General features: G+C 62.6%; 55 protein-coding genes, 4 tRNA genes and 1 pseudogene (2 of these 60 running past the window's edge). 42 read left to right on the top strand and 18 right to left on the bottom strand.

Translation table 11 applies throughout. From position 1 onward, the window contains the following. The 5 genes from gatC to gatB all read left to right on the top strand — a co-directional run. On the top strand, window positions 1–213 hold the 3' portion of the coding sequence (gene gatC, locus VF617_RS13025; protein ID WP_331015322.1) for an Asp-tRNA(Asn)/Glu-tRNA(Gln) amidotransferase subunit GatC. It extends 75 nt beyond the left edge of the window; 213 of the gene's 288 nt are visible here — the last part of the coding sequence; its start codon lies beyond the left edge, outside the window; it ends in the stop codon at window positions 211–213. A gap of 204 nt (window positions 214–417) precedes the next feature. Continuing rightward, entirely contained in the window at window positions 418–1,902 is a 1,485-nt protein-coding gene (gatA, locus tag VF617_RS13020) for an Asp-tRNA(Asn)/Glu-tRNA(Gln) amidotransferase subunit GatA (RefSeq protein WP_331015321.1), read from the top strand. Window positions 1,903–1,935: 33 nt separating this feature from the next. Next, the gene (locus VF617_RS13015) at window positions 1,936–2,217 is read left to right on the top strand and encodes an AbrB/MazE/SpoVT family DNA-binding domain-containing protein (protein ID WP_331015320.1); all 282 of its coding nucleotides are present in this window, start codon (window positions 1,936–1,938) and stop codon (window positions 2,215–2,217) included. 2 nt (window positions 2,218–2,219) lie between these two features. Beyond that, entirely contained in the window at window positions 2,220–2,624 is a 405-nt protein-coding gene (locus tag VF617_RS13010) for a type II toxin-antitoxin system VapC family toxin (RefSeq protein ID WP_331015537.1), read from the top strand. Further along, window positions 2,617–4,125: an Asp-tRNA(Asn)/Glu-tRNA(Gln) amidotransferase subunit GatB gene (gene gatB / locus VF617_RS13005; protein ID WP_331015319.1), complete on the top strand. Its 1,509-nt coding sequence runs from the start codon at window positions 2,617–2,619 to the stop codon at window positions 4,123–4,125. Before VF617_RS13010 ends, gatB begins: the two co-directional genes overlap by 8 nt. Here the strand turns inward: gatB and VF617_RS13000 are convergent. Continuing rightward, a complete protein-coding gene (locus tag VF617_RS13000) occupies window positions 4,094–4,576 on the bottom strand; it encodes a hypothetical protein (protein WP_331015318.1) in 483 nt (160 codons plus the stop codon). The two genes, gatB and VF617_RS13000, sit on opposite strands and share 32 nt — an antisense overlap. Beyond that, window positions 4,573–5,484 carry an acyl-CoA desaturase gene (locus VF617_RS12995; RefSeq protein WP_331015317.1) on the bottom strand — a complete coding sequence of 304 codons (912 nt, stop codon included), beginning with the start codon at window positions 5,482–5,484 and terminating at the stop codon, window positions 4,573–4,575. Before VF617_RS12995 ends, VF617_RS13000 begins: the two co-directional genes overlap by 4 nt. A gap of 85 nt (window positions 5,485–5,569) precedes the next feature. Here VF617_RS12995 and VF617_RS12990 point away from each other — a divergent pair, with 85 nt between their 5' ends. Both VF617_RS12990 and VF617_RS12985 read left to right on the top strand, forming a co-directional pair. After that, complete coding sequence (locus tag VF617_RS12990) at window positions 5,570–5,896, top strand: metalloregulator ArsR/SmtB family transcription factor (RefSeq protein ID WP_331015316.1); 327 nt, start codon at window positions 5,570–5,572, stop codon at window positions 5,894–5,896. Beyond that, window positions 5,893–6,498 carry a peptidylprolyl isomerase gene (locus VF617_RS12985; RefSeq protein ID WP_331015315.1) on the top strand — a complete coding sequence of 202 codons (606 nt, stop codon included), beginning with the start codon at window positions 5,893–5,895 and terminating at the stop codon, window positions 6,496–6,498. The genes VF617_RS12990 and VF617_RS12985 overlap by 4 nt, the downstream gene beginning before the upstream one ends. Here the strand turns inward: VF617_RS12985 and VF617_RS12980 are convergent. The 3 genes from VF617_RS12980 to VF617_RS12970 are packed head-to-tail and all read right to left on the bottom strand — an operon-like array spanning window position 6,495 to window position 7,606. Further along, on the bottom strand, window positions 6,495–7,217 hold the full coding sequence (locus VF617_RS12980) for a Crp/Fnr family transcriptional regulator (protein WP_331015314.1): 723 nt from the start codon (window positions 7,215–7,217) through the stop codon (window positions 6,495–6,497). The two genes, VF617_RS12985 and VF617_RS12980, sit on opposite strands and share 4 nt — an antisense overlap. A gap of 16 nt (window positions 7,218–7,233) precedes the next feature. Further along, window positions 7,234–7,416, bottom strand: coding sequence for a hypothetical protein (locus VF617_RS12975; RefSeq protein WP_331015313.1), 183 nt, complete (start codon window positions 7,414–7,416; stop codon window positions 7,234–7,236). Between the two features lie 10 nt (window positions 7,417–7,426). After that, window positions 7,427–7,606 (bottom strand): hypothetical protein, encoded by a 180-nt coding sequence (locus VF617_RS12970; RefSeq protein WP_331015312.1) that lies wholly within the window; start codon window positions 7,604–7,606, stop codon window positions 7,427–7,429. A gap of 109 nt (window positions 7,607–7,715) precedes the next feature. Here VF617_RS12970 and VF617_RS12965 point away from each other — a divergent pair. The 3 genes from VF617_RS12965 to VF617_RS12955 all read left to right on the top strand — a co-directional run bounded on the left by VF617_RS12965 (window position 7,716) and on the right by VF617_RS12955 (window position 10,611). Further along, window positions 7,716–7,800, top strand: a tRNA-Leu gene (locus VF617_RS12965). A gap of 65 nt (window positions 7,801–7,865) precedes the next feature. Next, window positions 7,866–9,467, top strand: coding sequence for a trigger factor (gene tig / locus VF617_RS12960; RefSeq protein WP_331015311.1), 1,602 nt, complete (start codon window positions 7,866–7,868; stop codon window positions 9,465–9,467). Between the two features lie 214 nt (window positions 9,468–9,681). Further along, entirely contained in the window at window positions 9,682–10,611 is a 930-nt protein-coding gene (locus VF617_RS12955) for a glycosyltransferase family 2 protein (RefSeq protein WP_331015310.1), read from the top strand. On the opposite strand, the gene VF617_RS12950 is transcribed toward VF617_RS12955, so the two are convergent. From VF617_RS12950 to VF617_RS12940, 3 genes are read right to left on the bottom strand one after another with little or no spacing between them, the layout of a single operon-like run. Then, on the bottom strand, window positions 10,601–10,987 hold the full coding sequence (locus tag VF617_RS12950) for a type II toxin-antitoxin system VapC family toxin (protein WP_331015309.1): 387 nt from the start codon (window positions 10,985–10,987) through the stop codon (window positions 10,601–10,603). The genes VF617_RS12955 and VF617_RS12950 overlap by 11 nt on opposite strands. Continuing rightward, window positions 10,984–11,421: a hypothetical protein gene (locus VF617_RS12945; RefSeq protein WP_331015308.1), complete on the bottom strand. Its 438-nt coding sequence runs from the start codon at window positions 11,419–11,421 to the stop codon at window positions 10,984–10,986. Before VF617_RS12945 ends, VF617_RS12950 begins: the two co-directional genes overlap by 4 nt. A gap of 52 nt (window positions 11,422–11,473) precedes the next feature. Then, window positions 11,474–12,481, bottom strand: a complete 1,008-nt coding sequence (locus VF617_RS12940) for an aldehyde reductase (protein WP_331015307.1) — start codon at window positions 12,479–12,481, stop codon at window positions 11,474–11,476. A gap of 161 nt (window positions 12,482–12,642) precedes the next feature. Here VF617_RS12940 and VF617_RS12935 point away from each other — a divergent pair, with 161 nt between their 5' ends. The 4 genes from VF617_RS12935 to VF617_RS12920 all read left to right on the top strand — a co-directional run bounded on the left by VF617_RS12935 (window position 12,643) and on the right by VF617_RS12920 (window position 16,869). Further along, on the top strand, window positions 12,643–13,278 hold the full coding sequence (locus VF617_RS12935; protein ID WP_331015306.1) for an ATP-dependent Clp protease proteolytic subunit: 636 nt from the start codon (window positions 12,643–12,645) through the stop codon (window positions 13,276–13,278). A gap of 26 nt (window positions 13,279–13,304) precedes the next feature. Further along, window positions 13,305–14,792 carry a hypothetical protein gene (locus tag VF617_RS12930; RefSeq protein ID WP_331015305.1) on the top strand — a complete coding sequence of 496 codons (1,488 nt, stop codon included), beginning with the start codon at window positions 13,305–13,307 and terminating at the stop codon, window positions 14,790–14,792. A gap of 138 nt (window positions 14,793–14,930) precedes the next feature. After that, the gene (gene clpX / locus VF617_RS12925; protein ID WP_331015304.1) at window positions 14,931–16,187 is read left to right on the top strand and encodes an ATP-dependent Clp protease ATP-binding subunit ClpX; all 1,257 of its coding nucleotides are present in this window, start codon (window positions 14,931–14,933) and stop codon (window positions 16,185–16,187) included. 22 nt (window positions 16,188–16,209) lie between these two features. Further along, a complete protein-coding gene (locus tag VF617_RS12920; protein WP_331015303.1) occupies window positions 16,210–16,869 on the top strand; it encodes a hypothetical protein in 660 nt (219 codons plus the stop codon). Between the two features lie 53 nt (window positions 16,870–16,922). Here VF617_RS12920 and VF617_RS12915 read toward each other — a convergent pair. Then, window positions 16,923–17,273, bottom strand: a pseudogene (locus VF617_RS12915) (OmpA family protein); the annotation flags it as partial. A gap of 212 nt (window positions 17,274–17,485) precedes the next feature. Continuing rightward, a complete protein-coding gene (locus VF617_RS12910; protein WP_414714054.1) occupies window positions 17,486–19,186 on the bottom strand; it encodes a M1 family metallopeptidase in 1,701 nt (566 codons plus the stop codon). Window positions 19,187–19,283: 97 nt separating this feature from the next. On the opposite strand from VF617_RS12910, the gene lon reads away from it, so the two are divergent. The 12 genes from lon to VF617_RS12850 all read left to right on the top strand — a co-directional run bounded on the left by lon (window position 19,284) and on the right by VF617_RS12850 (window position 33,613). After that, window positions 19,284–21,680: an endopeptidase La gene (lon, locus tag VF617_RS12905; protein ID WP_331015302.1), complete on the top strand. Its 2,397-nt coding sequence runs from the start codon at window positions 19,284–19,286 to the stop codon at window positions 21,678–21,680. Window positions 21,681–21,816: 136 nt separating this feature from the next. Beyond that, window positions 21,817–22,089, top strand: coding sequence for an HU family DNA-binding protein (locus VF617_RS12900; RefSeq protein ID WP_331015301.1), 273 nt, complete (start codon window positions 21,817–21,819; stop codon window positions 22,087–22,089). Window positions 22,090–22,194: 105 nt separating this feature from the next. Next, window positions 22,195–22,269, top strand: a tRNA-Val gene (locus VF617_RS12895). Between the two features lie 385 nt (window positions 22,270–22,654). Beyond that, window positions 22,655–22,834 carry a type II toxin-antitoxin system prevent-host-death family antitoxin gene (locus VF617_RS12890; RefSeq protein WP_331015300.1) on the top strand — a complete coding sequence of 60 codons (180 nt, stop codon included), beginning with the start codon at window positions 22,655–22,657 and terminating at the stop codon, window positions 22,832–22,834. An 8-nt stretch (window positions 22,835–22,842) separates the two neighbouring features. After that, window positions 22,843–24,465: a DNA cytosine methyltransferase gene (locus VF617_RS12885; protein WP_331015299.1), complete on the top strand. Its 1,623-nt coding sequence runs from the start codon at window positions 22,843–22,845 to the stop codon at window positions 24,463–24,465. After that, window positions 24,465–24,884 (top strand): very short patch repair endonuclease, encoded by a 420-nt coding sequence (locus tag VF617_RS12880; RefSeq protein WP_331015298.1) that lies wholly within the window; start codon window positions 24,465–24,467, stop codon window positions 24,882–24,884. Before VF617_RS12885 ends, VF617_RS12880 begins: the two co-directional genes overlap by 1 nt. Then, window positions 24,884–26,359, top strand: coding sequence for an ATP-binding protein (locus VF617_RS12875; protein ID WP_331015297.1), 1,476 nt, complete (start codon window positions 24,884–24,886; stop codon window positions 26,357–26,359). Before VF617_RS12880 ends, VF617_RS12875 begins: the two co-directional genes overlap by 1 nt. Continuing rightward, a complete protein-coding gene (locus VF617_RS12870; protein ID WP_331015296.1) occupies window positions 26,356–29,037 on the top strand; it encodes a Z1 domain-containing protein in 2,682 nt (893 codons plus the stop codon). The genes VF617_RS12875 and VF617_RS12870 overlap by 4 nt, the downstream gene beginning before the upstream one ends. After that, complete coding sequence (locus tag VF617_RS12865) at window positions 29,015–30,001, top strand: PD-(D/E)XK motif protein (RefSeq protein ID WP_331015295.1); 987 nt, start codon at window positions 29,015–29,017, stop codon at window positions 29,999–30,001. The genes VF617_RS12870 and VF617_RS12865 overlap by 23 nt, the downstream gene beginning before the upstream one ends. After that, entirely contained in the window at window positions 30,002–32,068 is a 2,067-nt protein-coding gene (locus VF617_RS12860) for an AIPR family protein (RefSeq protein ID WP_331015294.1), read from the top strand. It begins immediately after the preceding gene. A 44-nt stretch (window positions 32,069–32,112) separates the two neighbouring features. Then, complete coding sequence (locus VF617_RS12855; RefSeq protein ID WP_331015293.1) at window positions 32,113–32,871, top strand: hypothetical protein; 759 nt, start codon at window positions 32,113–32,115, stop codon at window positions 32,869–32,871. A 310-nt stretch (window positions 32,872–33,181) separates the two neighbouring features. After that, a complete protein-coding gene (locus VF617_RS12850; protein WP_331015292.1) occupies window positions 33,182–33,613 on the top strand; it encodes a DUF5818 domain-containing protein in 432 nt (143 codons plus the stop codon). Between the two features lie 19 nt (window positions 33,614–33,632). Here VF617_RS12850 and VF617_RS12845 read toward each other — a convergent pair whose 3' ends face one another. The 3 genes from VF617_RS12845 to VF617_RS12835 form a co-directional block, all read right to left on the bottom strand. Continuing rightward, window positions 33,633–34,997 (bottom strand): hypothetical protein, encoded by a 1,365-nt coding sequence (locus tag VF617_RS12845; protein WP_331015291.1) that lies wholly within the window; start codon window positions 34,995–34,997, stop codon window positions 33,633–33,635. Between the two features lie 12 nt (window positions 34,998–35,009). Continuing rightward, window positions 35,010–35,210 carry a hypothetical protein gene (locus tag VF617_RS12840; RefSeq protein WP_331015290.1) on the bottom strand — a complete coding sequence of 67 codons (201 nt, stop codon included), beginning with the start codon at window positions 35,208–35,210 and terminating at the stop codon, window positions 35,010–35,012. A gap of 228 nt (window positions 35,211–35,438) precedes the next feature. Then, window positions 35,439–36,665, bottom strand: coding sequence for a tyrosine-type recombinase/integrase (locus tag VF617_RS12835; RefSeq protein ID WP_331015289.1), 1,227 nt, complete (start codon window positions 36,663–36,665; stop codon window positions 35,439–35,441). A 601-nt stretch (window positions 36,666–37,266) separates the two neighbouring features. On the opposite strand from VF617_RS12835, the gene VF617_RS12830 reads away from it, so the two are divergent. Together VF617_RS12830 and VF617_RS12825 are read left to right on the top strand one after the other, a co-directional pair. Next, a complete protein-coding gene (locus VF617_RS12830; protein ID WP_331015288.1) occupies window positions 37,267–38,859 on the top strand; it encodes a hypothetical protein in 1,593 nt (530 codons plus the stop codon). A 94-nt stretch (window positions 38,860–38,953) separates the two neighbouring features. Then, window positions 38,954–41,656: a TonB-dependent receptor domain-containing protein gene (locus VF617_RS12825; RefSeq protein WP_331015287.1), complete on the top strand. Its 2,703-nt coding sequence runs from the start codon at window positions 38,954–38,956 to the stop codon at window positions 41,654–41,656. Here the strand turns inward: VF617_RS12825 and VF617_RS12820 are convergent, their stop codons facing one another. Then, a complete protein-coding gene (locus tag VF617_RS12820; RefSeq protein WP_414714053.1) occupies window positions 41,657–42,322 on the bottom strand; it encodes a prolyl hydroxylase family protein in 666 nt (221 codons plus the stop codon). A gap of 104 nt (window positions 42,323–42,426) precedes the next feature. On the opposite strand from VF617_RS12820, the gene VF617_RS12815 reads away from it, so the two are divergent. Together VF617_RS12815 and VF617_RS12810 are read left to right on the top strand one after the other, a co-directional pair. Further along, a tRNA-His gene (locus VF617_RS12815) sits at window positions 42,427–42,503 on the top strand. Window positions 42,504–42,556: 53 nt separating this feature from the next. After that, window positions 42,557–43,606 carry a Leu/Phe/Val dehydrogenase gene (locus VF617_RS12810; protein ID WP_331015286.1) on the top strand — a complete coding sequence of 350 codons (1,050 nt, stop codon included), beginning with the start codon at window positions 42,557–42,559 and terminating at the stop codon, window positions 43,604–43,606. Window positions 43,607–43,644: 38 nt separating this feature from the next. Here VF617_RS12810 and VF617_RS12805 read toward each other — a convergent pair whose 3' ends face one another. Together VF617_RS12805 and VF617_RS12800 are read right to left on the bottom strand one after the other, a co-directional pair. Continuing rightward, entirely contained in the window at window positions 43,645–44,487 is an 843-nt protein-coding gene (locus VF617_RS12805; RefSeq protein ID WP_331015285.1) for a hypothetical protein, read from the bottom strand. Further along, on the bottom strand, window positions 44,484–45,020 hold the full coding sequence (locus VF617_RS12800; protein WP_331015284.1) for a hypothetical protein: 537 nt from the start codon (window positions 45,018–45,020) through the stop codon (window positions 44,484–44,486). Before VF617_RS12800 ends, VF617_RS12805 begins: the two co-directional genes overlap by 4 nt. A gap of 102 nt (window positions 45,021–45,122) precedes the next feature. Between VF617_RS12800 and ccmC the strand changes: the two genes are divergently transcribed. The 7 genes from ccmC to VF617_RS12765 all read left to right on the top strand — a co-directional run bounded on the left by ccmC (window position 45,123) and on the right by VF617_RS12765 (window position 50,113). After that, on the top strand, window positions 45,123–45,848 hold the full coding sequence (gene ccmC / locus VF617_RS12795; RefSeq protein ID WP_331015283.1) for a heme ABC transporter permease CcmC: 726 nt from the start codon (window positions 45,123–45,125) through the stop codon (window positions 45,846–45,848). Next, a complete protein-coding gene (locus tag VF617_RS12790; RefSeq protein ID WP_331015282.1) occupies window positions 45,845–45,976 on the top strand; it encodes a hypothetical protein in 132 nt (43 codons plus the stop codon). Before ccmC ends, VF617_RS12790 begins: the two co-directional genes overlap by 4 nt. A 151-nt stretch (window positions 45,977–46,127) precedes the next feature. Further along, a complete protein-coding gene (gene ccmE / locus VF617_RS12785) occupies window positions 46,128–46,562 on the top strand; it encodes a cytochrome c maturation protein CcmE (protein WP_331015281.1) in 435 nt (144 codons plus the stop codon). Then, a complete protein-coding gene (locus VF617_RS12780) occupies window positions 46,559–48,553 on the top strand; it encodes a heme lyase CcmF/NrfE family subunit (protein WP_331015280.1) in 1,995 nt (664 codons plus the stop codon). The genes ccmE and VF617_RS12780 overlap by 4 nt, the downstream gene beginning before the upstream one ends. Continuing rightward, entirely contained in the window at window positions 48,550–49,071 is a 522-nt protein-coding gene (locus tag VF617_RS12775) for a redoxin family protein (RefSeq protein ID WP_331015279.1), read from the top strand. The genes VF617_RS12780 and VF617_RS12775 overlap by 4 nt, the downstream gene beginning before the upstream one ends. Window positions 49,072–49,097: 26 nt before the next feature. Beyond that, on the top strand, window positions 49,098–49,472 hold the full coding sequence (locus tag VF617_RS12770) for a cytochrome c-type biogenesis protein (RefSeq protein ID WP_414714062.1): 375 nt from the start codon (window positions 49,098–49,100) through the stop codon (window positions 49,470–49,472). Next, a complete protein-coding gene (locus tag VF617_RS12765) occupies window positions 49,469–50,113 on the top strand; it encodes a tetratricopeptide repeat protein (RefSeq protein WP_331015277.1) in 645 nt (214 codons plus the stop codon). The genes VF617_RS12770 and VF617_RS12765 overlap by 4 nt, the downstream gene beginning before the upstream one ends. 36 nt (window positions 50,114–50,149) lie before the next feature. Here VF617_RS12765 and ald read toward each other — a convergent pair whose 3' ends face one another. Then, window positions 50,150–51,253 carry an alanine dehydrogenase gene (ald, locus tag VF617_RS12760; RefSeq protein ID WP_331015276.1) on the bottom strand — a complete coding sequence of 368 codons (1,104 nt, stop codon included), beginning with the start codon at window positions 51,251–51,253 and terminating at the stop codon, window positions 50,150–50,152. 133 nt (window positions 51,254–51,386) lie between these two features. On the opposite strand from ald, the gene VF617_RS12755 reads away from it, so the two are divergent. The 5 genes from VF617_RS12755 to VF617_RS12735 all read left to right on the top strand — a co-directional run bounded on the left by VF617_RS12755 (window position 51,387) and on the right by VF617_RS12735 (window position 56,102). After that, window positions 51,387–51,857, top strand: a complete 471-nt coding sequence (locus tag VF617_RS12755) for an Lrp/AsnC family transcriptional regulator (protein ID WP_331015275.1) — start codon at window positions 51,387–51,389, stop codon at window positions 51,855–51,857. Window positions 51,858–52,020: 163 nt separating this feature from the next. After that, complete coding sequence (locus VF617_RS12750; RefSeq protein WP_414714052.1) at window positions 52,021–53,952, top strand: potassium transporter Kup; 1,932 nt, start codon at window positions 52,021–52,023, stop codon at window positions 53,950–53,952. Next, window positions 53,949–54,467 carry a 2'-5' RNA ligase family protein gene (locus VF617_RS12745; RefSeq protein WP_331015274.1) on the top strand — a complete coding sequence of 173 codons (519 nt, stop codon included), beginning with the start codon at window positions 53,949–53,951 and terminating at the stop codon, window positions 54,465–54,467. Before VF617_RS12750 ends, VF617_RS12745 begins: the two co-directional genes overlap by 4 nt. A 45-nt stretch (window positions 54,468–54,512) precedes the next feature. Beyond that, window positions 54,513–54,589, top strand: a tRNA-Met gene (locus tag VF617_RS12740). A 67-nt stretch (window positions 54,590–54,656) separates the two neighbouring features. Next, the gene (locus VF617_RS12735) at window positions 54,657–56,102 is read left to right on the top strand and encodes a tyrosinase family protein (RefSeq protein WP_331015273.1); all 1,446 of its coding nucleotides are present in this window, start codon (window positions 54,657–54,659) and stop codon (window positions 56,100–56,102) included. A 3-nt stretch (window positions 56,103–56,105) separates the two neighbouring features. On the opposite strand, the gene VF617_RS12730 is transcribed toward VF617_RS12735, so the two are convergent. Next, window positions 56,106–56,383, bottom strand: the end of a protein-coding gene (locus VF617_RS12730; protein WP_331015272.1) for a hydrolase 1, exosortase A system-associated. It continues 508 nt past the right edge of the window; the window shows 278 of its 786 coding nt (coding positions 509–786); its start codon lies beyond the right edge, outside the window; its stop codon occupies window positions 56,106–56,108.

Below are 56,383 nucleotides of genomic sequence, written 5' to 3'. Positions count from 1 at the left end.
CGCCTCGCGCCTGAGCTCAACAATATCCTGGGCTGGATCGAGCAGCTGAGCGAGGTCGATACCTCCAGCATCCAGCCGATGACCGCCGTGATCCCCAACGAACTGCGCCTGCGCGAGGATGTGGTGACTGAGGGCGGCCAGCGCGACGCCGTGCTGGCGAACGCGCCGCAGGGCGAGCATGGCTTCTTCACCGTGCCGAAGGTGGTGGAATGATGCGCATGATCCCCGCTACCGCTCAGCCTGAGCTTGTCGAAGGCCGTTGGGAATCTCAGTGCTTCGACAGGCTCAGCATGAGCGGGGGGAGGTTTGCCCCAAACTCCGCTCAGCCTGAGCCTGTCGAAGGCCGGCTATCCATCAACGCATTAGTCGCGGGCGGCAACGCGCCCTTCGACGAGCTCAGGGTGAGCGGAATTTCTTGTGACTGACCTCACCGAACTCGGTGTCGCGGCGCTGCGCGATGGCATCCGGAGCGCCAAGTTTTCGGCGCGCGAAGTGGCGGACCAGTTCATCGTCAAGGTGAGCAAGGCCAAGGCGCTCAACGCATTCATTGTCGAGACGCCGGACCATGCGATCGCCGCCGCGCGCGCCGCCGACGAAGCGCTCGCGCGGGGCGAACCCCTCAAGCCGCTGGCCGGCGTGCCGATCGGGATGAAAGACCTGTTCTGCACCAAGGGCGTGCAGACGACCGCCGCAAGCCACATTCTCGAAGGCTTCAAGCCGGTCTATGAATCGACGGTGTCGCAGAATCTGTGGAATGCGGGCGCGGGCATGCTGGGCAAGCTCAACATGGATCAGTTCGCGATGGGTTCGTCGAACGAGACCAGCTATTTCGGCAACGTGATTTCGCCGTGGCGGCGCGGGGGCGGGGACAATGCCGCGCTGGCGCCGGGCGGCTCGTCGGGCGGTAGCGCCTCGGCGGTTTCGGCGCGGCTGTGCCCTGGCGCGACCGGAACGGATACGGGGGGATCGATCCGCCAGCCGGCCTCGTTCGTGGGCATATCGGGAATAAAGCCGACCTATGGCCGCTGCTCGCGCTGGGGCGTGATAGCCTTCGCCTCGTCGCTCGACCAGGCGGGCCCGATGGCGCGCGACGTTCGTGATTGCGCGATCCTGCTGGAGAATATGGCGGGCTTCGATGCCAAGGATTCGACTTCGCTGGATCTGCCGGTGCCGAAGTGGGAAGAAAACCTGTCGGGCGATCTGCGCGGCAAGAAGATCGGCATCCCGGCCGAATATCTGATCGACGGCTCGCCGCCCGAGATCGTCCGGCTCTGGGAGACCGGAATCGCCTGGCTGAAGGATGCTGGGGCGGAGATCGTGGAGGTCTCGCTTCCCCACACCAAATATGCGCTGCCGGCCTATTACATCATCGCGCCCGCCGAAGCCTCGTCGAACCTCGCGCGCTATGATGGCGTGCGCTACGGGCTGCGCGACTTGCCCGAGGGCGCGAATTTGCAGGACATGTATGCCGCGACCCGCGCCGCGGGCTTTGGCGAAGAAGTGAAGCGCCGCATCCTGATCGGCACCTATGTGCTCTCGGCAGGGTTTTACGACGCCTATTACACCCAGGCCCAGAAGGTCCGCGCGCTGATCGCCCGCGATTTCGAACGCGCCTGGCTGTTTTGCGATTATCTGCTGACTCCAACCGCACCGAGTGCGGCGTTCGCGCTGGGCGAGAAATCGGACGATCCGATCGCGATGTATTTGAACGACGTGTTCACCGTTCCGTCGAGCCTTGCGGGGCTGCCGGCGATGTCGGTGCCTGGCGGATTGGATAGCGCGGGGCTGCCGTTGGGCCTGCAGATCATCGGCAAGCCATTAGATGAGCAGGGCGTGCTCAACGCAGGGCTGGCTATCGAGGAGCGCGCAGGGTTCGTCGCGCGGCCCGATGCGTGGTGGTAGACAAGTAATACCCGTACCGGTAATACTAGCCCGATGAGCCGCGTCACCAACCTTACCGTGAAGGGCCAGGTCACTATCCCCAAGGATGTGCGCGATGCGCTTGGGCTGAAGCCTGGCGATCCCGTGGAGATCGGCCGCGAGGGCGACCGGGCGTTCCTGCGCAAGGCGACGCTTTCGGAGGATGAGCGGCGTTGCCGTTATGAGGCGGCGCTGGCGGATATTGATCGGGTGCGCGAACAGTTCATGCCGTTTCGCATCGGGCGGTCCACGGACGAGATCATGCAGGACCTGCGCGGTGACGAGCCGCTCCCGTGATCATGGTCGACACGAATGTGATGCTCGATATCCTGCTGGCCGAAGGGGAGTGGGCCGATTGGTCCCGTCAGGCTCTGGCGCAGGCACGCATCGAAAATGAACTCGCAGTCAATCACATCGTGATCGCCGAGCTTGCCGGCCACTTTGCCGACGAGGCGGCCGTGGACGATGCCCTTCGGCGCTTCGCTCTGATAATCCTTCCCTTTACGACTGACGCTGCGTTGCGTAGCGGGCGAGCATTCCGCGAGTATCGGCGGCGAGGAGGCGGACGCGATACGGTCCTTGCCGATTTTCTCATCGCTGGCCATGCCGCCGCTGCCGACGCCGCACTGATGACCCGAGACAAGAAGATCGCTTCCTATTTCCCCGAATTGACCCTGATCGCACCCGAGACCGACAATGGCTGACGCATCCGCACCCTACCGCATCCACGGCGAAACCGGCGAATGGGAGGTCGTGATCGGCCTCGAAATCCACGCCCAGGTCACATCCAACGCCAAGCTCTTCTCGGGCGCGTCCACCGAGTTCGGCGCCGAGCCCAACAGCCAGGTTTCGCTGATCGATGCGGCGATGCCCGGCATGCTGCCGACGCCCAACAGGGAGTGCATCCGCCAGGCCGTCCGCACCGGGATGGCGCTGGGGGCGGTGATCAACAAATATTCGCGGTTCGATCGAAAGAATTATTTCTACGCCGATCTGCCGCAGGGGTATCAGATCAGCCAGCTCTATCACCCGATCGTCGGCGAGGGACGGATTGAGATCAGCCTGGATGAGAAGGACCCCGAGGCGCAGACCATGTCGATCGGCGTCGAGCGCATCCATGTCGAGCAGGATGCGGGCAAGCTGATGCACGATCAGCACCCGACGCGTTCGTATGTCGATCTCAACCGCGCGGGCGTCGCGTTGATGGAGATCGTCAGTCGGCCGGACATGCGTTCTCCAGCCGAAGCAGGAGCTTACGTCAAGAAGTTGCGCTCGATCCTGCGCTATGTCGGCTCGTGCGACGGCAATATGGAAGAGGGCTCGATGCGCGCCGACGTAAATGTCAGCGTGCGCAGGCCGGGCGAGGAGCTGGGCACGCGCACCGAGACCAAGAACGTCAATTCGGTGCGCTTCGTGATGCAGACGATCGAGATCGAAGCCAAGCGCCAGGTCGAAGTGATCGAGAGCGGTGGCAAGATCGTCCAGGAAACGCGGCTGTTCGATCCCGACCGCGGAGAGACCCGCTCGATGCGATCGAAGGAAGATGCGCACGATTACCGCTATTTCCCCGATCCCGATCTGCTACCGCTGGTGCTTGACGATGCGTTTCTGGATGCGTGCCAGGCGAGCTTGCCCGAACTGCCCGATGCGAAACGCCGCCGTTATGAAAGCGAGTTGGGGCTGAGCGCATACAACGCCGCGGTGCTCACCGCCGACGCTGATACCGCGCGTTGGTTCGAGGCGCTGGCCGCCGAATCGGCGCGGGTGCAGAGCAAGGGCGAAACCGAAGTCGCGCGGCCCGCGGCTAACTGGCTGATCTCCGACTTGTTCGGCGCGCTCAACCGGCTGGGCAAGGACCTGGCGGACAGCCCGGTCAGCCCGATACAAGGCGCCGAACTACTCGCATTGCAGGCCGACGGCACGCTTTCCGGGCCGCTCGCCAAGCAGGTGTTCGAGATCATGCTCGAAACCGGGCAGGGCGCCCCTGCGATCGTCGAGGAGCGCGGGCTCAAGCAGACCAGCGACACCGGCGCGATCGAAGAAGTGATCGCCGGCGTGCTCGCCGCCAACCCGAACCAGCTCGAACAATATCGCGGCGGCAAGGAAACCCTGTTCGGTTTCTTCGTCGGCCAGACGATGAAGGCGATGCAGGGCAAGGCGAATCCGGCCGTGGTCAACGAGCTGCTGAAGAAGACGCTAGGCTGAGCAAGGCTGCGACCACGGGCGCAAACGCGACGGACGTTGCGCCGAGCGCCATCAGAATTGCCAAGTTGCGCGCCCGATTTTGACTCGCGGTCGCGACGAGGAAGAACGCGGCACCGCCGATCACTCCCGCCGCCCCGAGGCCACCGATGATGGGCCACTCCGCGGGAGTGCGATCCGCTAGCGAAAAGATCACGGGTATCGCGACGCCAGTGAGCGCGCCTGTGGCGAGCGCCGTTCCCAGGTTTTGCCAGCGAAGGCGGAGAACCAGCAAATATAGCGGCAGCCCGACGATCGCGACGATGAATGCCGTCACCATCAAGACAGCGATGTAGAGCGCGATCGATAAATAGGGGAAAGTGAGCGCCGTCGTCAGGACAAGTGCAACCAGCGCCGTCGACACCAGAAGAGGAAGGCAGCCGCCATCGCGCGGGTAGGCGATGTCTTCGGTCATGCCCGGTTCTCCACGGCGCGAAGCATCGTATTTCGATCAGCAAAGCGCTCCGGCGTCTGGACATCCCAGGCCAATCCAGTTCGCTGGAGTAGCCGGATAAACGCGAACCCGAGGTCGCTCTGCCCCGGATGGAGCCCTATCCGCGCCGAGCCGGGAAAGGCGTGGTGATTATTGTGCCAGGCCTCGCCCATCGTGACGAAGCCGGCCCAGGGCACGTCGTGCGCCTGCACACCTGCGCCGTCGACCAGCAGGGTCTGGGGACCGCGCGTGTGCGCCAAGTGGCCGACGAACCAGTGGCCGTGCGCCGAGATGGCGACGCGGGCACAGACGCCCCAGATGACGAAGCCCCATCCGCCCGCCCACCACAGCAAGGCCGCGATCGGCAATTGCTGCGCCATCCAGCTTGCTTCGAGAAAGCGGTAGAAGCGGTCCTGCCCCGCGCGGCCGAGATCGAAGCGGGGCGGATGTGCGAGTTCAAGCCGGCAGTGCAATTGCCACCATGCGTCCTTCAGTATCGGGCTGCGGTGGCTGAGATAGGGGTGGCATGCGGGTTGCCGCTGCGCCCAATCGCGCAGATCGTGCGTACGGATGATGCCATGCGGTCCGCTCATGCCGACGATCGTGCCGAACCAGACCAGAACGCGTTCAAGCCATAGCGGGCAGGCGAAGCTGCGGTGGATCAGGCGCCGATGGAAGCCCACCGAATGACCGAGCAGCAGCACAGAACCCGTAGTGGCTACGAAAACGCACAGCGCACCGGCGGAGATCGTGGATGGGCCGAGAATAACTGCCGCCGCCAGCATGCCCCCGTTCCAGAGCGATAATATGGGGTTCCAGCGCACATGGCCTTCGGTGGCGCTGGTCCCCGGCGTTTCGATCAGGCTGTTCACCGCATTGGGATCATCCATGGTTTCGACTCGCAGGTAATTAAGCAATTACCTAAATAACGTTGTCGGGCTGGAAAGCAATGAAGAAATCGCTTAAATACTCTGCATGCAGCGTGTCTTTGAAGCCTTGTCGTCCACTATCCGGCGCAAAATCCTGGCCTACCTCAGCCATACGGACCTTACCGCAGGCGAGATCGCCGCTCGGTTTTCCATCTCGAAGCCGGCGGTGTCGCAGCATCTCTCGGTGCTCGAAAATGCGGGGCTGGTGACGAGCGAGAAGCGCGGGCAATATGTGCATTACAAGCTGGTGACCGAGCATCTCGCCAACTCGCTCAACGGTTATCTGCAGGAGGTATGCCCGGTTTCCCGTCCGCTCAAGGCGGAGAGCGCGATGCTTGCGGAAACCCGGAATGGACCGGAGGACAAGGAATGATTCGCGCATTTATGATCGCGCTATGCGCCCTCGCGCTTCCCGCTGCCGCGCAGACCGCTACGCCGCCCACTAACCCTCGCGTCGCGTTCGAGACCGAGGCCGGACGCTTCGTCCTTGAAGTCTATGCCGACAAGGCCCCGATCACCGCCGCCAATTTCCTGCGCTATGTGGATGCCAGGCGGCTGGACGGCATCAGTTTTTATCGCGTGGTGAAGGTGCAGGACCGGTTCGGCTTCGTGCAACTGGGGCTGCAGAACGATCCCAAGCGCGTCTTCCCGCCGGTCAGACATGAACCTACGACCCTGACGGGCATCAAGCATCTCGACGGCACGATATCGATGCCTCGGGTGAAGGTGGGGAGTGCGCAGGGGGAGTTTACAATCAGCCTGGGGGATCAGCCTTCGTTCGATGCAAACCCGGCGAATCCCGGCGACAATCTTGGGTATGCCGCGTTCGGCCGCGTCGTCGAGGGGATGGATGTGGTGCTCAAGGTCTTCGACGCGCCCGTCTCGCCCAGCGCGACGCTGCGCGGTGGCGTGTTCAAGGGTGAGGTTCCGGTGAAGCCGGTCCGCGTGCTGGCCGTGCGGCGCGTGAAGCCCTAGCCGCGCTCGCGCTGGCCAAGATAGAGATAGGTGGGGTCGAACTCCGCCGCCCGCTTCAGCCCCTCGATATCGTGGATCGTCACGCGGCCGTTGCGGAATTCCACCAGGCCCGTCTCGCGCAATTCCTTGAGGACGCGATTGACGTGAACGGGGGTGAGGCCGAGGCACTCGGCGACGTCCGCCTGCGTGATCGGCAGCGCGTATCCGTTTCCAGTCGCCAGGCCGACGATGCCCAGCCGCACCTGAAGTTCGCATAGTAAATGCGCGGTTCGCTCGAGCGCGGAGCGGCGGCCCAGCGAGACTTCCCATTCGCGGTGAATGCACGCGTCGAGATTGGTCGAGAACCAATAGATGCGGCCGAGCCGGGGGTGTTCCTCGCAGAGCTTCTGAATGCGGTCGTGCGGCGATTTTACGATCTTGCACGGCGTGAGCGTCATGACGTTGTGATCGAGATGCTTGAGCGTGAAACTGTGCAGATCGGCAAAGTCCCCCGGCACATGAATTTCCGTGATCTGGCGCTGGCCGTCACTCAAATCCTTGTACCGGGTCATCAGCCCATCAAGCAGCAGAGTGGAGAAGGTGAGGACTTCTCCCGCCCGGATGGCGGTGTGATCCGCGGGGTAGCGGGCGACCTCCGTAAGCGACTCGCGGATCGCCGCTTCCTCGATTTGGCTGATCGAGTAGCGGGCGCGCAGTTTCATGAGGTGCCGGTCGATCACCGCAAGCTTCCGTCCGTCATTGCTGAGCCACGTCCTGGTTCTTGACCTCGCCGCGGCTGCCGCTGACGCCATCGTCGATTCCCGTTTGATCGAGCGGAGAGGTGGTTGCGCCGCCCTTCGCGGCATCGGCTTCGTCCGAACGCGACTGGACGGCTTGTTCCAGGTCGGAGCGCGCGTCGTTGCTGTTGTTGTCGGTCATCGGCTGTTCCTCAGGCTGTCGGCTGCATCGGTCCCGCCGGGGGATCGCCGCCGGGATTGGGTGCCGGCACGTCGATGTCGGGCGGGGGCGGCGAATATTCAGGAGGCGGCGTCTCGGGGTGGCCGGGCTGTGGCGCGGCGGGCGCTTCGTCGGGCGGCGCGGTGGGCTGAATCGGCGGTTCGACTGGCATCTGAGCTCTCCTTGTCCGTTCCTCAACGCCGTGCAGCGCCCCAAGTTGCTTGGCACCCTTGCCCCCGCTCGCCTGATTGCTATAGAGCCGCCCGACCGGCGGTGCCCCTGCGGGCGTGGCGGAACTGGTAGACGCGCCAGATTTAGGTTCTGGTATCGAAAGGTGTGGGGGTTCGAGTCCCTTCGCCCGCACCAGGCACCGCCGCTCTTGATCAGCGTCCTCGGCGCCGCGAATCCCTTTCTAGTTGGAAGCTTCAGAAATGCAGACTGTCGAGACGTTGAACGAGGGCCTCAAGCGCGCCTTCACGCTCAAGATCACCGCCAAGGATATCGATTCGAAAGTCGATGCCGAAGTGAAGCGCGTGGCCCCCACGATCAAGATGCCCGGCTTTCGCCCCGGCAAGGTGCCCGCGAACCTGATCCGCAAGATGCACGGAGAGGCCCTGGCGCAGGATGCGCTCAACAATTCGATTCAGGAAGGCGTGCAGAAGCTGATCGCCGACCAGAAGCTGCGCCCCGCGATGCAGCCTTCGGTGAGCCTGGAAGGCGAATACGCGCCCGGCGAGGATGCCGAGGTAAAGGTCGAGCTCGAAGTGCTCCCGGACGTGCCGACGCCTTTGATCGACGGCATCAAGCTGGAGCGGTTGACGGTTCCGGCCGACGAAGCCGCGGTCAACGCGCAGCTCGCGCAGCTCGCGAGCCAGCAGAAATCGTGGAACGACGCGCCGGCCAAGCACGAGGCCGCCACCGGTGACCAGGTCGTGATGGATTTCGCCGGTTCGGTGGACGGCGTCGCGTTCGACGGCGGCACGGGCACCGACATGGCGGTCGAGATCGGCTCCGGCCGGCTTATCCCGGGTTTCGAAGACCAGCTTGTCGGGGTGAAGGCGGGCGACGAGAAGACGATCGACGTGACCTTCCCCGAGGATTACGGCCAGAAGGATCTTGCGGGCAAGCCGGCGCAGTTCGCGCTCAAGATCACCAAGGTGCAGACCGCGGGCGAGAGCAAGATCGACGATGATTTCGCCAAGCAACTCGGGCTCCAGAGCCTGGAGCAGCTGACCGGCCTGTTGAAGGGGCAGATCGAGCAGCAGCTCAACGGCCTCACCCGCACGCACATGAAGCGCAAGCTGCTCGATCAGCTCGCCGCAGGGCATGATTTCCCGGTGCCGCCCTCCATGGTCGACGCCGAATTCCAGCAGATCTGGCATCAGCTCCAGCACGAAGCCGAGCACGAGCCCGATGTGGAGGCGGCGAAGGCGGAACTCGATAATGAGCGCGGCGAGTATCTGGCGATCGCCGAGCGTCGCGTGCGGCTGGGGTTGTTGCTCTCGGAGATCGGCAACGCCAATGGCGTCGAAGTCAACCAGAACGAGATGAACCAGCTGATCGCACAGGCCGCGCAGCAATATAACGCCGCCGACCGCGAGCGCTTCTTCCAGTATATCCGCCAGGAGCCGATGGCCGCGGCCCAGCTCCGCGCGCCGCTGTTCGAAGACAAGGTCGTCGATTACCTGTTCGAAAAGGCCGAGATCAGCGATCGCGAAGTGACTCGCGAGGAGTTGGAAGCCGCAATCGAGAGCGAGGAGGGCTTCGACACCGGCACCCACACGCACGATCACGACAACCACAAGCCCAAGGCCAAGAAGGCCGCGGCCAAGAAGAGCGACGCGAGGAGCGACGAGCCCAAGGCGGCGAAGCCGAAGAAGGTGGAAAAAGCCGATATCGAGCCCGCCGCACCTGGAGACGAACTGGTGGAGGTCGAGCCGGTGAAGAAGGCCGCGACCAAGAAGGCGCTCGTTGCCAAGGCGGAAGCTGCCGACGAGAAGCCGGCCAAGAAGGCGCCGGCGAAGAAGAAGTAGCTCTGCTTTCCCTCCCTCTTGACGGGGGAGGGTTGCGCAGACTTAGGTTGCGCTACTTCAGCGCGGCCTTAGTCGGAGCTGGGTGAGGGTGAGCGGCGCTTCCGCGCCGCGCGATTGCTTGCACTCGCCCCCCTCTCCAACCTCCGCTAGGCAGCAAGCTGCCAAGCTCCAGTATCCTCCCCCGCGAGGGGGGAGGAGGAGCAGGGGGACCGACGTGACCGAACCGCGCATTGCAGTCCTGCTGCCCTGCTACAACGAGGAAGCGGCGATCGCGCAGACGGTCGCCGGGTTCCGCGCGGCGCTGCCCTCGGCGACGGTCTACGTCTATGACAATAACAGCAGCGACCGCACGATCGAGGTCGCGCGCGCCGCCGGGGCCGTGGTCCGCAGCGAGCGGATGCAGGGGAAGGGCAATGTCGTCCGCCGGATGTTCGCCGACATCGACGCGGACATCTATGTGATGGCCGATGGCGACGCGACCTACGATCCCGCCGCTGCCGCCGCGATGGTGGAGCGCGTGGCGGGGGAGGGGCTCGACATGATCGTGGGCACCCGCGTGCATGAGGCGTCGGACGCATATCGGCGCGGCCATGTGCTGGGCAACCGGGTGATGACAGCAATCCTGGCGCGCCTGTTCGGGCGCAGCTTCACCGATATCTTCTCGGGCTACCGCGTGTTTTCGCGACGCTTCGTGAAGAGCTTTCCGGTGCTCTCGTCGGGCTTCGAGATCGAAACCGAGATCAGCGTGCACGCGCTGGAGCTCAAGATGCCGGTGGGGGAGGCTGAGACGCGCTATTTCGCCCGCCTGGCGGGGTCGGTGTCCAAGCTCAGCACCTATGGCGACGGGCTGCGCATCGCGCGGACCATCCTGACGCTCTATCGGATCGAGCGGCCGATGCTTTTCTTCGGGCTGATCGCGGCGATCTTCGCGCTGACCGCGATCGGCCTGAGCATTCCGCTGGTGATCACTTACCTGGAAACCGGCCGCGTGCCGCGCTTCCCGACCGCGATCCTCTCGACCGGGCTGATGATCCTGGCATTCCTCAACCTGTTTACCGGGCTGATCCTCGATACGGTGGTGCGGGGGCGGCGCGAAGTGCGGCGGCTGGCATATCTGGGCCAGCCTGGGCCGCTCAACGGATAAGGTGAACGGAAACCCCGACTTCCGCCTCGACCTGTCGCCAGGCGCTGTCCGCAGTAAGCACGGGCAGCCGTAGCCGGCGAGCCAGTGACAGGCAGAAGCGATCCCCGAGCGACAGCCCGGCCTGTGCAGTGAACGCACGCAAGATGCCGGCGTCGATCGCCTGGTCCCGGTCCGCCGCGATTGTCGTGATGTCGATACCAGCAATGGCTTCGCGGGCGATGGCGCCGGAAAGCCCCCGATTTACCAGCGTCGAGACGACTTCCGCCAGATTCACCGCGGAAATGCATGCGCCGAGAAGCGCCTCCTGCACCTCGGCCGCACCTGGCTCGTCCAGTAGCATGGCGAGCACCGCCGAAGCGTCGAGGACGCAGGTCATCGTTCTTGCGCGGCCTCGCGGCGTTTATCGGCGATAAAGTCATCCACCCCATAGGAATTCGTGGAATGCAGGCGCACCAGTTCCCGGGCGCGAGCCAAGCCGGGTAGCGAGGTGGACGGTTGAGGCAGGGGTTCGGGCCGAGCAGCGCCACGCACATATACCGCGCCGCTTGCAAACAGCCGCCCGCGCGTCAGCTTGCGCTTGATCCCAGGCCGCCACCCGCGTGCGCCAAGCACATCGCGGATCCAACGCCCCACATGCTGGCGCTGGGTGTGGTCGAGATCGACCTTGCCCGCGATTCGCGCGTCCAGCGCCTGTACGGCAGGCCGTCCGCCGCGCGACAGCGCCTCCATCTCGCGGATCGTCGCTTCCTCCGTTAGGACGGGGGCGATGATCTTTGCGGCGGACGAATGGAGGAAATCGGAGTAGGACATCTTGAGGCTCTCGATAAGTAGCATGCACCTATAAGGTGTCATTTGCTCCTTATCAAGGAATCAAATTCAATGCCTTCAGACTCTCCGCCGTCGCCACCACGGCTTCCTCATTGGAACGCGGCTCCCAACCCAGCGCGCGGGCCCTTTCGTTGCTCGCGCGGCCGCGGACGCCCAGCCGGGGGGATGCTTCGCGCGCCATCGGATTGAAGAGCGCGAGGGTGCGGACCAGCCAGCTCGGCAGCCGGCGAGGAACCCTGGTGCGCATGTGATCGTGGAGGATCAGCGCCATCTGGTGGAGCGAAACGGGCTCTCCGGCCACCGCGAGGAAGCGCTGGTTCTTCGCATCGGGGTGAGTCATCGCCACTAGCTGAAGGCTCGCGACGTCACGCACATCGATGACGCCGAACCACAAATCAGGAGTGCCGGGGAGCTTGCCCGTCATCATGCGGCGAACGAGTTCGATTGAGGTGGACAGGTTTTGGCTCAGCGCGGGGCCGAAAATGCCCACGGGGTTTACTACCGCCAGCTCCATCCCGCCGCCTTCGCGCCCGATGAAATCCCATGCCGCGCGTTCGGCCAGCGTCTTGGATTTCATATAGGGCTGCACCCCCGGGCCATCCACATCGGTCCAGTCCGCCTCGGTATACACGCCGTCTCGCGCCCCCTGGCCGTAGCCGATCGCCGCGAAGGACGAAGTGAGCACGACGCGCCTGACGCCGGCATCGCGCGCCGCGCGCAATACGCGTAGCGTGCCGTTTACCGCGGGGCGGATCAGTTCCTGCTCGTCCTGCGGCTGAGTGAGCGGGAAGGGGGAGGCGACGTGCTGGACATAGTCGCAGTCCGCCGCGGACTCCGCCCAGCCGGAGTCATTGTCGAGGTCGGCGACCGCGAAGCCCAGTCGATGCGTGTCGGCTCCGGCTCGTTCGAGCGTCGCGCGAATCTCCGCCTCGCGACTGGGGCTGCGGACCGTGGTGCGGACCATGTGCCCGGCGGCGAGAAGTTGGAGGATGACATGGCTTCCGACGAAACCCGAACCCCCGGTGACTAGAACCTTGCTCATGCGTAACAATGTGCGTCTTCGTGACCGCAGGAGCAATAGTCGCGTTAAGTGCGGTGGTTCACTGCGTTCACCCCTTGCGCCGCGCTAACCAAGCGCCGATGTTGTGATCGGGCAAAACACAAAGATCGAGATTTCTCCTTATGCATCCGCTTGCAGGTCAGATGACCATTGACCCCGTCACCGGCGGGCTGGTTCCCATCGTTATCGAACAGTCCAGCCGCGGCGAGCGCAGCTTCGATATTTATTCGCGCCTGCTGCGCGAGCGGATCATCTTCATCACCGGTGGCGTCGAGGACCATATGGCCTCGGTGATCACCGCCCAGCTGCTCTTCCTCGAATCCGAAAATCCGAAGAAGGACATCTGGATGTACATCAATTCGCCCGGCGGCGTCGTCACGGCCGGCATGGCGATCCACGACACGATGCAATATATTCGCCCGCGCGTCGGCACGGTCTGCATCGGCCAGGCCGCGTCGATGGGAAGCTTCCTGCTCGCGGCGGGGGAGCCCGGCCTGCGCGTGGCGCTCACCAATGCGCGGATCATGATCCACCAGCCCTCGGGCGGCGCGCAGGGCATGGCCAGCGACATCCAGATCCAGGCGAAGGAAATCCAGCGCATCAAGGATCGAATGAACGGATTGTACGTAAAATATACCGGCCAGTCATTGGAGCGCATCGAGGCCGCGATGGACCGCGATACATTTCTCGAGGCCGAGGAGGCCAAGGCCTTCGGCCTGGTCGACGAAGTTTATGACAAGCGGCCGGGCCTGGCCGAAGACGGCGCGTCAGCCTCTTGAGGCTTTCCGCGCAGGCAGGCTTTGCGATGCGGGCATTTGCTGCGGCACTGCTCTTCTGCGCGATGCCGGTGGGCGCGCAGACCGCGCCCAATGCCTCGTTTGAGGAGTCACTGAACCAGTCGGTCAGCGACCTTTCTCAAGGTCGGCTGGCCGAGGCCCGCGCGGCGCTCGATGCCCTCCTTAAGCGCCCGCTAGACGCACGGCAACGCGGCTTCGCGCTCGCAATTCGCGCGGCAGTGCTGGTAGGGCAGGGCGAGACCGGGGCCGCTATAGCCGAGTTCAGAGAGGCCCGGGCCGTCGCGCCGGATGTCCGCGACGTGCACCTGATGGAGGTCCGCGCAGGGCTCTCGTTCGGACGCCCGGAGTTCGTCCTTCGTCCGATGATCCGCATAGCCGAGCAACACCCCGCCTGGCTGACCTTGGACCAGCGGGAGCTTGTTACCGCCGCCTTGTCGTTGGGCGTGCAGGGCAAACTTACCAAGGAGTATGAGGATCTGGCATTGGCGCTCGCACGTGCGGACTATGGCGCGGGCGACCTCAGCGTGCGCTGGGACCTTGCCAAGGAAGCCGCTACCATCGCCATTAAGCGCGGCGACGCCGGGCTCGCAGCGAATTACATCGAGCGGATCGAGGATCGCGACCAGATAGAAGGCATACTCACCGACCGGCGATTTGCCGCCTCCTGGCCCGTCATCGAAGCCGCGGCGGGTCCGCATATGGCGAATTTGCAGGAGGCCGCAGTCCAATCGGCGCGCAAGTCGGCAGCGGCACGCGGAAACGATTCGGCGTCGCTGCATGCGCTGATGCGCGCATATCGGCTGGCTAATCGCCACGCTGAGGCCAATGCGGTAGGCATGCTGATCGCGTCGTCGCCCTCGGACATCCCGAAGCTGACCGACCGTGATGCTTGGGCGGTCGACGAGCACGCAAACGGTCTGGTGGAAATGGGGCGTTATGACGAAGCCGACCAGCGCTGGGCTTCGCTCCTGGTTATCGACATCGAGAAGAATGACTGGCTGATCGGAATGATCCTGAACCGGGCGGCAGCTAGGATCGCGCAGCGCGATTGGGCGGCAGCGGCTCCCCTCGTCGCGGACGCGGGCTCCAAATATCTGAAATATGCCAGCGCCTATGCGCGCCAGATGATCCGCTGGATGCAAGTTTGCGTCGCACAGGGGCAATCGCAAACGATGCTGCCCGATGCGGCGCTCGTGGAACTGCTTGCCAACACGTCGGATTCCCGCGCTATGACAATCGATGCGTTGCTTTGTGCGGGACGGACCGAGCGGGCCGCGGCGACTCTCACCGAATGGCTGGGCAGCGGCGAGGAACTGGGCGAAGCGATCGCACGGCTGCAACCGATCGGGGCCTTGCGGGTCCGCAGCGGCGATATGACCAACAAACAGGCGTGGCTCAAGCTGCTGGCCCGGACGGAAGTGCGCGCCGCATTCGACAAGGTCGCGCGCGAGCTTCCCGAAAAGCTCTGGCCCATTGCTATTTCAGTAACGCCTTAAAGGCTATACAATGCTTGTTTCCTTTGCGGGGATAGACATATTGCGCGATGGCGGGAAATCCTTCGGTTCAAGGCGCGGAACGCCCGGTAGTATAACGAGCCCGCTGCATTGCGGTGGGGACAACAGGTAAGTGGATTTATGACAAAGCTCAGCGGCGGCGACTCCAAGAGCACGCTATATTGCTCGTTCTGCGGCAAATCGCAGCACGAGGTGCGCAAGCTCATCGCGGGCCCGACGGTGTTCATCTGCGACGAGTGCGTCGAGCTGTGCAACGACATCATCCGCGAGGAGACCAAGTCGGCGCTCGTCAGCAAAAAGGACGGCGGCGTGCCTACGCCGCAGGAAATCTGCAACGTGCTCGACGATTACGTGATCGGCCAGAAGCAGGCCAAGCGCGTGCTCTCGGTCGCGGTGCACAATCATTACAAGCGGCTCAACCATGGCGCCAAGGGCGCCGATGTCGAGCTCGCCAAGTCTAACATCCTGCTCGTCGGCCCCACCGGCTGCGGCAAGACCCTGCTGGCGCAGACGCTGGCGCGCATCCTGGACGTACCGTTCACGATGGCCGATGCCACGACGCTGACCGAAGCGGGCTATGTCGGCGAGGATGTCGAGAACATCATCCTCAAGCTGCTCCAGGCATCCGACTATAATGTCGAGCGGGCGCAGCGCGGGATCGTCTATATCGACGAGATCGACAAGATTTCGCGCAAGGCCGAGAATCCGTCGATCACTCGCGACGTTTCGGGCGAAGGCGTGCAGCAGGCTTTGCTCAAACTGATGGAGGGCACTACCGCGTCGGTGCCTCCGCAGGGCGGGCGCAAGCATCCGCAGCAGGAATTCCTGCAAGTGGACACGACCAACATCCTGTTCATCTGCGGCGGTGCGTTCTCGGGCCTCGAAAAGATCATAGGCGATCGCCTGCAGGGCAAATCGATCGGCTTCGGCGCGCATGTCGCCGGACCCGACGAGCGCCGCACGGGCGAATTGCTTCGCTCAACCGAGCCGGAGGATTTGCTGAAGTTCGGCCTTATCCCCGAATTCGTCGGCCGTCTGCCGGTCATCGCCACGCTGGAAGACCTCGACGTCGATGCGCTGATCAAAATCCTGACCGAGCCGAAGAACGCTCTGGTTAAACAGTATCAGAAGCTGTTCGATATGGAATCGGTCCGGCTCGGCTTCAACGACGATGCCCTGGTCTCGATCTCCAAGCGGGCGATCGAGCGGAAGACCGGTGCGCGTGGGCTTCGCTCGATCCTGGAGGGCATATTGCTCGACACGATGTTCGATCTGCCCGGCATGGACGGCGTCGACGAAGTGGTGGTCGACAAGGACGTGGTCGATGGCCGCAAGGAGCCGGTGCGCGTCTACGCCAAGAAGGAAAAGGCGGGCTGATCGGCCTTTGGCGGCTCGTTAGTTGACAGCCGTCGATCCACTTGGACAGGCGCATGCGCGCCGCCGGCGCGTCCGCTTCTGGCATGCGTTCGTCTGGCTGCTCATCGGGGCGGTGGTCTATGCGGTGGCGCTTGCGATCGCGCTGTTGCTCTATCCCGACCCGAAGGACGCGCTCGCGCCTGTCGTCGGGCCCAGCCTTTACCTGACGCCGCTCTTCGGGCTGCCCTATCTGTTCACCAGCGCGCGGCAGCGCGGATGGCTGCGGCGCGTATTCTATTTCATGCTAATGCTGAGCTTCTCTCATATCGTCGCCAACAATCTGGCCTGGCGATATGGGGTGGTGAACTTTCCGCTCGAACCCGACCCGAGCGATTATGCGCGCGATTTCGCCACGGGAGCGATCGGCGGGTTCGCCGGGAGCGCGCTCGCCTTTTCGCTGCTTGTCTGGATACGCCTGGCGCCGCTTACGCGGGCGACACGCGCCATCATATTACTGGGTATCGCACTACTCACGCTGCTCGCGGGCTTTGGGATGGCACACGGGTTGCTGATGACGCAGGCGCTCGAAATGCCCTTCAAGCCCTCGCGCTTCATCTTCTGGTTCGAGTGCGTGCACTTGCCATGGCAGGTAGCGCTCGCCTTCTTTCTGGCCTGGCTGATGCGGCTCAGGCCCAGCGCTTGAGCTCCCGCGTCGGACTTGACCGGCGGGAGGTCGCCCCCCCCGCCGGTGAACCATTACCAGCCGCTGCCGGGCCCGAAGGTGATTTCGGCGCGCCGGTTCTGGGGCTCGCCGACCCCGTCGGCGGTTTCGACCAAGGGCCGGCTTTCGCCGAACGCTTCAGTCGTCATCACGCCATCGGGAATCCCCCTGCCCGCAAGATAGGAGCGCACGTTGGCCGCTATGCGCTGCGACAGGCCGACATTATACTGGTCGTCGCCCTTCCGGTCGGTATGCCCGGCAATCATGACCTGCGCCTGGCCGCATGTCTGATAGGCTGCTGCGGCATTGTCCAGAATGGCCTCGGCCACTGGCGTCAGCTTGTCGCTATTGGCATCGAAGAAGACCATGAAGGGCCCGGCTACGCACGCCGTCTGCGCTGCGGCGGAAGGGACGAATGCAAAGGCGCTGGCGGCGCAAATGACCGAATATGCAAGAATTCTACGCACGAAAAATCCCCCTGGTTTAGGAGAGCTCAAATCGGCTCGCCCCCCTCGTTGGTGCCGCCGGAACCCAACCGAGTCAATTCTATGGAAGGGATACTTGCGCATATCGGCACAAAAGATCGCTCCGCGAGCGTTCACCCCCTCCTGAACACGTAATTCTGGAAATCCTCTACGGCGCTGGAACGACGCAGGGTCCGAGACGCCGGATCGACGACAAGATGCGCACCCTCCGGAACCTGGATCGTCGCCGTGCCGCCCGGCATTTCGACTAGCTGGACCCGGCCGTCGATCGATACTTCGATAGGCATGGGAAAGGGCTTGCCGCCCGGCGCCTTCCAGCGGAGCGTCATTGCATTACCCTTGGTGCTGCCGTTCAGCTCGGGAAGCGCGGCCTGCTTCAGATAGACGTCGAAGAACCAGTTCATGTCCTTGCCCGTCACCTGATTGACGATCTGGATATATTCGGGCGTAGAGGCGAAGCGCGGCTGGAAATTTCCCGGCCTGGGGTCGGGCCGGCCATAGACCAGCCGCCGCGTCACTTCGAAGAACCTGTCGTCTCCGATCAGGTTGCGCAGCGTGTGGAGCACCCAGGCGCCCTTGGTGTAGATGTCCTGGCCCGGGCCGCCTTTTTCGTCTTCATAGACCTCTTCCTCGGTCATGATCCGGCTCGAGACGATCGGCGCGTGGTTCTGAATCTGCTGGCGAAACTCGTCCATCATCGTGGCGTACCGAGCCTCGCCCTCGCGCCAGCGGCCGTAGAGTGGCTGCATATATTGCGCATAGCCTTCGTGGAGCCAGTAATCGTCCCAATTGGCCGCCGACATCTGGTTGCCGAACCATTCGTGCGCGAGCTCATGCTGAAAGATCTCGTCGAAGCCGCTCGGCGTTTTCTTGTAGTTGTTGCCATAGGCGTTGATCGTCTGATGCTCCATGCCGAGATGCGGCGTGTCGGCGATCGCGACCTTCTCGTCGGCCCAGGGATAGGGGCCGATCATCTTCTCGAAGAAGTCCATCGTCGGAGCGAACTCGGCGAACAAGGCCGCGGCTTTTTTGTCGCGCCCGGGCAGATACCAATAAGCCATCGGAATCTTGTTGCCGAAGCGGCTCTGATAGACGGCTCCGAGATCCTTGTACGGCCCGACCTGGAGCGTGACGGAATAGGGATTGGGGCTGCGGGCCTTCCAGTGCCAGGTCGTGCGCCCGTCGGGCAGGGTATCGATCTTCTGCAACGTGCCGTTGGCCGGGGCCTTCAGTCCCGCGGGCACGGTTATGTGGAGATCGACCATGGCGGGCTCGCCCCTGGGGAAATCGAGGCAGGGCCAGAACAGGTCGCAGCCATAGCCCTCCGCCGTGGTCGCCACCCAGGGCTCGCCATCGGGCGTCTTGGCCCAGACGATGCCGTCATCCCACGGCGCGCGCACCGCCACATGCGGTGTGCCGCCATAAGCGATGCGGACGTTTACGCGCTGGCCGGCGCGCAGCCGGCGGGGGAGCCGGATCGCAAGGCGACCTTCGGGATTGCTCCACATGGCCGGGCGCAACGGACGGCCGTCTATGCTGATCGCCGTGACGGGCAGGTTCTTGTCGAGATCGATGAGCAGCTGGCCGAGCGGGGCGGAGGTCTGGAGCGACAGCGTCGCCACGCCGTGTAACTGCTGGGTCGCCGGCAGTATTTCGATCGCCAGATCGACATGATCGAGCCGCAACGCCGCGCGCTCGGCCGCGATCGGCCCGCCCGAGGCTTGGGTCGTCTCGGTGATCGGCGGCTCGCCGGGCTTCAGGGCCTGAGCGAGGGCGGGGAAGGCGGGAGCGCCCGCGAGCAGCAGCCCGCTCACAGCTTTGATCGTCAGCCCGCGCGGATAAGATTGATGGAAACGCTTTGGTCCCCATATAGTGGTCAAAGAGGCCCGCTTGGGGCTCGCCGGAGTTTTCATGAAGCAATCCTATCCCGTACTGCCGCTTCGCGACATCGTCGTCTTTCCACACATGATCGTGCCGCTGTTCGTCGGCCGCGACAAGTCGGTTGCCGCGCTTGAGGCGGCGATGGCCGACGACAAGGAGATTTTTCTCGTCGCGCAGCTCGATCCGGCCCAGGACGATCCCGGCCGCGAAGACCTGTACGATACCGGCGTGACCGCCGAAGTGCTTCAATTGCTCAAGCTTCCTGACGGCACCGTCCGCGTGCTGGTGGGCGGCAAGGAGCGTGGCCAGCTGGAATCGCTCGAAGAAGGCGGCGCCTTCCTGACCGCGTCCATTGGCCCGGTGGCCGAGGAGCCCGTGGAGGGGACCGAGGTCCAGGCGCTGATGCGCTCCGTGATCGATCAGTTCGAAAACTACGCCAAGCTCAATCGCAAGCTGCCTGCCGAGACCGCGGTGCAGCTTGCCGAGCTGGACGAGGCTTCGCGCCTGGCGGATGCCGTTGCCGCCAATATCGCAGTGAAGGTGGCCGACAAGCAGTCGCTGCTGGTCGAGGCCAATCCCCAGAAGCGGCTCGAAATGGTGTTTGCCTTCATGGAGGGCGAGCTGGGCGTGCTGCAAGTCGAGAAGAAAATCCGCAGCCGCGTGAAGCGCCAGATGGAGAAGACGCAGCGCGAATATTATCTCAACGAGCAGCTCAAGGCCATCCAGCGCGAGCTGGGCAATGAGGGCGAGGAAGGCGATGGCGACGAGATCGCCGAGCTGACCCAGAAGATCGCGACGCTCAAGCTGAGCAAGGAAGCGCGGACCAAGGCCACTGCCGAGCTCAAGAAGCTCAAGACCATGGCGCCAATGAGCGCCGAGGCGACGGTCGTGCGCAACTATCTGGACGTGCTGCTCGGATTGCCCTGGGGCAAGAAGACCAAGATCAAGAAGGATATCGCGGCGGCGCAGGCGATCCTCGACGAGGATCATTATGCGCTCGAGAAGGTCAAGGACCGGATCGTCGAATATCTCGCCGTCCAGGCGCGCACCAACAAGCTGAAGGGGCCGATCCTGTGCCTTGTCGGCCCTCCGGGCGTGGGCAAGACTTCGCTGGGCAAGAGCATCGCCAAGGCGACTGGCCGCGAGTTCATCCGCCAATCGCTGGGCGGCGTGCGCGACGAAGCCGAAATCCGCGGGCATCGCCGCACCTATATCGGCTCGCTGCCGGGCAAGATCGTGTCGAACCTGAGGAAGGCCGGGGCGAGCAATCCCTTGTTCCTGCTCGACGAGATCGACAAGCTCGGCCAGGATTTCCGCGGCGATCCCGCGTCGGCCTTGCTCGAAGTGCTCGATCCCGAGCAGAACAGCAAGTTTCAGGATCACTATCTGGAGATCGACATCGATCTTTCGGACGTGATGTTCGTGACCACGGCGAACAGCCTGAACCTGCCCCAGGCGCTGCTAGATCGGATGGAGATCATCCGACTGGAGGGCTATACCGAGGATGAGAAGGTCCAGATCGCTGAACGTCACCTGATTGCAAAGCAGATCGAGGCGCACGGGCTCAAGAAGGGCGAGTTCACCCTCACGACCGAGGGACTGCGCGCGCTGATCCAGAGCTACACCCGGGAGGCGGGTGTTCGCACGCTGGAGCGCGAGATCGCGCGGCTGGCGCGCAAGGTGCTGCGCCAGATTCTCGAGAAGAAAGTCACGTCGGTCACGATCACGCCCGACAATCTCTCCGAATTCGCGGGCGTGCAGAAATACCGCCACGGGCTTTCCGAGGAGGAGAATCAGATCGGCGCGGTGACTGGTCTGGCCTGGACCGAAGTCGGCGGCGAATTGCTGACGATCGAGAGCGTTACCGTGCAGGGCAAGGGCGCGATCAAGACGACCGGCACGCTCGGCGATGTGATGAAGGAATCGGTCGAGACCGCGTTCAGCTTCGTCAAGGCGCGGGCGCCGAGCTATGGCATCAAGCCAAGCCTGTTCCAGCGCAAGGACGTGCATGTCCACTTGCCCGAAGGCGCTGTGCCCAAGGACGGGCCATCGGCGGGCGTCGGCCTTGTCACCGCGATCGTCTCGACGATGACGGGCGTGCCGATCCGCCGCGACATCGCGATGACCGGCGAAGTCACGCTGCGCGGCCGCGTGCTGCCGATCGGCGGGCTCAAGGAAAAGCTGCTCGCGGCGCTCAGGGGCGGCATCAAGACGGTGTTGATCCCCGAGGAGAATGAGAAGGACCTGGCGGAGATACCGGCGAATATCCGCGAAGGGCTGGAGATCATCCCAGTCAAGCATGTCGACCAGGTGCTCAAGCTCGCCCTTACGGAGGGGCTGACGCCGATCGACTGGACCGACGCCGACGAGTTGGCCGTTCAGCCCCCGGCGGGGATCCCTGCGATCGGAGATGCCGTTCACCATTGAGGAACCCCGGTTTTGCCGTGATTTGAGCCGGAAAGGCTTTGACAGCGGCGGCAGTCGCGTGCTGACTGACGCACCGGCTTGCCGCCGCGACTCAATTCATTCTGCGCAAAGCAATTATCAGGGGGATGTCAGCAACATGAACAAGCAGGAACTGATCAGTCAGGTCGCCGATAATTCGGGTTTGGGGAAGGGCGATGCGAGCAAGGCCGTGGAAGCGGTGTTCGATGCGATCTCGGCCTCGCTGAAGCGCGGCGACGAAGTACGCCTGGTCGGCTTCGGCACCTTCTCGGTCAGCAAGCGCAAGGCCTCCACCGGCCGCAATCCCCGCACGGGCGAGGAAATGACGATCAAGGCTTCGAACCAGCCCAAGTTCAAGGCGGGCAAGGGCCTGAAGGACTCGGTAAACTGATCTGATGGAGTGCCGCCGGTGCGGCGCTCAACCAGAAAGGCGTCTCTGGACAGCGCAGGCGGGTGGCGCTAGAGGCCCGCTTCCCGTTCCCGCCGATAGGCGAATGGGCGCGTAGCTCAGTGGTAGAGCACACCCTTCACACGGGTGGGGTCACAGGTTCAATCCCTGTCGCGCCCACCATGTTTTTCAAGGACTTACGAGTCTTTGAGGACATGGCATCCCTTTCCACCCCACTATATCCCCACTCAGTGTCGGGATAATTGCCGCTGTGCCTCCGTCCGACGCGGCGGGCGAGTGGCCCCCTTTGCGGGCCGTTTGGCCGTCAGATTTTGGCATTGCAGGGGGCCCAGCGGGGGGGGGGGAGGGTAAGATCGCATTTCCCTCGCGCCGTTAGAAATCCGCCTCTTGCGCGACATAAAAATTTTGAAAAAAGTGCCGGTCTCACGGCGTCATTCTCAAGAGAGCATCGTGAGAATTGCGGAGGAGTGCTTCCGTTATATCCAGGCGTCTGTTGCCAAGATCCCCCAAGTAGCTAAAATGGCTCATTCTTGACGGGGCAGATCATATGCAAACTATGTCCGCGAAGGACGCCAAAAACAGCTTTGGGCTGCTGCTCGACCGGGCCAGAGCGGAGCCTGTCCAAGTTGAAAAGCATGGCAGACCCGTTGTCGTCGTCGTCAGCGTCGAAGAGTTTCAGCGCCTGTCGCTTGCATCTCCCGCGCCCCTCGGACGGACCGAGGGCTGACCATCGACATGCTCGCAATTCATCCGATTATCGAGGAGTTTCCGGCAGCGGCGGACACGGGTGCCGTTAAGCGCGACCAGGCATGGCGCAGCGCGGCGTTCCCCGTAGTTGACGTTTTCGCCGGTCCCAGTGGTCTTGGCGAAGGCTTCTCCCTCAGCTCGGATGAAAAAGGGAAACCGTGTTTCAACAGCGTGGTGTCCATCGAAAGGGATATTTTCTCGCATCAGACCCTGCTGCTCCGCCACTTCATCCGTCAGTTCCCGGAAGGCGAAGCGCCGGATGAATATTACAGCTTCCTGAAGGGCGGTATCACCCGTGAGGAGATGTATCGCCTTCATCCTGCGGCACATGCTCACGCGGCTGCCTCGGCATTACGGATTTCGCTTGGACCGGAATCCCATGCGGAGGTGAAGAAAATCATCCGGGCTCGCGTTGGCGACAGTCGCCGATGGGCGCTCGTCGGAGGACCGCCCTGTCAGGCGTATTCGCTGGTCGGGCGCTCGCGGATGATGGGCCGCAAGGATTTCGCCGAGGACGAACGGCACACCCTCTATCTCGAATATCTCAGGATCATTGTCGATCATCGCCCGCCGCTGTTTGTTATGGAGAATGTGAAGGGTCTGCTTTCCGCCACCATCGACGGTAAGTCTGCGATCACCCGGATCGTGCGCGATCTCTCACATCCCGGAACCGCCATTCCCGGAACACCGGACGACCTGTCCTACAAGCTGTATTCGCTCACGGAGCAGGATATGGCGGAAGGGGATGTGGACCCGCGCCTCTTCGTGGTTCGCGCCGAGGAGTACGGCATCCCGCAGGCCCGGCACCGGATGTTCATTGTCGGCATTCGCAGCGATCTGAAAGTCCGTCCGGGATCGCTCAAAAAGATGGTCGCTCCTACCGTCCAAGAGACAATAGGATCGCTGCCTTCCATACGCAGCGGCCTCTCAAAGGCAAAGGACAGCCCGGCGGCTTGGCTGAGCGAGCTTCGGGCCATCTCGAGCATGAATGTCCGCCGCCAGCTCAACGGCGCGGTTTATGCTGGCGATGTCGCGAAGGCACTGGATTTCCGCAATCTGATCGAGGTCAGTTCGCCCTGCGCGATATCGTCATCCCGATACAGTATGCGCAAGCCTGTGCATGATGTACTGCGCAGCCTCTACGACAGTAGACTGTCGGTGCTGACGGCGCACGAGGCGCGAAGCCATATGGCCTCAGACCTGCGTCGCTATCTCTATGCCGCAACTTTTGCGGAAAAGACCGGACGCAGCCCTAAGCTGGCCGATTTTCCGACAAGCCTACTGCCCGATCACAAGAATGTTGAGGAAGGTCGGACAGGCAAAATGTTCTCTGACCGGTTCCGTGTGCAGCTCGCAGGCCATGTCTCGACGACGATCACATCCCACATCTCGAAGGACGGCCACTACTTCATCCACTATGATCCGGCTCAGTGCCGCAGCCTGACGGTGCGCGAAGCGGCTCGGCTCCAGACATTCCCGGACAACTACTTCTTCGCAGGGCCGCGCACGGAGCAGTACCATCAGGTCGGCAACGCCGTGCCGCCGCAGCTCGCGAGGCAGATTGCGGATATAGTCGCTGAAGTCCTTCATGCCGTACCGGATGACCACTGATGGCGGACACAATTTCGGCGGAGCGTCGGAGCTGGAACATGTCGCGGATCAAGGGACGCGACACCGGCCCTGAAATGCGGCTCCGTTCGCTGCTGCATCGCGCGGGCTTCCGGTTCCGTCTTCACCCGAAAGAGCTGTCCGGCAAGCCAGATATTGTGCTGCCGAAGTACCACGCTGTCATCTTTGTTCACGGCTGTTTCTGGCATCGGCATGACGGATGCCGGAATGCGACCACACCTTCCACCAGAACCGATTTCTGGCAGGCGAAATTTGATGGGAACGTGGAGAGGGATAAGCGAAACAGGGCCGCACTTGAGACAGCGGGCTGGACCGTTATCACCGTCTGGGAATGCGAACTGAAAGTTGATGCCGACCGGATCGTGCAGCAGCTCTCCACCAAAATGCGCGAGGCAGCCTGATGGCACGACCCGAACGTCTGCCACCGAGTGCGGCCTGTCTCTCAGCATCAATGCGAGATCTTGGCTATTCGCTTGAAGCAGCGGTCGCCGACCTGATCGACAACAGCATCTCCGCCGATGCGTCGAAGATCGACATTTTCTGCGAACCGTCAGCGGCGTATCCTGTGCTTGTCATCCTCGATGACGGGCGCGGAATGGACGCAGCCGAACTTCTGGCGGCTATGCGGCACGGGGCCGCGAACCCGCGCGCGGAGCGATCCCCGAAAGACCTGGGCCGGTTTGGTCTCGGCCTCAAAACTGCCTCCTTCTCTCAATGCCGTTCCCTCACGGTCGTTAGTGCGAAGCATGGCAGCCTGTCAGGGGCTGAATGGAACCTCGACGTTATTGACCAGGCAGATGACTGGATTCTCAGCATTCTCGACGAAGAGGATATCGCTGCTCTACCCTATGCGGACCACCTTGGCCCATGCGGCACTGCCGTCATCTGGCGCGAACTCGACCGGCTGCTGGAAGATGAGACCGGCAACCGGCGCGATGAGATCGTCAACGAGAAGCTGGACGTGCTGGAAAAGCATCTGGCGCTTGTGTTCCATCGTTTCCTTGCCGGTGAAATCCGGGGCCGAAGCCGTATTGCGATCACGGTCAACAGACATCCGGTGGAAGCCTTTGATCCGTTCTGCCGGAAGAACACCCACACCAGACACCTGCCGGAGGAGATCGTGCGGATCGGGTCGGCGGCGGTGCATTTGCAACCCTACATCCTGCCGCATCATTCCAACCTGACGGCCCGCGAATACGATTTCTACCAAACGCGTAGCGACTTCATCTCCAATCAGGGAGCCTACATCTACCGCAACGGCAGACTGATGGCGTGGGGCGACTGGTTTCGGCTGATTCCGAAGGGCGAAGCAACAAAGCTGGCCCGCGTCCAGATAGATTTTCCGAACAGCCTTGATGAGGCGTGGACCATCGACATCAAGAAGTCGCGATCCCGTCCGCCGCTTCCGGTGCGACAACGACTCCGACAGATCATCGCGAAGGTCTCAGGTGCAAGCACAACCGTTCACCGGGGACGCGGCCAGAAGCTGTTCCATGAAATCACCGCGCCGCTGTGGGAGCGATATGCCGATAAGACCGGCATCCGGTATGCTTTGAATAGGACACATCCGCTGGCACAGCGCCTACACGAGAAACTGGACGGCGAAGGTGTGCGTCATCTCGACCTTCTGCTGGAGTCCGTGGCTGCCTCACTGCCCATCGAGATGATTTACTCGGACTATTCGACGCATCCCCGCGACGTAAGCCAGATGCCGCCGGTCGATGATATGAAGGGCCGCCTTGACGACCTCAGACGCGCTCTGTGGGGCGACGGGCGAGGGAATGCGGATGCGTTCAGGGATATTGTCAGATCGACGCGACTCTTTGACGATCACGGGGAGATCGTCGAGAGTTACATTCAGGGGGAATTTGCTTGAGTACGCAGAGCGATAAGGAGAAGGTTGTTCTTGCTGCATTGATCGGCGCATTCGACGATCAGGACGGCCTGCCTTCACGCGACGAGATTGCGGCCAAGGCTGCCCTCCTCGCACCGCTGCTCGGTTACTCCGGCGATCTTCAGAACATTATCACTGAAGCCGAGACGGCAATTCCGTCACGCATGAACGCAGGCGTGTCACTGATCGATGTCGATGCCGCGCACGACGAGGATTGGATTCACAAACGCGAAATCGACACGACCTATGCGGATGCCTATGGCGGCTACCTGCGCAGCGAGGGCTGGAAGCCCACCGTCGTGAACACTCTCCTCAACGCTGACGGTTCAAAAATTCTCGGCCTGCTCCAAGACCCAACCAGTGAAGGCGAATGGAAGCGCCGTGGCCTCGTCATCGGCCATGTCCAGTCCGGCAAGACTGCCAACTACATGGGCGTGATCGCAAAGGCTGCCGATGCCGGGTACAAATTCATCATCGTCATTGCGGGCATTCACAACAATCTGCGCAAGCAGACCCAGCAGCGTGTTGATGAGGGGTTTGTTGGACGCTCCAGCGACCCGGAAAATCGCGTTAACATCGGTGTCGGGCTGGACAGGAACTACCCGAACCCTGTCACGCTCACGAACATAAACTCCGACTTCAACAAGCAGACTGCGAATGTCAGCGGGGCGCAACTGAACGATTTCAAAAATCCTGTCATTCTCGTCATTAAGAAGAACGTGAAGACGCTCGAAGCTCTCCACATCTGGTTGCGGGAGCTGAACGCGAAAGGGCGCGACCGAATTGCCGATGTCCCAATGCTGGTGATCGACGACGAGGCCGACAACGCATCAATCAACACGAATAAGCCGGATATCAACCCGACAGCCACCAATGCGTGGATAAGGAAGATTCTGCGGCTGTTCACCAAAAACTGCTACGTCGGATATACGGCAACGCCGTTCGCCAACATATTCATCGATCCCGACGCCTTTGATGAAAAGGCTTACGAGGAGCTGTTCCCTAAAGACTTCATTCACTCGCTGGACGCGCCGACGACCTATTTCGGGCCGGACAAGGTTTTCCTGAACGACGAGAGCAGCAGTGCGATCCTGCGGCAGATCAAGGACTGCGAGGAATACCTGCCCTTCATCCATAAAAACGGCTTTCCGGTCGCGGAACTGCCGCCCAGCCTCTATCGTGCGCTGGATCAGTTCATCGTGGCGCGAGCCATTCGCAACCTCAGAGGACAGGAGCGGAAACACTGCTCCATGCTGATCAACGTGTCTCGCTTTGTATCCGTTCAGAAGGAGGTACGGAGCTTCATCGGGCTGCGCCTCGACCGAATGCGGGAGGCCGTGAAGGCCAATCATATGATGCCGGAAGCCGCCTCATCGAAAAACGAACACATGGCACGTCTGCGTACCGCTTTTGATGCCGAGTTCGCCGCCAACGAGTTTGGCGGAAGAAATTACTCCTGGGGTGAAGTGAAAGCGGCTCTCTGGGGAGTGTTCGAAAATCTGCGCACGTTTGTGGTCAACAGCAAAAGCGACGAGGTTCTCGATTTCGCGAAGTATGAGAAGGATGACATCGGCCTGACGGCCATCGCTATCGGCGGCCTCAGCCTGTCCCGCGGCCTGACGATTGAAGGTCTGACAATCAGCTACATGTACCGCAACACCAAGATGTACGACACGCTGATGCAGATGGGGCGCTGGTTCGGCTATCGACCAGGCTATGAGGATGTCTGTCGCGTCTGGCTGCCGAATGACTCCATCAACTGGTACAAGCATATTGCACTGGCATCCGAGGAACTGCGTCAGCAGATCACGCGGATGCGTCAGGCCGACATGAGTCCAAGGGATTTCGGCCTCTACGTGAAGTCCCACCCAGACAGTCTGATGGTGACTGCCGCTAACAAGATGCGCAGTGGTGAAAAGGTCATTCTGAATCAAAATCTGACCGGCACACTCCAAGAGAGCTGGCTGCTGCCCCTCGATTCCAAGGTCAATCAGGACAACGAGGAGCTGATCGCGGAATACTGGCGCGACGGTTTTGGCGGCACAGTGGAGCCGACCGAAAAAGGATGGTTCATTCCTGACGTTGATGTCGGGAAGGTCGATGAGTTCCTGTTGCGGTTCAAGGCACACAAATCCGCACGGAAACGGAAAGCCGACGCGATTGAGTATCTGCTCAAAATCGCGCCCAAATTTCCCAGGGCTGACGTGCTGCTTATCTCGAAAGGGCCGGGTGACCCGGCAGCATATCGCCTTGGCGCCCAGGACAGGACGGCCGAGAATGATGCCACGCCTGATAAATGGCAGATTTCAGGATATCGTGTCGCCAGTCGCGGCGACGAGAAACTTGGCCTGACAGACGATCAGATTTCCGATGCCGAGAAACTGGCCGCCGAGGACGCCAAGTCCAAAAAGAAAAAGCCCTCTGACGTTCATTATCGCATGGTGCGTAAAAAGCCGTTGTTGATGATCCATGTTCTGGAGCCGACCGAAAATCCTGCATTCGCCGGTTACAGGGTTCCCGCATGGGGGCTGAGCTTCCCGGATGGCCTGTACGGAGCCGACTTCGAGATTGAAGTGATCGCCAACAAGGTCTGGATGGAAGAGATGTACGGCTTGATGGACGACGATCCGGACGCCGATGAGGACTATGACGATGAATAGGCCCGTGCCGTGGGACGCTGTTCCGACACCGGCGGCTGATCTGAGTGTTCTTCGCGTTGCGGGAACGACGGGGGTTGCCATGTTCTGGGGCCGCGATGCCGGAGCGCAGTGCCTGCTGATTATAGAGCTGGACGGCGATCACACCGCACAGTTCCGTCGTGACGTGGTTTCCCTGCACGGTATCAGCGTTGATCTTCGGAACGGCGATGGTGCCGGTCAGCAGCGGCTTGTCCTGACGGTGGCCCGGCATATCGACAGTGACCTCTTCCTTGGCCTATGTGAAACCCTCATCGGCAGCCTCAGAGATGTCGCTGACCCGGCAACGGCAATGGCTGTCGCACTTGCCCATCTTCGGCGCTGGAAAGCGTTTCTGGCAGGGCGCAACGCCCGCCTGCTCTCACCCGAAGAGGTTCGCGGCCTGTTCGGCGAACTGCACGTTCTGCGCCTTTTCTATCAGGACACTCTGGCACAGCCTGAGGCAGTCGATGCGTGGTGCGGCCCGGATGATTCCCATCAGGACTTCATTTTCGGCAACCGGGCCATTGAGGTGAAATCGCTTTCCGGTCGGGAGCGCAGCACCGTTCGCATCTCGTCCGAGGATCAGTTGGAATCGCTCGCTGACGAGTTGTTTCTTCTGACCCAGCGCCTGAGCAGTCACCCCGATGCTGACCAGGCATTGTCACTGAACGGCATGATCGGGCTGATCGACGGTGAGCTTGCGGATGCCGATGCCATCGAGCAGTTCACCGACAAACTCGCAGGCATGGGGTACGTGCCACTCGCGGAATACGATGCTCCACGCTTCATTGTGAGCGGCCTTCAGGGATACCGCGTGACCGATGGCTTTCCCCGGCTGATCCGCTCGGAGCTGCCGCCCGGCATCACCAAGGTCTCCTACGATATCATGCTGGAGGCGATAGCGCCGTTCTCCTGCGATGAAGCCGATATGTTCCGGAGGCCCTGATTGGAAACGACCGGCGAAGAGTTCTTCCATGATTTCCGTCAGGATTTGCTGGTCGGGGCCGAGGCGAACGGCAGCTTCTTGCTGGCCGAGTTCATGGATGTCGTATCCCGTGAGCTGACAGAGACGGGTTTTACGGAAGGCTTCGAGTTCGCGCACTACCGTGCGCAGCGCGGTATGCGTGTGGACGGATACTGGTTCAACGACGAAGGCGGTCTGGACCTTTTTGTGGCGGATTTCGACAGCCGCACCGAACTGGCCTCCCTCACCCGTACCGACGTTGATGCCTCGTTCAAACGTGTGGCCAACTTCTTTGATGCCAGTCTGCGTAAGAATCTGGCGGCTGACTTGGAAATCACCTCGCCGGAATACGGCCTCGCAAGGCAGATTGCGGACAGGAAATCACTGATCCGGCATCTTAACCTTATTCTCGTTTCCGAGCGAACATTGAGCGACCGGATTCAGGCGCTGCCGGATGCCGAAACAGCCGGTATCGCGACCAGCTTTCATATCTGGGATATTTCCCGCCTTCACCGCCAGCGCAATTCCCGCAGCCACAAGGAGGCCTTGGACCTCGATTTCGAAGCGATGTTCGGGACCGGCATATCCTGCCTTCCCGCCCATCTCGGGACGGATGCCTATCAGTCCTATCTCGTCGTGATGCCAGGGACGATCCTTTCGACAATATACGAGAAATTCGGCGCGAGGCTGCTGGAGCAGAATGTCCGCACGTTTCTTCAGGCCAGAGCGAAGGTCAACCAGGGTATCCGCACGACCATCATGACCGAACCGGGGATGTTCTTCGCCTATAACAACGGCATCACGGCCACAGCCCAGGGTGTGGAAACGAAGCGGACGGGGGACGGCCTCCAGATCACCCGGATCACCGACCTACAGATTGTGAATGGCGGACAGACCACCGCGTCGCTGTTCCACACCCGCCGGAAGGACAAAGCCGACCTCACGCAGATATTCGTGCAGATGAAGCTGTCCGTGATCGACAGCGAGGAGAGCGAGAAGGTGGTTCCGCGTATTTCCGAATACGCCAACACCCAGAACCGGGTCCAAGCTGCGGATTTCTTTTCAAATCATGCCTACCATATCCGCATGGAGGAGTTTTCCCGCCGCATATGGGCGCCTGCGGGCAAAGGTGCGCAGCGGGAAACGAAATGGTTCTATGAACGCGCCCGTGGTCAGTATGCGGATGCACAGGCCAAACTCACCCCTGCCGAGCAGAAACGGTTCAAGGCGGAAAATCCGAAGCCGCAGATGCTGACGAAGACGGATCTCGCAAAATTCGAGAACGTCTGGGACGACCATCCGCGGTACGTGAACCTTGGAGCCGAGAAGAACTTCGCCCGCTACGCCGCCCGGATCGGCAAGGAATGGGACAAGTCATCGGACGGCTTCAACGAAGCGTATTTCAAACGCGCCGTTGCGCGAGGAATCATATTCCGTGCGACCGAACGGGTCGTGTCAGCGCAGCCTTGGTACAACAACGGTTATCGCGCGAATATCGTCGCCTACACGCTGGCCGTTCTCAGCGAACTAACAAGGAGGCAGGAAAAAAGCCTCGATTTCCAGCGAGTCTGGAATGCGCAAGCGATAAGCCCTGTCCTCGAAAGCACCATCGCCACCGTCGCATCCCGCGTGAACGACGACCTGTTGCACCCTATGCAGGGCATTTCGAACATTTCGGAGTGGGCCAAGCGCGAAGCCTGCTGGACGCGGATGCTGGAGCATATTGACGAATTTGCCGACCTTCTGCCGGATGAGTTTGATGGCGAATGTCTGTCCCGCGACGATCATATGTCCGAGAAACGGGCTGCCCGAAATACGCAGAAGGTTGATAACGGCATTGAGGCGCAAACGAAGGTCTTCGCGATCCCCGCTCCGAAATGGATCGTGATCCACGACACTCTGGCTGCGAAACGCCTGCTGACGCCGAAAGAAATCGGCGTTCTGAAAATAGCAATGCAGATGCCGATTAAAATTCCCACCGACAAGCAGTGCGCCGTTCTTTTGGACACCATCGGCAAAGCGCGGGCAGAGGGCATTGCGATTGAATGAAATGTTGGCTGAGACAATAATATTATGAAGATGTGAAGCAGGCCATGGCAATCAGAAACACTGAGCAGGGAAACACTCCTTGGACCGATGACGAACTCCGCCGTTCGGTTGAAACTTATATCCTGCTGCTCCGCTTTCAGACTCAAGGCGCTGATACTCGTTCGGAGCCACTGGCACAGGCGCTGTTAAGCCAGAGCTTAACCCAGAGAAACAACGCAGCAATTCGATACAGAATGCGGAACATATCCGCTGTTGTTCAGGAGCTGGGCGGTCCGGTCCTCGCAGACTTCTCTCCCGCTGAAAGCGTCGGCGCAGTTGTCCGGCCAAAAATTAGAGCGATGCTACTGGAAAATGACGAATTTTCCCGCATTCTGAATCCCGGTGTTGGCCCGGAGCTTAATACAGCATCTGACGCGCGTGCTGCACTTCGCATCTTGCGCAGCCATGTTGAAGAGCTAGAGCGCGAACTTGCATGGAGGGGGCATAACGGGCCTCCCGACCAAGTTGGCGCAAATGAGAAGTTGAACCAGCTTCGCGAAACGATCGACGACATTGATGTAATCGACGCGGAACTGGAACAGCCGAACCCGGATACGCAGATTGTAAAATCGCGAACCAATAAACTCCTTATGTTCGTCGGAAAGCTGGGAGAATGGCTGGGCGCGCGAACAACGAAATTTGTCGATGCGACGTTATCGGCTGCCGGAACGGTTTTGGGTCCGATCGTGATTGCGAAGGTAACGGGGCTTCTTCCCCCATTGGCGAACGCTATCGAAGCCGTGACGAAAGCGATCACCAACTAAGTTGGTCTCGTATGCGGGCCAGCGGCAATGTTCTTGCCCGCGGCAATCGCCAGCGGCATAAAGCGCGGTGGAGCCGCCACGCACGGCTCTGGGGCTTAGTAACCCCTGATTAGGTCGGTGGGGCTGCCCGTCGCAGTCCGCACATCCTTGACCCTTATGGTCGGGGAGCCTGCGACGTATGTCCAGGGCTTCCCAGCCTAAAGGTCGTAGGGACCGTACCTAGTCCGGTTTACTAACTCCCCGATCACCAAGGATCAGGTGTGAAGTCGAAGCGGGGGCGCACCGCATCGGGCTTCCGGGGAGATCGCCGATGCCAAGAGGCACCCGGCATGTGGAAACGGGCATCTTACGTCCCGGCAAATGGGGCTATTCGCTAGAGGTGGACGGCGGGGGCGTCTGGCAACTCGACGTTCCCCGATCGGCGAGGCGTTACGTCGGTCAGCGCGTAACGGTGGAGGGTGTCCGGTCAGGCTTCGATTTGCTCGATGTTGAACGGATCGCATCCGGTAACGCTCATAGCTGCAATCGTTTTGCCGAACCGCCCAATTTGCCACTTGCAAGCCCGTACAGGGCTAAACGGGGAGGGGCCGCCATCCTAGTGCCCTGGGCGGCAATAACGCTGATAACAGCTTGTAGCTTCCTATTGATCCTTATGACCTATATAGAGTCAACAAACCTCCAGAATATCTATCTCTATATTATTTATCCTATCTCTGGATGGGAACCAATTTCATTAAAGTAACAGTCATTCATTTCCTTCCTCAGGCATCCTCCTGACCATCAACCACAACGAAGGAGTCATGGACAGGAAGGGCAACAATCCCTTTGTCTTCTAGGTTGCTGATCACGTTCAGAGCGATTTCGGAGTCTTTTCGTTGCAGCCATTTCCATGCCTCTGACTGAAACTCATGGGCAATGGGGGCATGTTTGTCTCTGAGCATTGCTACAACCGCCGCTTCCTTGACCCACGGCCTAACCCTTTCCTCTCCCGTCAGCTTAACCCGCTCGGGGCAGCCTTCTTTTGTTGTGTTGAACAAGGCTTGGGCAAACCGTTTCGTCCCCGGTCGGAAGAACTTTTCCGGCAATCGCCTTTCAAGTCGGATCGCTTCAAGCGCGTCCAGAAAATAGGCGTCCCCTTCAAAGGGCAACCCGTTCTTGTGATACAGCATCCGAATGGCGCAACTGGCGAAATCGAGTTCTACGGTAGGCTCCCCGTTGATCGTGATCAGGGGACGCAAGCCCTTGGGGAAGTTGACCCACCATGCGCCATAAAACCGCCCGCCATCCTCAAATCCGCCATTGTTGAATTGGCGGTACAGGCTCTTGTTGGTCAAGTCGGGACGTTTCAGCTTGGGTGTGCCAGCTTGCCGTTGGGCATTCATCCTAGCCGTTAGCTGGGCCGTTTCTCCCGACGACAGGGCAATGCCGATGTCCTGTTGAGCAATAAAGCCGTTGTAGGCATCAATCTTAGCCCTCCACGCGCGGGACTGATCGTCCTGTGCGAAGTCGATCAGATTCCCATCGCCGCTACTGGTCTGATAGACCCTGATCAGTCTGCCGGGGTCCAGCCGGTGAATGACGTTGCGGTCGGACAGCTTGGCATTCATGGCTGCGATCACGAACGCCTCCGTTGGGCGAAAGGTTGTCGATCCTTTCCTCCAAATGCCAGGGCTGCTTTCGATCATTCCCGCGTCGCGGAGTAGCTTGATCTCTCGGCCCATTGCCTCGCCGTTAAGCCACGGCTCCCCTCGGCCCTTGTAATCCTTCGGCCCTGTCATCACGGCAACAAGAGGCGGGGTGAACCATCGAAAGGCGCGGAAGCCGTTGACGGCCAGTTTGCGGATGAAAATGCGATGATTTTTCAGGTCATGCACTTTCCGTTTGCGATCACGGACTTCCACCGCGTCAATTGCGGCTAAAAGCATTTCCGTGAAGGCATCACCCTCAGAGCCGATGAAATCGAAATCCTCATCGAACCATTCACCCTTTGGCCGTTTGAATGGCTGGGGAACCGTGGCATTCGCTTTGGTAGCCAATGGTGCGGCAACGTCCAGCAGTGTCCCGGCGAAGCCCACGGGGGCCGGGGAGGCGGAATAGTCCGCCCCCAGCATCCTGTCGTAAAACATGGGTCGTGCCCCTTATGCTGCGATGGAAGCAACGAAGGCTTCGATCTCGCCCCGGACGTAACGGGGGCAGGTGCCGATATATCGGGCATCGACTTTGAGGGTATGCGGCAAGCCTTTGGCCCGCTTGTGCCGTTGGACCCGGACCCATGAAGTCGAGAGGTTCAGCTTGCGGGCCACGTCCTTGTCAGTGAAAAAATCAGGTTCAATTTGCATTGGCGTTCATCCTTTTTGGACGAGCAAAAGCCCCGTGCGGGGCGGGTGCCTCGAACGGAGCGTTGGCTCTAAGTCTAGCGAAAAATGGAAAGGGAAAACCCCCGATCCATACCATAATTGTATAGTAAAATGACCGATTTGTCAAGCAAAAACGTACTTATCGGCTAAGTTGGCACGTAACTTGCCGGAGTGCAGGCTGACGAATGCATTGACTCTGCTAGACTTTAGCTAGACGCCAACGTCCTCGGATGATCGGTTATGCAAAAGCCGCAGCCGCTTCCTTGTCCCCAGATCTACCGCGTAATGCTTGGCCAGCATCGCTGTCCCGCTATGCCCCAGCCTCCCCGCGATAGTGCGAGGATCAATGCCCTTGCTCATCAATATGGTGGCGTGGCTTCGGCGTAGATCGTGAAGGCGAACGTCATTCAATCCCGTTGCCTTCCACAGTGCCGCTAGGGACCGCTTGAGCGTGGTCATGGATAGCGGGAACAGTCTGTCGTCTCCGTCCATCCTTGGCAGTGCCCGCAAAGCCTCGATGATGGCCTTCATCTCAGGGGTGCAGCTTACGAAACGGGATTTGTCGCTTTTGGAGTTCAACACCTCAACGACCGTGTGTTCGGCATCGACTTCCCGGACGTTATCCCATGTCAGGGCAAGAATTTCCGCCCGCCGCATCCCGGAATTGTAGGCCCATGCGACATAGTGACGAAGCCATCCCCTGATCCGATGCGGGGTCTGCTCCCTGTTGTCCTCTTGCTCCTGTTCGATGCGTTCGCAGGTCGCCAGAATGGTTTTCCATTCCTTCTCGGTGACAAACCGCTGCCTTGCTTCAACGCCCTTGATCTTGTCGGCCCACGTCGCTGGGTTCCGGTCAATCAGCCCGTTGCGAACCGCATCGTTCAAAATGGCATTGAGGGTGTTCAACTCCCGTTGGACCGTGCCCGGTTTCAGCGTTGCCCGCTTCTTGCCAATCCACTTGTTCACATCACCGACCGTGATTGCATTTAACGCCTTCTTGCCGAAGGCTGGAATAAGCGATCGGTTCACATTGCCCTGGGTGACGCCGAAACTCTTCAACGTCGATTTCTTGCGTTCCAGCCATTCTCCGGCGTGGGTGGCAAAGGTGGGCACCTCGGTGGCCTCAAGGGGTTTGCCATGATCGGCCAGCTTCTGGAGCCTGTCCCGCTCCTCTATCAGTTCCTGCCATGTCCAAGAGGCCCGCTTGCCCTTCTTGATCTCTACAGAGCCGCCAATGGGCACCGTGCGGCCGTTGTGAACGCCACCAAGCGGCAACCTGATCTTGAGCCATACCGTGCAGCCGGTGGCACCTTTGAACAGGCCGATGCCATCGTTGTAGGCGGGGCGTTTTGTCATCACCTCGGGCAACTCAGCCTCGAAGCGATCAAATTCAGCATGCCGTCTGGGACGTCCGACAGGGCGCTTGGGTTGGGTCATGCGGGGGTTCCTTTCCTCTTGTTCTTGGCATCCCCACAAAGTCTGATAATTAGTGGGGAATGCAGTGGGGTATAGGAGTATTATACCCCAAAAAGCCCGAAAAGTCCACCCCACTAAGTCCCCACTCGCAACCGATTTAAACCCCTAAATTCGACAATAACCGCAGAAACCCGTGTGTTTGAGGAATGGCGGTTTTCCGGGAACGGCAGTAACTACAAAGGCTCTTGGGAACGGGTGCTGCTACCCTTCACACGGGTGGGGTCGCAGGTTCAATCCCTGCCGCGCCCACCATCTGAAACGGCCCGCTGGTCGCGTGATCGGCGGGCTTTTTGATGCCTTGAACTGGAAAAGGCGCGCCTGCCAGCCCGGCGCTCGGGTCAAGTGCCCCCCAAGCTAAATCCGGACAACCGTAACACTCCCGTAACAGCAGAGTCGCGGAAGTTACGCCGAACTTCCACGTACGAGTCACGCAAGCCCCCTAGCCGGGCAATGCGGCCGACGGGGATACGCCGAGTCGAACCCGCACAGTTTCGAAACCAGCAACCGGCGTCCGCCGGATGGAGATCCTATGCCCAGCTTCAAGCGCCTTAGCCTAGCCCTGATGACCAGCTGTGCAGCTCTCGCCCTGGGCGCCTGTGACGGCGCGAGCAGCGTCGCATCGCCAGGCGCGGGAACGATCGTCTTCCCAGCTCCCGCCCCGGCTGCGACTCCGACCCCCACCCCGGCAACTACCCCGACTCCGACCGCCAACTTCGCGGCGACGGCAGTCAGCGGCGTAACGGTCACCCAGGACGAGCAGCTCGCCGTATTCAATGCGGGCGCGGGCAACACGCTGAACGGCTCGGCTCCGCTCAACGGGTTCGCGCCCCAGGGCGGGGCGGCCACGCTGGCGCCGTTCAACGCCGCGACGCTTTCGAGCTTCTTCGTTTCGACCGGATTCGTCGGCGCGGTGGCGAATGCCAGCGACACTTCGTTCCGCGACTGGACTTGCAGCTCCTCGACGCTGAACTTCACGCCGACGGGCGCGATCCCGGCGGCGAACAACTGCGTCACTTCGCTCACCCGCACTGCCGCCGCTCCCGCGGCAACCGCCTGTGCCGCCGGCACCGTGGATGCCGGAACCAACAACAATTACCGGCTGTGCCGCCTGCCCGCCATCGTTGCGGGGACGCTGAACCTGCCGCGTGTGGATGGCGTCGCCTATCAGATCAACGGCCGCGTCGATGTCGGCGTCGATCTGGGCATCGGCGGAGCGGCCGCCGGTGGCGCCTCCGCCACGCTCAACATCGATCCAGGCGTGATCGTGGTCGCGAATGCGAACGACGCCGCCAACGACTTCCTGGTCGTCAATCGCGGATCGCGGATGAACGCGATCGGCACTGTCGCCCTCCCCATCATCTTCACCTCGCAACAGAACCTCAATCCCGCCGGCACCAGCGACGCTACGCAAGGGCAGTGGGGCGGCGTCATCATGGCCGGCCGCGCGCCGATCGCCAATTGCATCAGCGGCGTGAACGACGCCGCGGGCTCGAGCACGACCTGTGAACAGGTGGTCGAGGGCACCGGCAACGCGCTTTATGGCGGCGCAGCCCCGGCCGACAGCAGCGGCACGGTTCAATACGTGCAAATCCGATACTCGGGCATCGAGATCACCCCGGGCAACGAATTGCAGGGCCTGACGCTAGGCGGCACGGGTTCGGGCACCACCATCGATCACGTCCAGGTGCACAACAGCTCGGACGATGGCATCGAAGTGTTCGGCGGCACCACCAACATGCGCTACCTGGCGATCACCGGCGCCGATGACGACGGCCTCGATCTCGACGCCGGCTATCGCGGCTTCGTGCAGTTCCTGATCACCGCGCAAAAGACGATCGGAGCGACCAGCGACTCGTTCTCGATGGAGATCGATTCGAACGGGAACGAAGACCTGTTGCCGCGTACCTTCGGCCGCCTCGCCAACTTCACCCTGATCCAGACGACGGCGAGCGCTCCTGCGGCAATCCGCCTGCGTGGTGGCGCCGACTTCACCTTCGTGAACGGTATCGTCCGCGCGGTCGGCCCGTGCATCAATCTGGTCGCGGGTATCGACGCGGGTGGCGGAAAATCGACGATCCGCCCGTCCAATGCCGGGCTTCAGGACGTAGGGCCGCCGCTGTTCAACTCAGTCTATCTGGCTTGCAACGGCGCGTAACAGCCCAACCAGCCGAGCAAGGACGCGCCGGGGCGGCGGAGCAATCCGCGGCCCCGGTGCTTCGCAAAACCAGCCTCCGGATCGGACAAGCCGCATGACGACGAAAATCACTCTCGCCACCCTTCTGGTCGCCACCACGCAGCTAGTGTGCCCGGCAGCGCTGGCTCAAGTTGCGGGGCAGACGCCTCCCGCGACCGCGCCGGCTGATCCAGCCGTCGCGCCTGCGCAGGATGCTGGGCAAGACCCTGAAGTCTCGGCCCCGGGATTCGATGCAGATGCCGGCGAAGAGATCGTCGTCACCGGGCGCAACATTCCCAATGTGGTGCGCGCTACGGCGCAGGTCGTATCAGTGCTTTCGACGGAAGACATCGCGCGGACGGGAGAGGGCGATATTGCCGGAGCGCTTTCCCGCGTCACCGGCCTCAGCGTGGTCGGCAACGGCTTCGTGTTCGTCCGCGGCCTCGGTGACCGCTATTCCTCCTCGCTGCTCAACGGCTCTCCGCTGCCGAGCCCCGAGCCGCTGCGCCGCACGGTGCCGCTCGATATCTTTCCGACCAGCATCGTCGGCAGCGCGCTCGTCCAGAAGACGTATTCGGCCAATTATCCCGGCGAGTTCGGCGGCGGCGTGATCAATCTGACCACGCGCGCCGTGCCCCAGGAGAGCTTCCTCCAGGTTGGCGGCTCGCTCATGTTTGACAGCACGACGACCGACCAGTTCGGCTATGTCTATGATGGCGGGCGGCTTGACTCGCTCGGCTACGACACGGGCGAGCGGGATGTGCCCGGCTTCATTCGGGCTGAGGGGCTGACGTCGAGCGTGTTCTTCTCGGGCCAGGTCGCGCAACTGACCAATGCCGAGACGACATTGCTTCAGCAAAATGATCACATCCCGGTGAATTGGAACGGGGAGATGAGCGCCGGCCATTCGTTCGATGTGGGCGGTGTGCGCCTGGGCCTGATCGCCTCGGCCAGCATGGGCAACAGCTTCCGCACGCGCGACGCCATTCAGCAGGACACAACCGATCCGACGGGCGCGGTGCGCAGCGATTTCAGGACCGTGCTGACCGACAACCGGATCGTGGCCAATGGACTGCTCGGCTTTGGCGCGGAATTCGGCGAACACCGCATCCGCTGGACCAATCTGTATATCCACGACACGCTGAAGCAGGCGCGCCTGGGAACCGCCACCGTTTATCCGAACAGCAGCGGCAATCAGGTGCTCCAGCAAAACACCAACTGGTTCGAGCGGCAGCTGATCGACACCCAGCTTACGGGCGAATTCAAGTTTGGCGGCCTGTCGCTCGACATGCGCGGGAGCTATGCCAACACGCGGCGCAACGCGCCCTATGAGCGCTTCTTCAGCTATCGCTTCGATCCGGTGCGCCAGGCCTATGTCAACAGCCTCAACGGGCTCGGCGAATCGGCCACCGTGGCCTTCAGCGAGCTGGACGAGAACCTGTGGAGCGGCCAGGCGGACCTGGGCTATCGGCTGCCATTCTTCTCGCGCCCGGTGACGCTATCGGGTGGCTATTTCTACAGCGACTCGCAGCGTAGCTCGACGCGCTTCGATTTCCGCTATCGATCGTTCAACGGGGGAAGCATTCCTTCCCCGGCGAGCTATCTCCGACCCGATTTCCTCCTCTCGACCGACTCGATCATGAGCGCCTGCTTCAACCCGACCACGGTTGCCGCCGAGGCGGGCTGCATCCGCCTGTTCAACCTGTCGAACGCGCAGGGAGCCGCACAATATGACGCCAGTTTGAAGATCCACGCGGGCTATGCTCAGCTCGAAGGAGAGCTGGCCGAGGGGCTGCGCGCCACGGCGGGCGTGCGGTACGAAAAGGCCGATGAGCGCGTGACCACCAACAGCGCGACCTTTGCCGGCACGCGCCTGAACAATGCCTATTGGCTGCCCGCGGCGACCGTGACCTGGAATTTCGCGCCGGACATGCAGGCGCGTCTGCACGGATCGAAGACGATCGCGCGCCCGCAGTTCCGCGAGCTGGCCCCGCAGGTCTATCGTGATTTCGAATCGGACCGCCTGTTCTTCGGCAATCCCGAGTTGATCGACTCCAAGCTTCTCAATTTCGAGGGCCGGTTCGAGTGGTTCTTCGCCCGCGATCAGCGGATCACCGCCGCCGGCTTCTACAAGAAGATCGACAACCCCACCGAGCAGGTGGCGTTCTTCCCGACCGCCGATTCCAGCCTGCAAACGGGCTTTTCCTATGCGCCCAGCGCCACATTGTGGGGGGGCGAGATCGAGGCGCAGAAATATTTCCCGCTGGAGAGCTGGGGCGGCTTCTTCACCAGCCGCCGGCTGATGCTGGTCGCCAACTACACTTATACCAAGTCGAGCATCCAATCCGGATCGGAGCTGGTGCCGAGCCCCATCCAGAATGGCAGCGGCGTGGCGGTGCTGGTGCCTTCCAGCCAGTTGTTCCGCGACGGCGCGCCGCTGACGGGGCAATCGGACCATCTGGTGAACCTGCAATTCGGGATCGAGGATACCGACAGCCTCTCGCAGCTCACTGCGCTGTTCACTTACGCCAGCAACCGCGTCACCAATCGCGGTGCGAACCTCCTGCCCGATATCGTCGAGCGGCCGGGCATCCGGCTCGATCTGGTGGCACGGCAGGGCGTGAAACTGGCCGGTCTGGAATTCGAACTGAAATTGGAGGCGCGCAACCTGACCGGTACGCGTTACCGCGAATATCAGCAGTTTGACGGCAGCGCGGTCGAGATCAACAGCTATCGCCTGGGCCGCACGGTCTCGCTGGGGGTGAGCGCGAAGTTCTGATCAGCCCCAGGGCCGCTCACGGAACCATTGGGTGATCACGTATTTCAGGCCCGCCCGGACCTTCATCGCGTGGTGGAGAGTCGAGGGGTTCGGCGTGCCGTTCACCCGCAGGTTGTTCCAGACGATCAGCTTGCCGGTCTCGGGAGTCACCAGCTTGTCGATCGCCTTGAAGCGGGTGACGCCGCCGGCCTCGACTTCGTTGAGATAGAGCATCGCGGTCCAAGTGCGCTGGCCCGCCACGCTGCAATATCGGGCGAAGTCGGCGCCCGTGGGCTCGAAATAATCAGTGTGCGCCTTGAATTCCTGGCCGATTTCATAGCGCTGGCCCTGCATCGGCTCGCCATGCGCGGGATCGAGCCCGGTCAGCGCGATGATCCGGCGCTTGAGCTCCATCACCATCGGGTCGTTCGCGGCCAGATCGCATGTCTCGCTGGTTCGGAAGGCATAGTCGCCGTTGGCGTCGGCGATCGTGGAGGGGCGGCGCTCGGCGTCGATCTTGATCATCAGGAGCTGGCAGAGCTCCGGCTCGAGGAAGTTCTTCGCAATGAACATCTCGACCTTGGGGTTCGGCACGCGCTGAACGCCGGGCTGACGCATGATGTGCGCGGCGACGGGGCTGGGGCCGGTTACCGGGCCGGAATCGAAGGTCACGGTGACGTTCTGCATGGCCGTTCATTGCCAAAGAAGCGACGCCGACGCCATAGTGCCGGAGGCCCGCCGCAACTATCTTGCGCTCCGCAATCAGCCCCGCTAAGCGCCCAACCTTCGTGGCGATCGTAGTTCAATTGGTTAGAGCACCGGCTTGTGATGCCGGAAGTTGCGGGTTCAAGTCCCGTCGGTCGCCCCAGGATTTTTGATCGGCTCACGCCGATGGACGTGCGGCCCCCGCAGGAACAAGAAATGATCACCGACTGGGGCTTCCCCGATTTCGACGACCATGAGGGCGTGCACCTCTTCAGCGACCGCGATTCCGGGCTTAGCGCAATCATCGCGATCCACTCGACCAAATTGGGGCCGGGCGCGGGCGGGGTGCGCTTCTGGCATTATGCCGATCACCGCGCCGCGATCACCGATGCGCTGCGCCTCTCGCGCGGGATGAGCTACAAGAACGCGATGGCCGGCCTGCCGATGGGTGGGGGCAAGGGCGTGATCCTGGCCGACAAGCCGGGCGCCGAAGTATCCACTACGCAGCTTGAAGCATTTGGCCGGGCGATCGAATCGCTGGGCGGGCGCTACGTGACCGCCGAGGATGTCGGCATGTCCGAAGAGCGGATGAAGACCGTTGCAACGCAGACGAGGCATGTTTCGGGGCTTCCCGTGGCGGCGGGCAGCGCGGGCGGCGATCCGGGGCCGGTAACGGCGCGCGGCGTCTATCTGGGCGTCAAGGCGGCGGCAAAGCGCGGGCTGGGCGCGGATTCGATGGCCGGCGTGCGCGTGGCGATCCAGGGCGTCGGCTCGGTCGGCGGCGGGCTGGCCCGGTTGCTCGCGGCGGACGGCGCTAAACTGACCTTGGCCGACGTCAATGCCGAGCGCGCCAAGTCGCTGGCGGCCGAGCTGGGCGGAGAGGCGGTCGATGCCGATGCGATCCTGAGCCTCGACGCCGATCTGTTCAGCCCCAACGCACTGGGCGCGATCCTGACCGAGCAATCGATCGCGACGCTGAAGGCCAAGGTCGTCGCCGGCGGCGCGAACAACCAGCTGGCGACGCGCCAGGACGGGCACCGACTCCACGATGCCGGCGTGCTCTATGCGCCCGATTACGTGATCAACGCGGGCGGCATCATCAATGTCGGCCTGGAATATCTGGGGCTGGGCGACCGCAGCGAAGTCGACGCCCGCGTCGAGCGCATTCCGACCCGGCTGATCCAGGTCTGGGATGAAAGCGACCGCACCGGCGACCCCGAAAGCGAAGTCGCGGACCGGATCGCGCAGGAACTGATCGGGCGCTGATTCTCACGCGGTTGTAGGACAGGGAACGCCCGGCCAAGCTAATATTGGTTCGGCGCGACCTTGTTTGCCACGAGGTCGAGCACGTCGCCCCGGTCGTAGCCGAGCACGCCGGGGATCGGTGCGAGGCGGTTGATGTTGAACGAAAATCCCGCGACGAACTTGCCAACCGCGCGATAATCGGCGGGAGTGATCGGCTTGCCGGTGAGCAGAGCCGGCACCGGGGCCGACGGCGTCGCCGGGCGGATCGCGGCGGCCCAGGTGACGATATGGCCGTTCATGCTGGGCCCGAAACCGGTTTCGGCGGCAAGCTCAGGCACGTCCGACTTGGTCGCCGCGGCGGCCACGAACAGCGTGCCGAGATCGGCGATCTTGCCGGGCTCGGCAGTGAAGGAGACCGTGCCGAGGCAGAGGCAGGTCTGGAAGACCTGGCCGAAGCCGAGGCCGTAGATCACATAATTGCCGGGAACCGCCTCGATCAGAAGCGTCTTGAGCTTGCCGGCCTTTTCGAGCGCGCGGCCCATGTCGACGGTCTGCGCGTTCTGGATCTTGTCATAGACGAAGTTGAAATTGTCCAGCGTGGGTATGGGAGGGGCCGGCTTTCCAGCGGCAATGGCTTCGGCGCGCTTCTTGAGCAAGGCGGGCTCGGCCTTGGCGAAGGCTGCGCGCTTCGCAGCGTCATAGGCCTGCATCTCGTCCGGGGTCGGGATACGCAGGAAAACGGGGCTTACGCCGAAATCCGAGCGGAAGAGGAAATAGGCGCGGTCGGCACGAAGCGTCACGGGCTTGCCGCCGCGAATCTCCACCAGTTTCTCGGTTTGTGCGAGGGCAGGGGCCGCGAGCGGCGCAAGCGCGAGGGACAAGGCGAGCAGATGCTTCTTCACTTGCCGGGCACCTTTCCGCCGAAACCGGGGCCGGAGGCGATCCTGGCCTGGACGGCGATCGACTGATCCTGGGGGAGATTGGTCACATTCTCCCATATCTCCTCCGCGACACCGTAGCGCGTGTATCCCCGCGTCTCCATGCATCGGCGCATCTTGGCCTGATAGTCGCGCCGGACAAGCGTTCCCTCGACCATCGCCAGCATCAGTGAGCCGACCAGTCCGTAGGGGTTGGGATTGTTCTCCGCCTTCACGCCGGTCCGGCTTTCCCAGGGGACGAAACGGCCGAGCTTGACCGAGCCCCAGTCATTGGGCGTCAAAAAACGGAAGCAATCGGCGAAATCGGCATGCGCCTCGGCGAAGCTGACGCCTTCGCGCTGGAAGAAAAAATACTTCCAGCCATTGGCTATGACTTGAGGCGCTGACGAACCGGAAAGGTCGGGGATAGCGACCGTTGCCGGATCGGGCGCCGTCTGCGCGAACGCGGTAGAGTGCAAGCCAGCCGCGAGCAGCGCGGCGAACGCAAGGATACGCATGATTCCCTCTCAATTGCAGCGAAGCTAAGAGGAGAAATGCTGTCCGTCCAGCAGGTTAATGCAATGATGGATTCCCCCGGAAAAGACAGCTAACCCGCACGCGTGCCCGCCCTCCACGCCTTCGCCAACCCCGCGCGTTTCCTGAAGATCGCCAAGCCGCTGACGCCGGTGCTCTTCTGGCTTGGCGCGGCGCTGGCCTTGTTCGGCGCTTTTGCGGGGCTGAGGCTCACGCCGCCGGATTATCTCCAGAAGGAGAGCGTGCGCATCCTCTATGTCCATGTGCCGTCGGCGTGGCTGGGTATGGGGGGCTGGACGGGGCTGGCGGCGGCAAGCCTGGCGTATCTGGTCTGGCGGCATCCGCTGGCGAACTTCGCGGCGCGCGCGATTGCCCCCGCAGGGGCGGTATTTGCCGCAATCTGCCTGATCACGGGATCGATCTGGGGGCGTCCAACCTGGGGAACCTGGTGGGAATGGGACGGGCGGCTGACTTCGATGCTGCTGCTCTTTTTCATCTACGTAGCCTATATCGCGCTGGCACGCGCCGATGCGGAACGCGGTGGGGATGGCCGGGTGCCCGCCCTGTTCGGGGTGGCGGGGAGCGTGCTGCTGCCGATCATTCGCTATTCGGTGGTGTGGTGGAACACGCTGCACCAAGGGCAGAGCATCGGGCTGACCAGCTCTTCGATCGATAATTCAATGCTCTGGCCGTTATTTTTCACGCTCGGCGGCTTCACGCTGCTGTTCGGCGGGATCGTGCTGATGCGGATGCGGGCGATGCTTGCCGCGCAAAAGGTGGAAGCGCGAATGCGGCGGATGGCTTCGCAATGAACCATTGGGCGTTCGTGATCGCGGCCTATGCCGTCACGCTGGCAGGGACGGGCGGGCTGGCGCTCGCCAGCTATCTGGCGATGCGCAAGGCCGAAGCGGTTGCCGATGCGATGAAGGCCGGCAAGTGACAGCCGTTGTCGATACCAGCATTCCCCTCCCTGGAAGGGAGGGGTTAGGGGTGGGTGGATGCACGCGATACGGTGCCCCACCGCGCTCGGCATCGGTACGCCAGGACGCGACCTACCCCCAGCCCCTCCCTTCCAGGGAGGGGAGCATTTAATGAAGCCGAAGCATCAACGGCTCGTGCTGGGCCTGCTCGCGATTGCCGCGGTGCTCGGCGCGAGCGGACTCGCGCTCTCCGCGCTCGAGGACCAGGCTTCATTTTTCTACGCGCCCGGGGACGTGGCCGGAAAGCCCACGCCCATCGGCAAGCATGTGCGGCTTGGCGGGATGGTCCAGAAAGGATCGATCCAGCGCAAGGCCGATGGGGTTTCGATCCGCTTCGTGGTGGGCGACGGCGTGGCGACGGTGCCGGTGGCGTTTCGCGGAGTGACGCCCGATCTGTTCAAGGAAGAATCGGGAGTGGTGGCCGAGGGGCAGTTCCAGCCCGATGGCAGCTTCGTCGCGGACAACCTCCTCGCCAAGCATGACGAGCGTTATATGCCGCCGCAGCTCAGCGGCAACCAGCACGTTTCGAAGTCGATCGAGCCATGATCGCCGAAGCTGGGCTGGCGGCATTGTGGCTCGCGGCGGCGTTTGCGCTGGTGCAGCTGGCGTTGGGATGGGGGGCGGCGCGCTCGGCCCCACAATCCGCTCAGCCTGAGCTTGTCGAAGGCCCTTCGACAAGCTCAGGGCGAGCGGATCAAGGGTTGATGGCCGCGCTGCGCCGGGTCGCGCTGGTGCAAGGGCTGCTTGCGATGGCGGCATTCGCTCTGCTGATCGCATTGTTCGTGAACTCCGACATGTCGGTACTGCTGGTGGCGACCAACAGCCACTCGGCAAAGCCGCTGATGTACAAGATCGCGGGAGCATGGGGGAACCATGAGGGCTCGATGCTGCTCTGGGTGACCGTGCTGGCGATGGCCGGGGCGGGAGTGGCGCTGTTCGAGCGGCGGCTGGCGGCGAGGACGCTGGCGGCGACGCTGGGCGCGCAGGCGTTCATCGGGCTCGGCTTCTATGCCTTCCTCGCCTTTGCCTCGAACCCGTTCGCGCGGCTCAACCCGGCAGCGTCGGACGGGCAGGGGCTCAATCCGCTGCTCCAGGACCCCGGCCTCGCCTTCCACCCGCCGACGCTTTATTTCGGATATGTCGGGCTTTCGATCGCATTCAGCTTCGCCGTGGGCGCACTGCTGATGCGCGACGTTGGGCCGGCATTTGCACGGGCGATGCGGCCCTGGGTGCTGGCGGCGTGGATTTTCCTGACGATTGGGATCACGGCGGGCTCGTATTGGGCCTATTATGAGCTCGGCTGGGGCGGCTGGTGGTTCTGGGATCCAGTGGAGAACGCATCGCTGATGCCGTGGCTGGCGGCGACCGCCCTGCTCCATTCGGTGACCGTGCTGGCGACGCGCGACGGGCTGCGCGCCTGGACGCTGATGCTGGCGCTGGTGGCGTTCGCGATGTCGATGATCGGGACGTTCCTGGTGCGATCGGGAATATTGGTGAGCGTTCACGCCTTTGCAGTGGACCCGACTCGCGGGACCTTTATCCTTGCGCTGCTCGGCATCTATATCGGCGGCGCGCTGGCGCTGTTCGGAGCGCGGGTGGGGACGATAACGCAGGGATCGACTTTCCGCCTGGTCAGCCGCGAAGGCGCGCTGGTGCTCAACAATCTGCTGCTGACGGTGATCCTGGGGCTCGTCTTCATCGGCACGCTGTATCCATTGGTGGCGCAGGCGATGGGCGTGCAGCTTTCGATAGGTGCGCCGTTTTTCGACAAGACGATCGCGCCGATCGCTTTGGTGCTGGTGCTGGCGACAGCCGCAGGGCCGTTGCTCAACTGGCGGCGCGACGTGCTGAATACGCTGGCCGGCAAGCTGGTGTGGCCGGTGGGGATTGCCGGGCTGGCCTTTGCGCTGCTGTTCATGATGAGCACCGGCGCGCCGGTTGTGCCGCTGATCGGAATCGCCTTTGCGGTGTTTCTTGGCGTCGCGAGCGTGCTGCCGCTGGTCCGCCGTAAGCTCCGCCGGACGCCGTTGCACATCTGGGGCATGGTGATCGCGCATCTGGGCGTGGCGGTGAGCATCGCGGGGATGGGGGCTGACAGTGCGTTCAAGACCGAGCGGCTGACCGCCATTGCCGTGGGACAGAACACGACGGTGGGGCCCTTTCGCATCGAGCTGGCCGAGGTGCGGCCGGCGATCGGGCCTAACTGGTCCGCAGTGGAGGCGCGGCTGAAAGTCACTAGCGAGGGCGGCGCGCCGTTCGAGCTTTTCCCTCAGCAGCGGTTCTTCAGCGCCCCGCCGACCAACACCAGCGAAGCGGCGATCACGACCATGCCCGGCGGGCAGCTTTACACCGTGCTGGGCGCGGGCGACGGCGCCAATGCGGAAGGGGGGGCGCGCTGGCAGCTGCGGCTGTGGTGGAAGCCCTTCGTGACGCTGATCTGGCTGGGGGGCGGACTGATCGCGCTCGGCGGGCTGCTGGCGCTGATCGGGCGGGTGCGGCGCGAGCGCCGCGCGGCTGACGAAGAGGCATATGCATGAAGCGGGTGCTGATCTGGCTGCCGCTGGCGCTGTTCGCGGGCGTACTGGCGCTGGTGGCGAGCGGGCTGATCAAGCCGGGCGACCGGACGATACGCTCGGCGCTGATCGACAAGCCGCTGCCGGGTATCGAGCTGCCGCCGTTGGTGGCCGGCAAGGAGGGGATAAGGGGTGGCGTGACCGGAAAGCCGCGGCTGATCAACGTGTTCGCCAGTTGGTGCCTGCCTTGCATCGCGGAGGCCAGGCAATTGATGAAGCTCCGCGAAATGGGCGTGGAGATCGACGGCATTGCGACCGCCGACACGCCTGAGGCGATGGCGGCGTTCCTCCAGGCCAATGGCGATCCCTATGCGCGCATTGGCGACGATCGGAATCGCAAGGTGCAGTTTTCGCTGGGTTCTGCAGGCGTGCCCGAAACCTTCGTGATCGATGCGCGGGGGCGGATCATCAAGCAGCATATCGGCGATATCCGCGAAGAGCATCTGCCCGAATTGCTGGCGGCGCTGGAAGCGGGGAAGTGAAGCGGCTGCTCGCCCTTGCCCTCGTGATGGCCGCCCCGGCACTTGCGGATTCCAGCCTGTCGCCGCCCAAGCTGGCTTACACCCAGCTCGCCGATCCCGCCAAGGAAGCCAAGGCCAAGGCGCTGATGGAAAAGCTCCGCTGCCTGGTCTGCCAGGGACAGTCGATCGCGGACTCGGACGCCGAAATGGCGGGCGACATGCGTGCGATGGTTCGCCAACGGATCGAAGCCGGGGAAACGCCCGATCAGGTCCAGAAATGGCTGATCCAGCGCTATGGCGATTATGTGAGCTATGATCCGCCGCTGAGCTGGGTCACCGCGCCCTTGTGGATTGCGCCGCTGTTGCTGCTCGGGCTCGGGCTGCTGCTGTCACGCGGCGTATTCCGGAGGCGCAAGGCATGATGGGCTGGGCGATGCTCGGCGTGATGGCGCTGCTGGCCGCCGGGGTGCTGGCGGTCTCGCGCTTTCCGCGGCGGATGTGGACCGTCGCGGCGACCGCGCTGATGTTCGGCGCGGCGGGCTATGCCTGGCAGGGGAGCCCGACGCTGGCGGGCCAGCCGGTTTCGACCGAGGACCGCGCGGGCGAAGTCGATCCGAACCTGGTCGCGCTGCGCGAGGCGATGTTCGGCAAGTATGGCACCCCTGTCTTCGCCTACGCGACCGCCGCAGAAACGATGGTCCGCTCGGGAAGGGCCGATCTGGCGACGGCGGTGTGGCTGGGCGCCACGCGCAAATATCCCGGGGATGCGAGCCTGTGGACCGGGCTTGGGCTGGCGCTTGCCGAGAACGACGGCAATCAGGTGTCGCCGGCGGCGAAACTCGCGTTCGAGAAGGCGCTGGCGCTGGCGCCCACGCATCCGGGGCCGCGCTTCTTTTATGGGATGGCGCTGGTCCGCCAGGGCAAATTCGCCGAGGCGCGGCCTTATTGGGCCAAGGCGGTGGAGCTTGCCCCCGCCACTATATCGTATCGCGACGAGCTGCGCGTGCGGCTGTTTTTGCTCGACCGGTTGCTGGCTTCGCAGCAGGGGCAAGCCCTTCCGTGAGCGCTTGCTCCCTCCCTGAAAGGGAGGGGAAGCTGATCAGTTCCAAGCCTCGAAGGGGAGGTCTAGTGCTTCGGCGACGGCCTGGTGGCGGATCCTGCCGCCCGAGACGTTGAGGCCCATCGCGAGGTGCCTGTCCGCGCGCATCGCGCTTTCCGCACCCATATTGGCGAGACGCAGCACGAACGGAAGCGTCGCATTGTTGAGGGCGAAGGCCGAAGTGCGCGCGACCGCGCCGGGCATGTTGGCCACGCAATAATGGATGATCCCATCGACTTCATAGACGGGATCGTCATGCGTGGTCGCGTGGCTGGTTTCGAAGCAGCCGCCCTGATCGATCGCGATATCGACCAGCACCGAGCCGCGCATCATCGTCTTGAGCATGTCGCGAGTGACGAGCTTGGGCGCGGCCGCGCCGGGGACCAGCACCGCGCCGATCACGACCTGCGAGCGCGCCACTGCCTCCGCGATCGCCGCTTTGGACGCATAGGCGGTCTTGATCTGGCTACCGAAATGCATGTCGAGCTCGGCGAGGCGTTCGTTGCTGATGTCGTAGATCGTCACATCCGCCCGCTGGCCGACCGCCATCTGCGCGGCGTTGATGCCTGACACGCCGCCGCCGAGGATCGCGACCTTGCACGGCGCGACCCCTGGGACGCCGCCGAGCAATTCGCCGCGGCCGCCCTGCTCCTTTTCGAGGTAATGCGCGCCGACCTGGATCGACATCCGGCCCGCGACTTCGCTCATCGGCTTGAGCAGGGGCAGGGCCCCCGAGTTCGAAGTGACGGTCTCGTAGGCGATGCACGTCGCGCCCGATGCCATCAGGCCCTCCGCCTGGGGCTTGTCGGCGGCGAGGTGGAGATAGGTGAAGAGCAGGTGGCGCGATTCGAGCATCGCGATCTCGCCGGCTTGCGGCTCCTTGACCTTCACGATCATGTCCGAGCCGGCGAAAACCGCCGCCGCATCCGGCGCGATCGCCGCGCCCACCCTGGTATAGGCCGCATCGTCGAAATCGATGCCCATCCCCGCCCTGGTTTCGACGATCACTTCATGCCCGGCGGCGACGAGCTCGGCGACGGAGGCCGGGGTGAGCCCGACGCGATATTCGTGATTCTTGATTTCCTTGGGGACGCCAACGCGCATCTCGTCTCTCCTAGATTTGTGGAACGGAGGATATCAGAAGGGTCAACGCGAATCCCTGCAAAGTCGGCCCCGAGATTTTTTCGGCGCGCATGATTATGTGCACATCGGGCGCAAATTGGACTATTCATGCATTATGGACAGGATCGACGCGGCTATTCTCAAGCAGCTTGCCGCCGACGCGCGCGCCCCGGTTAGCCAGGTCGCCGGCGAAGTTGGGCTATCGCAATCGGCGTGCACTCGGCGCATCCAGGGACTGGAGGCTTCGGGGCATATATTGGGCTATGGTGCCCGCTTGGGCCATCGCCGGCTGGGATTCCGGATCACCGCCCTGGTGGACATCACGCTCGGCACACAGATCGAGGAGGACCTAGCCCGCTTCGAAGCTGCTGTCTCGGCGATCGACGGCGTGGTGGAGTGTGCGCTGGTATCGGGCGGGCAGGATTACCGGCTCAAGATCCTCGCGCGCGACCTGGACGATTACGAGCGGCTGCACCGCGAGCATCTGGGGCGGCTGCCCGGGGTGGTGACGATCAATTCGAGCTTCGTATTGCGCGCCGTGCCCACTCGCAGCGAGGCCGATGCGCTCTTCGTCGCGTCGCGCTGACACGGAACCCTCGGCCAGCCTCGCGCGTCTCCCCGTTCCGGCACCGGAATGGCCCGTTGCTAGGTCATGTTGCAAATGCTAACTGCCCGGGTTCCAATGCCAAGCGAGAACCCAAGGTCGCCATGACCAGGCCAAATATCTTCTCCGCAGCGCGACAGCCCCAGTGACAGCCGCCAACACCGAACCAGCGGACCCCGCGGTTCACCAGGACGATGCCGGACAGTGGCATCTGCCGAAAGGCAGCCTTCACGCGCTGGCGCTGGGCGCGGTGGGCGTGGTCTATGGCGATATCGGGACTTCACCGCTTTATGCGATGAAGGAAACCTTTGTCGGGCATCACGAGCTGGCGGTCGATCTCGTCCATATCTATGGCGTGGTCAGCCTGATGTTCTGGTCGCTGCTGATCATCGTCACGGGCAAATATATCTTCCTGACGATGCGCGCGGATAACAAGGGCGAGGGCGGCAGCCTGGCCCTGCTCGCCCTGATCCAGCGCAAGACCGGGGCAGGGCCTGGACGCTGGAGCCACGGGCTGGTGATGCTCGGGGTGCTGGCGACCGCATTGTTCTTCGGCGATTGCATGATCACGCCGGCGATTTCGGTGCTGTCGGCGGTCGAGGGGCTTGTCGTCGTGCAGGCGGGCTTCGCGCCCTATGTGCTGCCGATCGCGGCCGCGATCCTGATAGGCCTGTTCGTTATCCAGGCGCGCGGCACGGATATCCTGGGCCGGTTCTTCGGGCCGATCATGCTCGTCTATTTCCTGACGCTCGGGGTGCTCGGATTCATCAGCATCCTAGAGCGGCCGGATGTTCTCCAGGCGTTCAATCCGATCTGGGGCTTCCGGTTCTTCGAGGCGGACCCCTATCGCGCATTCCTAGCGCTCGGCTCGGTCGTGCTCGCATTGACCGGCGCCGAGGCGCTGTATGCGGACATGGGCCATTTCGGGCGCAAGCCCATCCAGGTGGCGTGGCTTGCATTGGTATTCCCGGCGCTCATGCTCAATTATCTGGGGCAGGGCGCATTGATGCTGCGCGATCCCTCTGCCGCGGCGAACCCCTTCTTCCTGCTCGCCAGCGAAGAGTGGCGGCTGCCGCTCGTCATCCTGGCCACGCTGGCGACGATTATCGCCAGCCAGGCAGTGATCACCGGGGCGTTCTCGGTCTGCCAGCAAGCCGTCCAGCTCGGCCTGATGCCGCGCCTGCGGATCAATCACACTTCGGCATCGGCGCACGGCCAGATTTATCTGCCTTCGGTGAATTGGGCGCTGATGGTGATGGTTTTGCTGCTGGTCTTCATGTTCCGCGAATCTTCGAACCTCGCGGCCGCCTATGGCATCGCGGTGACCGGCACGATGTTTATCACCACTTGCATGCTGCTCGTGCTGGTGCGCCGCGTCTGGCATTGGCCGCGCACGCTTTCGGTGGCCGTGGTGCTCGTCTTCTTCGCTTTTGACGGCGCCTATTTCGCATCGAACGTGACCAAGATACCCGATGGCGGCTGGTTCCCGCTGGCAGTCGGGCTGGTTGCGTTCACGCTGCTTACGACCTGGGCGAAGGGCCGGCAGCTGATGATCGCGCGGCTGCGCGAAAGCGCGATGCCGGTGAAGATCTTCATTGAATCCGCGGCAAGCGCTGCCTCAAGGGTGCCGGGGACTGCGGTGTTCATGACGTCGACTCCCGACGGGGTGCCCCATGCGCTGCTCCACAACCTGAAGCACAACAAGGTGCTGCACGAGCGCGTGATCCTGCTGACCGTCAAGATCGCGGACGAGCCTTTTATCGACGACGACAGCCGCATGAAGCTGGAGGACCTGGGCAAGGGCTTCCACCGGATGGTCATAAAGTTCGGCTTCATGCAGGACGCCGATGTGCCCGCCGCGCTGAAGCAGGTCAGCGCGTGCGGCGCCGAATTCAAGATGATGGACACCAGCTTCTTCCTGGCGCGCCAGACCCTGTTGCCCTCCGCGAAGCCGGGAATGGCGATCTGGCGCGAAAAGCTGTTCGCATGGATGCTGAGAAACGCCGAAAGCGCGATGGAATTCTTCCGCCTGCCTACCAATCGCGTGGTCGAGTTGGGGAGCCAGGTCGAAATTTGAGTGGGGGTGGGTCTCCGGCTCCGATCATCGTCACGGCTCTGTTCGGGCGGCAGGACCACGCCTGGTTCAATGCGCTGCGCCGCGAGCATTATCCGCCTGAGCGCAATGTAATCGAGGCGCACCTTACGCTATTCCATCACTTGCCGCCCTCGGTGACCGATGAACTCAAGCATCGGCTGACGCAGGAAACGCGCGGTGTGCGTGCGCCCAAGGCGCGCGTGACCGGGCTGATGCATCTTGGCCGCGGGGTCGCCTATCGGATCGAGGCGCCCGAGCTGAGCGCGATCCGCAGTGGCCTGAGCGAAGCGTTCGCGGGGCTACTGACGCCGCAGGACGCAGTGCGCTGGCGCCCGCACGTCACGATCCAGAACAAGGTGACGCCGAGCCTCGCCAAGTTCGTGCTGACCCAGCTTTCGCGCGATTTCGTGCCCCGCGAAGTCGAGATAGCGGGGCTTGCGGCGTGGCATTATCGTGGCGGGCCGTGGGAGCCGCTTTCCCGGCACATGTTCGCTTGACCGTCTCGAACGCCCAACCTATGTCGCGCCCTCGCTTGAGAGCGTGGCGGAGTAGCTCAGCTGGTTAGAGCACGGGAATCATAATCCTGGGGTCGGGGGTTCAAGTCCCTCCTCCGCTACCACGTCTCTGGCACTTCCATAGATATGCCGGCCTGCCATTATGCTCCCGAAACGAATCGGGGGCGGGACATGGCTGGACTCAAGCGGCGCGAGATCCTTGGCGTCCTCGCCGCGATCGGGGCGGGCGGGCCGGCGATCGCATGGACCCTGCCGGGGCCGGCGCAGGAGCGGCTGCCCTGGAGCAAGTTTTGCAAGACCGGCGACTATGCCAGGCTCGTGAGCGCGATTCGCGCGATGAAGGCGAACGCCAACGCCGCAAGCCCAGAGAGCTGGCGATTCTGGGCCAACATCCACCAGCATCATTGCCCGCACGGGAAGGATTATTTTCTCGCTTGGCACCGTGGCTATCTGTTCCTGTTCGAAAAGCAGCTCCGCGAGGTCTCGCGTTCGACCACGCTGAGGCTGCCTTATTGGGACTATTTCACCGACGCCAAGGTTCCCGACGAGCTGCTCGCGGGCAATGCAGCGACCAATCCGCTGTTCGAGGCGCGCAAGGGAGCCGAAGTGGGCAAGGCTCTCGCCTACGCGGCTTTCGGAAACGATATCATTGGTTTTCAGCATGGCGTTAAGAATTGTTTCGAAGCGAGCGTCGAGCAATTTCACAATAATGTCCATAATCTGATCGGCGGCCGGATGGCGACGATGCAATCGCCGCAGGACCTGATCTTCTGGCTGCACCATGCCAATATCGACCGGCTGTGGACCGCATGGGCGGCGGCGGGGCGGGGGCGGCAGATGCCCGCGCCGGGGCAACCCTATTGGAACGGGCAGCTCGATTATGCGCCGGGCTTCAGCGTGCGCCGCGGCGAATCGCTGGCGCCTGAAATGCTCGGCTATCGTTATGCCGATCTGGCGATGCCCGTGCTGGACGCGCGGAATGTGGGGGGCATGCCCGAGGAAAAAATGAAGGTGCGGATGCCCAGGGTTGGCGCGCCCGCACGCGGCGCGCCGGTTACGGTCACGGCGGAGCCACCGCCTCCGCCCGTGACGATGGCGCCGCCGCCGGCGATGGCCGCGCCTCCCGCCGCGGCAGCGCCCGCGCCGGGGGCGGCCGCGCCGATCCCGTTCCGCGGCATCTGGCTGGGGCGCGAATCGCGCTCGATCCGCATGCCGATCAGGCGTGCAGAGCCTGACTGGGCGGACCACTTGGCGCACGAGGTGAGCGAGGAGCTGAGCGTCGTGCTCGACGCACTTTCGCTCACCCAGATCGGGCAAGGCGGGGGCTATTTCTACAAGCTTTATCTGGACCTGGACGATCTGGATTACGATCAGGTGCCCGGCGAAGACCGGCTGCTCGGCTCGGTCGGCCCCTTCCAGATCGCAGCGGCGCTGAACCATGCGGACAATGGCACCGCGCGGATCGTGCTGCCGGCTAGGGATCTGGTGCGCAAGCTCGCGCCTGGGCGCGAGCCGGAGGAGCTGGGGGTCACTTTCGTGCGCGTCGATGCCGGGTACGCGCCGAGCGGATCGGTGATCAGTATCGGGCGCGTGGAGTTTCGCGGGCGGATCGGCTGATCCTCAGGCGAGCGCGGTCATCACCCGTTCGAAGAGCCAGTCCTTGTCGGCGACCGATGCGAAGCTGTGGCTGTCGCTGTCGAGCGCCTCGACACGGACATGCGCGCGGGCGGCGTCGAATGCCGGCTCCTTGAAGGCATCCGTGAAGGCGATCGCGGTGTTGTCGCCCTTGGCGAGTAGGATCGTGGTGGGCGCGGCACTCGCTAGCGCCGCGCCGAGGCGGGCGGCGAGGCTGGCCGGGGCCTGAGGCGGCTTGTGCGATGCCTTTGCGAGCCCCTTGA

Origin of the sequence: Sphingomonas sp. (assembly GCF_036388215.1) — a bacterium.
In the GTDB taxonomy this organism is placed as follows: Bacteria; Pseudomonadota; Alphaproteobacteria; order Sphingomonadales; family Sphingomonadaceae; genus Sphingomonas.
Note: the sequence above shows the minus strand (reverse complement) of the source record. Positions and strands in the feature narration are given on the sequence as shown.

Coding starts and splice junctions, on each gene's coding strand:
- VF617_RS12890 (WP_331015300.1), top strand. CDS start 22,655: ATGCAAACTATGTCCGCGAAGGACGCCAAAAACAGCTTTGGGCTGCTG.
- gatB (WP_331015319.1), top strand. CDS start 2,617: ATGGCTGACGCATCCGCACCCTACCGCATCCACGGCGAAACCGGCGAA.
- VF617_RS12820 (WP_414714053.1), bottom strand. CDS start 42,322: ATGCAGAACGTCACCGTGACCTTCGATTCCGGCCCGGTAACCGGCCCC.
- VF617_RS12735 (WP_331015273.1), top strand. CDS start 54,657: ATGGCTGGACTCAAGCGGCGCGAGATCCTTGGCGTCCTCGCCGCGATC.
- VF617_RS12850 (WP_331015292.1), top strand. CDS start 33,182: ATGCCAAGAGGCACCCGGCATGTGGAAACGGGCATCTTACGTCCCGGC.
- VF617_RS12800 (WP_331015284.1), bottom strand. CDS start 45,020: ATGCGTATCCTTGCGTTCGCCGCGCTGCTCGCGGCTGGCTTGCACTCT.
- lon (WP_331015302.1), top strand. CDS start 19,284: ATGAAGCAATCCTATCCCGTACTGCCGCTTCGCGACATCGTCGTCTTT.
- VF617_RS12970 (WP_331015312.1), bottom strand. CDS start 7,606: ATGCCAGTCGAACCGCCGATTCAGCCCACCGCGCCGCCCGACGAAGCG.
- VF617_RS13000 (WP_331015318.1), bottom strand. CDS start 4,576: ATGACCGAAGACATCGCCTACCCGCGCGATGGCGGCTGCCTTCCTCTT.
- VF617_RS12855 (WP_331015293.1), top strand. CDS start 32,113: ATGGCAATCAGAAACACTGAGCAGGGAAACACTCCTTGGACCGATGAC.
- VF617_RS12880 (WP_331015298.1), top strand. CDS start 24,465: ATGGCGGACACAATTTCGGCGGAGCGTCGGAGCTGGAACATGTCGCGG.
- VF617_RS12845 (WP_331015291.1), bottom strand. CDS start 34,997: ATGTTTTACGACAGGATGCTGGGGGCGGACTATTCCGCCTCCCCGGCC.
- VF617_RS12885 (WP_331015299.1), top strand. CDS start 22,843: ATGCTCGCAATTCATCCGATTATCGAGGAGTTTCCGGCAGCGGCGGAC.
- VF617_RS12790 (WP_331015282.1), top strand. CDS start 45,845: ATGAACCATTGGGCGTTCGTGATCGCGGCCTATGCCGTCACGCTGGCA.
- VF617_RS12755 (WP_331015275.1), top strand. CDS start 51,387: ATGGACAGGATCGACGCGGCTATTCTCAAGCAGCTTGCCGCCGACGCG.
- VF617_RS12950 (WP_331015309.1), bottom strand. CDS start 10,987: ATGACCTGCGTCCTCGACGCTTCGGCGGTGCTCGCCATGCTACTGGAC.
- VF617_RS12825 (WP_331015287.1), top strand. CDS start 38,954: ATGACGACGAAAATCACTCTCGCCACCCTTCTGGTCGCCACCACGCAG.
- VF617_RS13010 (WP_331015537.1), top strand. CDS start 2,220: ATGGTCGACACGAATGTGATGCTCGATATCCTGCTGGCCGAAGGGGAG.
- VF617_RS12765 (WP_331015277.1), top strand. CDS start 49,469: ATGATGGGCTGGGCGATGCTCGGCGTGATGGCGCTGCTGGCCGCCGGG.
- VF617_RS12990 (WP_331015316.1), top strand. CDS start 5,570: ATGCAGCGTGTCTTTGAAGCCTTGTCGTCCACTATCCGGCGCAAAATC.
- VF617_RS12985 (WP_331015315.1), top strand. CDS start 5,893: ATGATTCGCGCATTTATGATCGCGCTATGCGCCCTCGCGCTTCCCGCT.
- VF617_RS12810 (WP_331015286.1), top strand. CDS start 42,557: ATGATCACCGACTGGGGCTTCCCCGATTTCGACGACCATGAGGGCGTG.
- VF617_RS12975 (WP_331015313.1), bottom strand. CDS start 7,416: ATGACCGACAACAACAGCAACGACGCGCGCTCCGACCTGGAACAAGCC.
- clpX (WP_331015304.1), top strand. CDS start 14,931: ATGACAAAGCTCAGCGGCGGCGACTCCAAGAGCACGCTATATTGCTCG.
- ald (WP_331015276.1), bottom strand. CDS start 51,253: ATGCGCGTTGGCGTCCCCAAGGAAATCAAGAATCACGAATATCGCGTC.
- VF617_RS12940 (WP_331015307.1), bottom strand. CDS start 12,481: ATGAGCAAGGTTCTAGTCACCGGGGGTTCGGGTTTCGTCGGAAGCCAT.
- VF617_RS12780 (WP_331015280.1), top strand. CDS start 46,559: ATGATCGCCGAAGCTGGGCTGGCGGCATTGTGGCTCGCGGCGGCGTTT.
- VF617_RS12875 (WP_331015297.1), top strand. CDS start 24,884: ATGGCACGACCCGAACGTCTGCCACCGAGTGCGGCCTGTCTCTCAGCA.
- tig (WP_331015311.1), top strand. CDS start 7,866: ATGCAGACTGTCGAGACGTTGAACGAGGGCCTCAAGCGCGCCTTCACG.
- VF617_RS12930 (WP_331015305.1), top strand. CDS start 13,305: ATGCGGGCATTTGCTGCGGCACTGCTCTTCTGCGCGATGCCGGTGGGC.
- VF617_RS12935 (WP_331015306.1), top strand. CDS start 12,643: ATGACCATTGACCCCGTCACCGGCGGGCTGGTTCCCATCGTTATCGAA.
- VF617_RS12830 (WP_331015288.1), top strand. CDS start 37,267: ATGACCAGCTGTGCAGCTCTCGCCCTGGGCGCCTGTGACGGCGCGAGC.
- VF617_RS12840 (WP_331015290.1), bottom strand. CDS start 35,210: ATGCAAATTGAACCTGATTTTTTCACTGACAAGGACGTGGCCCGCAAG.
- ccmE (WP_331015281.1), top strand. CDS start 46,128: ATGAAGCCGAAGCATCAACGGCTCGTGCTGGGCCTGCTCGCGATTGCC.
- VF617_RS12900 (WP_331015301.1), top strand. CDS start 21,817: ATGAACAAGCAGGAACTGATCAGTCAGGTCGCCGATAATTCGGGTTTG.
- VF617_RS12945 (WP_331015308.1), bottom strand. CDS start 11,421: ATGTCCTACTCCGATTTCCTCCATTCGTCCGCCGCAAAGATCATCGCC.
- VF617_RS12995 (WP_331015317.1), bottom strand. CDS start 5,484: ATGGATGATCCCAATGCGGTGAACAGCCTGATCGAAACGCCGGGGACC.
- VF617_RS13015 (WP_331015320.1), top strand. CDS start 1,936: ATGAGCCGCGTCACCAACCTTACCGTGAAGGGCCAGGTCACTATCCCC.
- VF617_RS12770 (WP_414714062.1), top strand. CDS start 49,098: ATGGCCGCCCCGGCACTTGCGGATTCCAGCCTGTCGCCGCCCAAGCTG.
- VF617_RS12865 (WP_331015295.1), top strand. CDS start 29,015: ATGAGGACTATGACGATGAATAGGCCCGTGCCGTGGGACGCTGTTCCG.
- VF617_RS12835 (WP_331015289.1), bottom strand. CDS start 36,665: ATGACCCAACCCAAGCGCCCTGTCGGACGTCCCAGACGGCATGCTGAA.
- VF617_RS12775 (WP_331015279.1), top strand. CDS start 48,550: ATGAAGCGGGTGCTGATCTGGCTGCCGCTGGCGCTGTTCGCGGGCGTA.